Here is a 44,498-nt window from a genome sequence, read left to right as displayed (position 1 = left end):
CCCCACAGCTTCCGACGTGGGGCAAGGGCGCCGAGGTCGTCGATCAGTGGGCCATCAGTGGGCCGGCGACGTTGCCGCAACCCCGGGTTCGGCACTCGCGGCACCTCGCGGTTGCAGGACCCGCTCGGCGAGGTAGCCGTACAGCACGCCGAAGGACGCCCACAGCAGGGCCTGCATGCCGGCAGTGGAGAGCCGGAACTGCCAGACGACTTCAGCGGGGAAGTCCTTCGGCATCTCGTCGATCCCGGGCAGGAAGGCCATGGCCAGTGCCACGGCCACCGCGAACGCGGCAGCACCGGCAACGGTGGCGTTCCAGTTGCCCAGGCGGGCGGCGAGCTTCCGCCCGAACAGCACTGCAGCGACTCCGAGCAGCACACTGAGCGCGATCATCAGGAAGTACAGGCCCGTGCGCTGGTTGAGCGTGCCCGGGTCACTGACCGCCGGCGGACTGGCCGGGTACTTGAGAAACGGGACGAGGAAGACGGTGAGGAACGCCCCCAGGGCGACCAGCGCGGCGGTCGCCCTCGGGCCGAAGCGACCGATACGGCCCACGGCGAAGGAGAACGCCATGGCGGCGATTCCACCCAGCGCGGTGCCGTAGACCAGGACGCCGGTGGCGAGGCCCGCAGTCTCCTGCATCGGCCGGCTCACCAACTCCTCGCCGTGCTCGTGGGAGTGGGCGGCCTCGTACTCGAGCGCAGCTCGCAGCGGTACCTCGCCGACGAAGTACGCGAACCCGAAGGCGAGGACACCTGCGGCCAGACCCGCGAGCATGCCGCGGACGAGAAGAGCTCTGACGGTGACGGAGTTCATGGGTGTGCGGCCTCGCCTCAGTGGCAGGGGAAGCCGAGCAGGTGACGACCGTCGTGCACCCACTCGTGCACGGTCTCACCGGCGAAGACGGCCGTCACACCCTGCTCGACGCCGATGAAGTACAGCAGCACGAGCATCAGGAGGCCGAAGAACGCCGTCCAGGGCAGGATCGCCCGGACTGGCAGCGGGGAGGGAAGGGATACGGGGACAGGGGTTGCTGCGGACTGTGCCACGGCGGTACCTCCTCGGGAACACGCGTCCCGCTTCGTTGGAGCACGCGACGACGGCCCGTGGGTCTGACTCGCCGGCAGTGACCGCAAGGGTTTCTGCTCGGCACACAGTGGCGCGACCGTGCCGGACTTGCACCGGACTTCCGAACGCACCGTCGTCCTATCGCTCCAGACGGTACAGGCAAGCGCCTCACCGGCCAAGATGGCGTGAGTCACCCCCCGGCGGGCCGAACTTCGCCGGTTAGCATGCACCGGTGTCCGCAGCACCCGGTGGAGAGGCACGCCCATGACCGTACGGCTGACGCTGGTTGCCGCGGCCGCGAGCACCGCGCTGCGCGAGGTGCGCTTCGACGACGACAGCTCGCTGGACGACCGCGCGGTCCGACAGGCCCGTGATGTCGCGGCCGTCCTGCCTTCGGCGAGCCTGCGGTACAGCGCCCCCTCCGCGCGCTGCCGTGAGACCGCAGCCGCGCTCGGCCTGGACGCCGTCGTCGAACCCGCCCTGCGCGACTGCGACATGGGCGCTTGGCGCGGCCGTACCCTGGACGACCTCGCGGCCACCCAGCCGGACGCCCTCGCCGCCTGGACCGCCGATCCAGCGGCTGCTCCGCACGGCGGCGAATCGGTGCTCGACCTGTGCCGTCGGGTGGCCGCCTGGCTCCAGGGGCTGCCCGACGACGCGGGCCGGGTCCTCGCCGTCACCGAACCCTCGGTGGTCCGCGCGGCGGTCGTGCACGCGCTGGACGCGCCGTTGCCGGCGTTCTGGCGCATCGACGTGCCTCCGCTGTCCGCAACCCGGTTGACCGGCCAAGGCGGCCGGTGGAACCTCCGCCTGGACGTCTGCCGAGCCACCGAACCCCCTGCGGTCGGCGGCCGGGTCGAATCTCATCGAACGATGTGAAGTGCTCTCCTCCGTAATGGAGCAGATTCCCGCCTACCGATCAGGCGGCCACCACACGCCGCCTGGAACCGCTGCTGCTGCTCGCCGGGGTCGTCACCGCCGTCGCGGTGGTGGGTCTTCTGCTGGTGGCTCGCGCTCCGCCTCCGCGGCTCAGGATTGAGGTGCGGGGGGCGTCGCTTCTGCCGGACACCCGGGGGAGGGCGGAGCCGTTCGGGTGGTGGTGGGGGTCCGCCGGCGCTGTGCGGGTGTCGCCGGAGCCTAGTGCGCCGTTTGGCCTTATGTGACCGTCCCCCATGTTCGACCATGGTTCCTTCCGGCGAGTCTGGCGGCATGGCTCATGGCGGAGCTGCCGGACGGACCGCCGGCTGTCGACGCGGAAGGCGGCGCGCAAGGCGGCGCGGAAGGCGGCGCGCAAGGCGGCGCAGAGCCTGGCGGATCCTCAGAGGCCGGGGACGGAGCGGGAACTGCGTCCTCCCGTCAGGGGAGCGGTGCCTCGGACCCGGAGGGCGGAGTACGCGCGGATCGTAGCCATCGGGCTACTCCACGTGGCGACCCCCTCTGATCCCCCATACCGTCGGCTCATGACGACGAGACGGTTCACGCACCTGGGGTTGACGGTATGACCACGGTGACTCCGCCGCCCCCGTCCGCGATGCGGCTGCGGGAGCTGGTGTTCGGGGCCGCGTGTGCCGCAGCCGTACGCGCGGCGGCCAGACTGGGCGTCGCGGACGCCCTGGGGGACGAGCCCGTCGATGCGCAGGAGCTGGCGGCTGCGGTGAACGCCGAGCCCCAGCCGCTGCGACGGCTGCTGCGCGCGCTGTCCTGCCACGGGATCTTCGCCGAGACCGAGGACGGGCGGTTCGCGCACACCGACATGTCCCGCCTGCTACGTGACGATGCGCCGCACAGCCTGCGGTACATCTCCCTGTGGTGTACGGAGCCCTGGACCTGGGACGCCTGGCCGCGGCTCGACGAGGCGGTGCGCTCCGGAGGGAGCGTCTTCCACGACCTCTACGGCAAGGGCTTCTTCGACTATCTGCACCAGGACGCAGAGGAATCGGCCCTGGTGTTCGACCGGGCGATGACGGCGTCCAGCAGGCAGTCCGCACAGGACATTGCGGAACTCCTCGACCTCACCGGAGTGTCGGCGGTCGCGGACATCGGAGGCGGCCAGGGGCACGTGCTCGCCAGTCTGCTGGAGAAGCATCCGGAGGTGGAGGGGGCGCTGCTCGATCTGCCCAGCGTGGTGGCGAACGCCGATCCACGGCTGCGGGACGGTGGCCCGCTCGCCGGGCGGGTCCGGATGGTTCCCGGGGACTGCCGCCGCGACATTCCCGTCCAGGCCGATCTGTACATCATCAAGAACATCCTCGAGTGGGACGACGACAGTACGCGGAGAACCCTGCGCAACGTCGTCGCCGCGGCACGCCCGGGTGCCCGGGTCGTGGTGATCGAGAACCTCGTCGACGACAGCCCTTCGATGAAGTTCACCACCGCCATGGACCTGCTTCTGCTGCTCAATGTGGGAGGAGCCAAGCACTCGAAGGAGAGTCTGATCAGCCGGATGACGGAGGCCGGTCTGCGCATCGGCGATGTGCGTCCCGTCAACTCGTATCTGCACGCGTTCGACGGCACCGTCCCCGGGTGATCGGCAGCAGGTCGGGGGAGCGGACACCGGCCTTCCCTGCGGCGGCCGTTGCTACCCGCCGGCGGCGGAGGCGGCCCGGCGTTCGAGCATCGCCGTGACCAGCCCCGTGGTGTGCTGCCCAGCCCGGAACTCCGGGCACGCCAGGGTCCTCTGCAGGAATTCGATCGTGGTCCGTACCCCGTCGCCGCCGACCCGGAACTCGCCCAGTGCGCGGTTCATACGGGTCAGCGCCTGCTCGCGGTCGGGTGCCCAGACGACGGTCTTCGCCAGCAGAGAGTCGTAGTCCGGCCCCACCTGCCAGCCGGGGAAGCTGTGGGTGTCGACCCTGACGAACGGGCCTCCCGGGGGGACGAACTCGGTCAGCCGCCCGGGCGTCGGGGCGAAATCCCGGAGCGGGTCCTCGGCGTTGACCCGGCACTCCATGGCCACGCCGTGCGGAGCGATATCCCCCTGGTGCACGCTCAGCGGCAGCCCGGCGGCGATGAGGATCTGCTCGCGGACGATATCGACACCGGTGACCATCTCGGTGACGGGGTGCTCGACCTGCAGCCGGCAGTTGATCTCCATCAGGAAGAACTCGTGGGCCGGCGTCAGGACGAACTCGAACGTGCCCGCCCCGACGTATCCGACCGCCAGGGCACCCTGCACGGCCGACTCGCACATGGCCGTGCGCAACTCGTCCGGCAGATTCGGTGCGGGGGCCTCCTCCACGAGTTTCTGGTGCCGCCGCTGCACCGAGCAGTCGCGCTCGCCGAGGTGCACCGCCGAGCCGTGCCGGTCGCACAGAATCTGTGCTTCGACGTGCCGGGCGTCATCGACGAACCGCTCGAGGTAGAGCCGGTCGTCACCGAAGACGGCACGCGCATGGGCGCGGGTCTCCTTGAAGGCGGACAGCAGGTCGTCAGGCTCGCGCACCACGGCCATCCCACGCCCTCCGCCACCGGCGACCGCCTTGAGAATCACGGGGTAGCCGGTCCGCTGCGCGATCTCCTTCGCCTCCCCGGGCGTGCTGAGCGCCGACATACTGCCCGGCAGCACGGGCAGGCCGGCCGCAGCCATCGCCGAGCGGGCTGCCGCCTTGTCGCCGAGCTGCTCCATCACACCGGGCGACGGGCCGATGAAGGTGATCCCGTTCGCCTCACAGATCTCGGCGAAGTCGGGGTCCTCCGAAAGGAATCCGTATCCGGGGTGAATGGCCTGGGCTCCGGAGAGCATGGCGGCCTCGACGATCGCGGGGACGCTGAGGTAGCTGGCCTTCGAGGGTGCGGGGCCGATGTGCACGGCCTCATCGGCGGAGCGCACCACGGCGGAGTCGCGGTCCGCCGTGGAGTACACCGCGACCGTACGGATGCCGAGCTCGTGGCAGGCGCGGACGATCCGCAGGGCGATCTCCCCCCGGTTGGCGATCAGAACGGTTCTGAACATGAGCGTCAGGCCTCCGGGTCCGTCAGGGGCTCCAGGGCGATGAGGCGCTGCTGGAACTCCACGGGGTGCCCGTCGGGTACGAGAACCTCCACGACCCGGCCTGTGGCATCCGCTTCGACGCTGCTCATCATCTTCATGACTTCGAGCAGGCCGACGGGCTGGCCCGGGCGGACCACGTCGCCGACCGAGACGAACGGGGGCGCTCCCGGTTCGGGAGCGTGGTAGAAGGTGCCGACCGTCGGGGCGACGACGTACCGGACCGGAGCCGGAGGTTCCTGCGCCGGACGGGTCCGGGCCGCGGGGGCCGGCTCCTGGGAAGCCGCCTCGGCGTCGGCGAGGCCGGGTTCGGGCCATTCCAGTTCGACCGCCATGTGCCCGTACTGGAGCTTGATCCTCAGGGGCGGCCTCGGTGCCTCCCTGACGAGGCTCATCGCACTGCGGCACAGGGATTCGAGGTCCTCATGGGCGAGGGGCGCGAGATCGGTGCCGGTGAAGCCGTTCCCGGCGAAGACCAGGCGCCGGCCCTCGTGGTGGTTCGTCCTGTCGGAGTCCTGAGTCACGGTGCACCTCTTCCGGTTCCGATTCCGGTTCCGAGCGGCAGGTCCGTGTCGACGCCGAAGTGGTGGAACCGGCTTCTGCGCTCGCGGAGCAGCCTGGGGGAGTCCCAGGGGACGAGTTCGTCGAGGGTCGCGTCGAGTGCGGCCCCGATCAGCGCAGCCGCCGCCGTATGGTCACTGTGCGCACCGCCCGGTGGTTCGGGGATCACGCCGTCGACGATTCCCAGGCGGAGCAGTTCCCGGGCATCCAGCCGCAGGGCCGCCGCCGCGGTGGGCGCCGCCTCCGGCTCCTTCCACAGGATCGCGGCGCAGCCTTCGGGACTGATCACCGAATACATGCCGTTGGCGCTGACCAGCACCCGGTCCGCGACGGCCAGCGCGAGTGCGCCACCGCTGCCGCCCTCGCCGATGAGTACGGCGACGATCGGCACCGGCAGTCGGGACATCAGGCGCAGGTTCTCCGCGATGGCGACGGCCTGGCCGCTCTGCTCCGACTCGGGGCCGGGGTTGGCGCCCGGCGTGTCGATCAGCGTGACCACCGGAAGACGGAGCTTCGCGGCCATCCGCATCAATCGGGCCGCCTTGCGATACCCGGCCGGGGTGGCCATGCCGAAGTGGTGACGCTGCCGTTCGGCCAGTCCCGGACCGCCCTTGTGGTGGCCGATCAGCATCACCGGCCGGCCGCATCGCAGGCCGGGCCCGCCGACGATGGCGCTGCAGTCCCCGGCCAGCCGGTCGCCGTGCAGTTCATGGAAGTCGTCGAGCAGGTGGTCGGCGTAGTCGAGGATGGTGGGGCGGCCGGGGTGGCGGGCGAGCCGTACGGTCTCCCACGGGTCCCGCTCGGGCAGCTCTTCGGGGTGATGCAGGGTCCCCGAGGGCGGGCCGGGTCCCGTGTTCGCAGGTGACGGGGGCTCAGCTGACCCCAGGGCGAGGAGCCGGCCGAGCGTCGCCCGCAGTGCGGACCGCGGTACGACATCGTCCACCATGCCGTGTTCGAGGAGGAACTCCGCGGTCTGGAAGTCGTCCGGCAGACGCTTGCCCGTGGTCTGCTCGATCACCCGCGGCCCGGCGAAGCCCAGGCGTGCCCCCGGCTCGGCGAGGATCACATCCGCGAGGGTGGCGAACGACGCGGCCACGCCCCCGTAGGTGGGATCGGTGACCAAGGACAGTGTGAGGATGCCCGCCTCGTCGAGTTCGGCCAGCGCTTGCACGGTCTTCGCCATCTGCATCAGGGACAGCACGCCTTCTTGCATGCGGGCGCCGCCCGAGGCGGTGATGAGCAGCAGTGGAATCCGGTGCCGCAGGCTCGTGTGGGCGGCCTCGGTGATGAGCGCACCGACCCCGCACCCCAGGCTGCCGCCGAGGAACTGGAAGTCCATGGTGGCCACGACCACCGGCCGGTCCTCGATCCGGCCCTGCACGCAGACCACGGCCTCGCGCAGGCCGGTCGTGGCCCGGGCGTCCGCGAGCCGGTCCGCGTACGGCCGGGTGTCGGCGAAGTCCAGCGGGTCGTGCAGGGCCTCGACCTGGGGGATGGGCGATGCGGAGGCCGGATCGAGCAGGTGGTCCAAGCGCTGATGCGCGGTCAGCCGAGCCGGCCATCCGCAGTCGGGGCACACCCGCAACGCCCGCCGGAATCGCTTGCCGTAGATCAGGGCGGCGCAGTGCTCGCAGCGCACCCAGTCCGGTGCCCGAGTGATTTCGGAGTCGTCGATGGGGACCATGTCGAGTGCTTCCTCGGCTCTGCGCGCGTCATAGGGATCCGTGCCTCCCCGTGGGGGCACCATCCGGGCCGTTGGGCCCGGGGGGACCACCGCTGGGTGGCAGTGCCGCCTCCCAGCGGTAGAACTCGGCGGCCATGGCGTCCTTCGGGCTCCGCCAGGTCTCGGGGTCGTACGGGCTGACGTAGGCGGCGAGCTTTTCGCTGACCTCCCGGAAGGCCGGATGCCCGGACACCCTGGCGATGCCGGGGCCGGGTGGCTGCTCCGTTTCGATCAGATGCAGATACAGATCGCCGCCGAACTGGAAGAGACTGCGCCCGGTGACACCCACGAGTCCCGGCAACTCGCCGCGGTCGGAAGCCGCGAAGACCTCAGCGATGTCCGGAGCCGAACCCGGTGCCATACGGGCGACGATCAGAGCGCGGTGCATCGAGGGTTCCCTTCGTCGATGGAGCGCCGGACTGGGGGACGTCAGCCCGGTGCGGCCGGGGCGGTGCGCTGCCGGCGGGCCCGCTGTTCGATCTTGTCCCTGATGAGGCCCATCTGGATGCGGGAGTTGCGGTTGATGAGCTCGGCCATGCCGTCGTCGTCGACCGGGGCGCCGGGCTTCATCGCGAAGTCCTGGATCCAGCGCATGCTCGTGCCGTCCGGGACCTGGGCGTACTCCCAGCGGATGTCCATGTGCTCGAAGGGACCGAGCTCGACCCGGTGGGCATGCACGGTGCGGTCGTCGCGGTCCATCACCCGCTCCGAGACCCAGCTCCAGACCTTGCCGTTGGCATCGGGGTGCATCGTCAGGCGGAAGGTCGTGCTGTCGCCCTCGCGGGCGAGTACTTCGACGGACGCGTACTCGCTGAACAGCTGGGGCCAGCGCTCGAGGTCGTTGGTCATGTCCCATACGAGGTCGAGGGGGGCGGCGATGGTGATGTCGTTCTCGGTGTGTCGAGACATGTCATGCTCCAGTCGTCAGGGTGCTGTTGATCAGGTCGATGAACTCGCGCGGGGTCTTTGACTTCTCGGCGTCGACCGGCATCGGCCGGCCGTACCGGTTCTCCAACTCGCCCACGATGCCGAGCAGGCCGAGCGAGTCGAGGCCGTACCCGGCGAAGGTGGCGTCGGGCTGGCTCGCCATCTCCGCCGGGTCGACCGTGAGGCCGGCGCAGGCCTTCATCAGCGTGGCCAGCTCGTCGAAGGTCAGGTGAGCAGTCATCAGGGAAGGCTCCTTTCTCACGAGGGGGAGTCGGTGCTGTGGCGCAGCACGAGCGCCGCGTTCGAGCCCATGAGCCCCCGGCTCAGCACGAGAGCCGACCGCAGCTCGGCCGGGCGAGCGCACCCGGTCACCACATCGAGGTCATGGCAGATGTCGAGGACGCCCGGGGTGGGCGGTACGACGCCGTGTTCCAGGGCGTGCACGGCGGCGACCGCGTCCAGGACGGGAGCCCCGCAGTACGCCCGGCCGGTGCCGGTCTTGGGCGCGGTGACGGGTACGCACCGCGCATGCCGGCCCAGGGCATCGGCGATCGCCAGCGCCTCGGCCCGGTCCGACTCCGGCACGCCGAGCGCGTCCGCGAACACCACGTCGATCTCGTCCGGAGCACACCCGGCGTCCTCCAGTGCCCCCCGGATCGCCTGGGCCAGGCCCTCCCGGGACCCCTCCCACGCGGACGCGCCGGTGAACGTCGCCGCGTGACCGGAGACGGCGGCCCGGGACTGGGCCCCTCGGCGGCGAGCCACCGCCTCCTCCTCGATCACCAGCATGGCGCCGCCCTCGGCGGGCACGAACCCGCAGGCGTCGGCGGTGAAGGGCAGATAGGCGCGGGCCGGGTCACCGGACCTGCTCAGTTCCTCGTACCCGAGCTGGCAGACGACCGAGTAGGGGGCCAGCGGGGCCTCGGCCGCGCCGACGACGACCGCGTCGGTGCCGCGCCGGATGCTCCGGCCGGCCTGCGCGAGCGCATCCAGGCCGCCGGCCTCGTCGCTGGCGACGACCGAGCACGGCCCCTTGAAGGCACCACGGATCGATATCTGGCCGGTGCTCGCGGCGTAGAACCAGGCGATGGACTGGTACGGGCCGACGTAGTGCGAGCCCTGTCCCCACAGCCGTTGCAGTTCCCGTTGTCCGAACTCGCCGCCACCTGACCCGGCGGCGGTCACCACCCCCACGGCGAACGGCGAGGTGGGGTCGCCGGCGCTGCCGAGCCGGGCGTCGTCCAGCGCCTCGACGGCGGCGGCCATCGCGAAGTGCGTGAACCGGTCGGTCTGGACGAGGTAGCGCTCCTCGATGACCTGGGCCGGGTCGAATCCGCGGACCTCGCCCGCGACCCGCAGCGGCAGGTGCTCGCACCCCTCGCGCGAGACCAGGTCGAGGACGTTGATCCCCTCCTTCGTCGCCTTCCAGAAGGCCTCGGCGGTCGTCCCGTTGGGGGCGACGACACCGATACCGGTGACGACCGAACGCCGGTCCTGCGGGGAGCTCATCCGGTCCTCCCGCCTGTTCTCAGGACCACCGCGGACTGGAAGCCGCCGAACCCGCTGCCGATCGAGAGCACGGTGCGCAGCGGCATGGGGCGCGCGGTCCGCGGCACATAGTCGAGGTCGCACTCCGGGTCCGGGTGCTCGTAGTTCGCGGTCGGCGGCACCACGGAACGGGCCAGGGCCAGGGCGCACGCCGCGACCTCTATCGCGCCGATCGCCCCGAGCGAATGGCCCACCATGGATTTGATCGAGCTCATCGGCACGTGGTACGCGTGCGCGCCCAGCGACCGTTTCACCGCGGCCGTCTCATGGCGGTCGTTCTGCTGCGTGCCCGAGCCGTGCGCGTTGACGTAGTCGACGTCCGAAGCGTCGATCCGGGCCTGGTCGAGCGCGCGGTTGATCGCCTCGGCCATCTCGATGCCCTCCCGGGTCAGCCCGGTCATGTGGTAGGCGTTGCCGAACGTGGCGTAGCCCCGGACCTCGCAGTAGAGCGGCGCGCCGCGGGCGCGGGCGTGGTCCAGCTCCTCCAGAACCAGCACGGCGCAGCCCTCGCCCATGACGAAGCCGTCCCGGCGGGCGTCGAACGGGCGGGAGGCGTGGTCCGGGTCGTCGTTGTTGGGCGAGGTCGCCTTGATCGCGTCGAAGCACGCCACCGTGATGGGAGAGATCGGCGAATCCGAGGCGCCTGCGACGCACACCTCGGCCTTGCCCTCCTCGATGGCGTGAAAGGCGTACCCGATCGCGTCCAGGCCGGAGGTGCATCCGGTCGAGACGGTCTGCACCGGGCCGCGGGCACCGACCCGTTCCGCGACCTCGGACGCGAGCGCGCTCGGCGAGAACGCCCGGTGCAGATGCGGGCCGGCCGGCCGGTGGTCCACGTCCCAGCGCTCCCCGGCGCCGCTGACCTTGACGTAGTCCTGCTCGAGGCGGGTGGTGCCGCCGACCGCGGTGCCCAGGGACACCCCGATGCGCCAGGGGTCCTCCGCCGCGGGATCGAGACCGGAATCGCGTACCGCCTCGTCGGCGGCCACCAGCGCGAACTGGACGTAACGGTCGGCGCGTTCTGTCTGTTGCTCGTCGAGACCGTGCCCGGCGGGGTCGAAGTCGCACTCTGCCGCGATGCGCGAGCGGAACCCCGCCGGATCGAAGAGCGTGATCCCCCGGGTCGCCGTGCGGCCCTCGGTGAGCAGGTCCCAGAACGCCGGCACGCCCACACCGCCCGGAGCGACGACGCCGACCCCCGTGACCGCCACCCGCCGGGTCACGGCATCGTCTCCACTCGGTCATCAGGCTCCGGCGGTGCGCTGCTCTCCGTGCTCGCTGTGCTCTCCGTGCCCTCGGTGTCGACATGGCCGAGCTCCGGGCGCGGAGCCAGCGGGCCGAGATGGAACACCATCCGGGCCTCGGACTTCCCCACATTCCGGAAGCGGTGCCGCATGTGACGGGGGATCATCAGGCCCTGGTCGGGCCGCAGCGGGTGCGGTTCCCCGTCCAGGTCCACCTCGAGTGCACCGGTCACGACGTAGACGAACTCTTCGGAGTACGGGTGGTAGTGCTCGCCGATGCGCTCACCGGGCTGCATGATGGCCATCCCCATGAAGCCGCTCGTGGCGCCCACCGCGGTGGGTGTGAGCATGGCGCGCAGGTCTCCTCCGCGCTTGCGGTTCGGCCGGGTCTCGCTGAGGTCCACGATGCGTGGGCGTTGCGTGGTCATGGTGGCTACCTCCAGGTGGCGTGGTGCCGGTGGCGGTGAGCAGGCGACCCGCGTCGGTTGGGGGCACCCCCCAGCGGTAGCTGGGGGAGTGGTGCCGGTCAGTAATCCGACGCCCGACGGTCGGTGATCAGATCCATGTCGCAGCGCGCGAGGAACCGCGCGAGATGGTCTTCGTCGGTCAACTCGCCGTCCGTACCTGCGTCGACCAGCCGGCCCAGCACCGCTGCCTTGCGACGGCTGGTGACGCCGAGCGCCGGCCCCAGCTCGCGATCGAGGGGTCCACGCAGATCGATCAGCCGGACGACGACGTCGTCACGCTGGAAGACGGTGCTCGCCGAGACCGGGCTGGAGGGGTCGCTCGCCACCAGCTCGCCCTGGTGCGCCAGCAGTCTGGCCACGGCCATGCCGCAGCCCGGCTTGACCGGGTAGAGCACCGCGTGGCGCCGGACGCTCTCGGGTTCCGGCCCAGCGGTCGCGACATGGTGCACCGCCGGGAGCGCCGCTCGGGTGAAGAACAACCGCGCGGAGTCCGGATCGCCCAGGTCCCGGTCCTGCTCCAGATGCGGGTTGATCGCCTCCTCGACGGCCCTGACCTCGGGCTGTCTGGCCACATGGCGCAGCGCCGCGACCAGGTCGCCCTGCACCTCGACGGTCCGTACGACCCGGTTGCCGTGCATGAAGAGCGAGGTGCGACGCAGCCGGGTGGTGTCGTCGACCCGGGCTTCCGGCGAGGCGTAGTCGGCCAGGATCTCGGCGACGGCAGCCTCGCTGCCGGGTTTGACGGTGAAGGTGAGGGCGTGCCGGACCACCCCGTCCCCGAGCCGGGGGGACGTCTGGAGCGTGCCCTTGCTGGTCCGGGGGCCCAGCGGGCGGATCTCCGGGGTCTCCCGCAGCACGCTGAAGCGCAGCGACCGGGTGTCCCGTACGCAGCTGTGCAGCGGCTGCACCATCTCGACGTGTTCCTCGCTGTTCACCCAGGTCAGGAAGGGTGGTGCGCTCTCCCATTCGCTCGTGATGAGCCACTGCGACGGGTTCTCGATCGACTGGCACAGCTGGTCGCTGACGTGTCCGGGTACGGACGCGACCTGTTGCCGAAGGCGCTCATACGCTTCGAGAAAGCGCTGTTGAGCACCGTCCTTGAGGTCCAGCAGCAGAACGACCCGAAGCCGGGAGCCATCGAAGGCCGACTGCGACACCTTGTCCGACAGCGTTGTCATCGTGTGTGCACCTCCTTCACGTCCGGGCCCCGCGTCCTGCCGGTGTCGTCCGCGCGTCGGCGCGCTGCGGTGCACCGGGGGTGGAGTCCGAGTGTGAGTGACCGGGCGGATGTCGGCTGTCAACCTCCTTGGCCGGGGCGGCGGTCCCGGAATCGATCGTGGGCCGGTCCCACGGGCGGCGCGAGATGTGTGGGCCATTCGTGTGAATCGGCGAACGAAACCTCCTCGGTCGGGCATGGAGAACTCCGTCTCGGTACGGCACCCGGAGCTGGAGGATCGATGAACTCGAAGGTCGACGACCGCGTCCCGGTCCTCATCGTCGGCGGCTCCCTGGTGGGCCTGTCCGCATCGCTCTTCCTGGGCCGCCTGGGTGTCGGGCACCTGCTGGTCGAGAAGCACCCGGGCACCTCGCTGCACCCCCGCGGACGCGGGAACAACGTGCGCACGATGGAACTCTTCCGGGTGGCCGGCGCAGAGCAGCCGATCCGCGAAGCGGCCTCGGTACTGGCGGACAACCACGGCATTCTGCAGGCGGTGTCGCTCACCGGGGACGATCAGGAGTGGCTGTTCAAGGAGATCGACCCAGGTGGCGCGGTCGCCCGTTTCAGCCCCACCGGGTGGTGCCTGTGCAGCCAGAACGACCTGGAGCCGGTGCTGGTGCGCTGTGCCCGCGAGCACGGCGGCGAGCTGCGGTTCGGCACCGAACTCCTCTCCTTCGAGCAGGACGAGGAGGGGGTGACCGCGGTGGTGAAAAGCCGGGACACCGGGGAACACCGTACGGTGCGCGCGGACTACCTCATCGGGGCGGACGGGCCGCACAGCCATGTCCGGGAGCGGCTCGGCATCGGCCAGACAGGCCCCGGAGACCTGTTCCACAACGTGAGCATCACCTTCCGCTCCCGGCGCCTCGCGGACGTGGTCGGTGAGCGTCGCTTCATCGCCTGCTATCTGACCAACCCCGAGGCGGACGGGGCGCTGCTCCCGGTGGACAACAGGGAGCAGTGGGTGTTCCACGCCCCCTGGCACCCCGACCGGGGCGAGACGCTCGAAGACTTCCCCGACGAGCGGTGCGCGGAGTACATCCGCAGGGCGACCGGCGCGCCCGGCCTCGACATCGAGATCACCGGCAAGGCCCCGTGGCATGCCGCGGAACGCGTGGCGGAACGGTACTCGGCCGGCCGGGTCTTCCTCGCCGGGGACTCCGCCCACGAGATGTCCCCCACCGGCGCGTTCGGCTCGAACACCGGTATCCAGGACGTCCACAACCTCGCCTGGAAGCTCGCCGCCGTGCTGGCCGGATGGGCGGGCCCCGGACTGCTGGAGAGCTATGAGACGGAGCGGCAGCCGGTGGCGCGGGCGACGAGCGCTCGCGCCTCGGCCCGGTCCGCGGAGCACAGCCACCCGGGCTACACGCCCGCCCCCGGCTCGGCCGGCGGCAGACAGAGCGGCGTGCTCACGGTCGCCCTGGGCTATCGCTACACCCGGGGCGCGGTCGTCGGCGTCGACTCCGAACTGCCGCCCGTACCCGAGCGGATGCAGCTGACGGGCGAGCCGGGCACCCGGGCCCCGCACCTGTGGCTCGAGCACCGCGGTGCCCGGCTGTCCACACTGGATCTCTACGAACGGACGTTCGTCCTGCTCAGCGGATCCAACGGCGCGTCATGGCACTCGGCGGCGCTGCGCGTCGCCGACCGGCTGTCCGTGCCGCTCACCTCCTGCCGCATCGGTGACGACCTGATGGTGCCCACGGAAGCCGACTGGGCCGACGCGCACGGTACGGCGCCGGGTGGTGCGGTGCTGGTGCGTCCGGACGGCTTTGTGGCCTGGCGGGCCACGGATCCCGTGCCGGACCCGGAACGGACCGTGCACGACGTTCTGGTCTCGGTACTCGGCCGGAACTGACCCTCCGCGGCGCACCCGGCGCCGGGCCATCCTGCCTGAAGGGATCACCAGCGCGAGACGCCCCAACCGCGGGACACGGCTGCGACGACCCATGGCCGTACGACGTTCTCCCGACGCTCTTCTCGCTCACATCGGATCGAATCCGCCGAGTTTGGGCACCGGCTAGGAGAGGGGGCGGTCATCCGACAGCAGATGGGTCACGATGAACACCTCAATGGCGACTCCCGGTGAGAGCCCTCATGATCCCTTCGCCGTGAACCGGGCGGCGTCGGTGCACCGCAGCCACACCTCTCCGCACCTGCGTCGCGCCCGCAGCACGGATCAGGGCGGACGCGGCCTGTTCCTGGTGGCCCAGGTCACCGAGAGGTGGGGTACGCGTTACGGGCGGGAGGGCAAGACCGTATGGACCGAGCAACCGTCCCCCAGCTAATGCTGGGTGGGGGTGCCCCCGGCGTTGGTCCCCCTCGGCCTAACGGCCTGGGTGGGGGTCCCCCCGCGGCAGCTGGGGGAGTGGCCCCCAAGGGGAGGGCCCTCAGGTCCTCGCCGCGCCGTGATCCCTCTCGGAGCCCATGGCGGGCCGTCCGGAGCAGTGGGCGATACGGTCTCGGGCATCCGGGTACGCGCCTGAGGGCACGGCACATCACGGTCGGCCGGAGGAGGCGCAGTTGAGCACGGAATTGTGGATTGTCGCCGCGGTGGCGACCGGGCTGGTCGTTCTGACCGTCGTCCTGACTGTCCGTCTTCTGGTGAAACTGGTCGCGGCCCGGCGTCGGCTCCGCGCGGCCGGCATCCCGCTGGAGCGCAAGGCGGCCTACTGGGGAGCCGTGCTCTACGTGCTCTGCCCGGTGGACCTGCTGCCCGACCCGGTCCTCCTCGACGACATCGGCGTTCTGCTGGTGGCCCTCCGTACGCTGCACAGCGCCGCGGACAGGCCCGGCCGGGGTGATGGACGACGAGACCGGAGGCGCGGGTTGACCTCGGACAGTTCGGTGCGCACGACCAAGAAGGGCTGAGGGCCACCAGGTTGGGGCGGTTGTCTTCGTGCGGTGTGGTACTGCGATTGCCGACGGCGGACGCTCGCGCAGCGCTCTCCGCTGCGCGAGTCCGGCGGGTCCGACCGTCGTTACGGCCACGTGCTGCCCGCGCCTGGGAAGGCTTAGGGCTTATTGCACTGCTTCCACGCCATGTGGTAGACGGTGCTGTAGCTGGCGTCCGTCGAGTCCATGGTCATGAAGCTGGTCGTCTTGCTCGTGTCGGATGTGCCCTTGTTGACCCGCAGTTCGGTGTTGATGTTGAAGTTGCGCTTCTCACCACAGGGCGCCCAGACAAGCTGCGCGATCTCCGTGACGTCGGAGGCCTGCCAGTTGTCCTCGTAGGGGCCCGCGAACGTGTGGTTCTTGTGGACCGTCTCCTCGTGTCCCTGGAAGTAGTAGTTGGCTCGTTCCACTCCGCTCGCGCCCTTTGCCAGAGACGCGAATCCGCGGTAGTCGGCCCTGGCGATGGCGTAGGTGAAGCCATGCGGGACGTGGACGATCAGGCTGAGCTGGCAGTTCTTGCGGAAGTCGGTGGGCTTGGAGCCGACGCCCACCTGGGCGAGGTACTGGCTGTACGTCACGGTGAACGCCGTGTTGTCTTCAGAGACGGCGACGGCCGCGGTGTCCTTCGGGCAGCCCGATCCGTTGACCGTGGCGAGTTCGATCACGATCTTGTCCGGCGGCGGGTCGATCTTCGATGGCGCGCCTGAGGCGGACGTCGTCGAGGTGAGTAAGGCTGCGACCGCACCGGCCACAGCCAGAGTTCTGTACATGGGGGGTCTCCCTTCGATCGCCGGCGTCCTGCACTGAGGGAGGTGAAGGACCTGCTGAAATTGCGTGCACATGTCAGCACGGTGCAACGATCCTGTGAAGGGGGCTTGCACACAGTTTTGACGCGGCCACGTCAATAGCGCGCGCGAATAAGTCGACTTCTCGATCGGCCGGAAAAGGCGTTGCCAACGCGTCGTTGAGGCCTCGAGCGCGACCGCCGCATCCCCCGTTCCGGCCAGGGCATCCCTACGTCCCGATGGGGTACAGCGTGCCGCGTCGCGTGGGCGCGGGCCGCGGGCAACCCATGATCGTGGCGTGCCGCCTCCGCGGCGAGAGGCCGTTCGCTCAGCAGCAGTTCGCGGGCTCGGTAAGGTCTCGAGACATGCAGACCACGCTGCAGGGTGCTTCGGTCACGCTGCGACCGGCCATGGACGCCGACGCCCCGGTGCTCACCCGGATCCGCGCGACGCCGGAGGTATACCGGCGCTGGCGTGGTGGGGCCGACCTGGCATCGGACGTGGCGGCCGATCTCGCCGACCCGAGCATCCAGACGTTCGCGATCGAGTACGAGGAGCGCGTCGTCGGGGCGATCCAGTGGGGTGCGGAGACAGAGCCGGACTATCGGCACGCGACCATCGACATCTATCTCGACCCCACGGTGCACGGCCGGGGCCTGGGCACCGACGCGGTCCGTACCCTCGCACGGCACTTGATCGCCGACCACGGCCACCACCGACTGGTCATCGATCCCGCGGCCGACAACGAGGCCGCCATCCGGTGCTATCGCAAGGTGGGTTTCCGGCCGGTCGGGATCATGCGCCGCTACGAGCGCGGTCCGGACGGCACGTGGCACGACGGCCTTCTGATGGACCTTTTGGCGGATGAACTCGACCAGGGCTCGGGACCCACCTGAGGGCACCCCAGCAGTAGTCCCCCCGGGCCCAACGGCCCGGGCGGAGGCTCCTGGGGGCGTATCTCCACCCAGCGGTTCACCGGACTGAACGTGCCGAGGTCGGTTCCCGTATCACTCCTTGGGCGTCGCGCATCCCGCGGCGCACGGAGCACCCAGGAGTGCCCCCGCCGGACACCAGAGCTCGAGGGACCCGCCATGAACCATCCGAGCAGTCTGCCCCTGCACGCCCTCCCGGACGGGGAGGCCGAAATCCGTCTGGTACTTCACCTGCGCTGGGAGGATGTCGCCGCGCTCGGCCAGGAGGCCGGGCGGCTCGCCGCCCAGATGCAGCGCCCGGTCAGCCTGGACGAGGCGGTGAGTCATCGGCTGCGGTCCCGGTCCGCCCATGCCAAGCCCGTGCAGGAGCGGAGCCAGCCCCCTGCCGGGACGTCGCCGGCCCACGCGGCGCTGACGTCCAGCTCCCCGTCCGAGCATGCCCGGCAGGCGATTGACAAGATCAACGGAAGCGCCGGTGGCCCCGCGTCGGTGCCCGCCGCCGCCTCCGTCCCCTCCTCCGCCGGCGCGTCGAACGGCTACTTCCGCGACACCACGGAGCGGCCCGCCGGCGTCCAGCGCTCGTAGGCCCTGACCGACCGGACAAGGACCTAGCCGACGTCCGGCCGGCCCGCCGTCCCGGGCGCGCACGCCCGCACAAGGATCGGGTGAACGGTCGACCAGAGGAAGGGAGGCTGAATTCGGGCATTTGCGCTTCGCCCGTTATGAGAGCTTGATATCAGTTTGCCGCAGGTTTATCGTCCGGTGACGATGACGCAACGCAGGGTGGTCGCCCGCCTCGTCTGCTGAGCACCGGAAGTGAGGTGGAGGGCGCATGGCCGGACGAGCCCATCCGGCAGCAATCCGCCGCCACCGCACGGCAGCTCCGGGCAGCCGCGGCGCGCGGCGGTTGCGAGCCCTGGCCGTCCTCCTTCTGCTGGCGTCGCCGGTCGCCGCGTGCGGGGACTCGGAGAGGGCCGAACGAGCAACGCTCAACTGGTACAACTTCCCCGACGACTCAGGGGCGTTGCAGAGCGCGGCCGACAACTGCAGCCGGGCGTCCGAGGGCCGCTACGACATCCGCTACCACAGGCTCCCCCGGACCGCCGACGGCCAGCGGCAGCAGCTCGTTCGCAGGCTGTCCGCCGAGGACGACTCGCTCGACATCCTCGGACTCGACGTGACCTGGGCCCCGGAGTTCGCCGAGGCCGGCTGGATCCGGCCCTGGACCGGGGGAGTCCGCGAGCAGGCGACCGAAGGCACGCTGCGGGTCCCGCTGGAGTCGGGCACCTGGGAGGGCAAGCTGTACGCCGTCCCGTACAACACCAATACGCAACTGCTCTGGTACCGGGACGACCTGGTTCCCACCCCACCGAAGACCTGGGCCGAGATGCTCGACATGGCCCGCGACCTCGCGAAGCAGCGCAAGCCGCACTACGTGGAGATCCAGGGTGCCCAGTACGAGGGGCTGACCGTCTGGTTCAACACCCTGGTGGAGAGTGCCGGAGGGTCCATCCTCACGCCCGACGCCCAGAAGCCCTCGCTGGGCCCACCGGCCGTCAAGGCGGCCCAGATCATGCGCGATCTGGCGACCTCGCCGGCCGCGGATCCCTCCCTCACCAACCAGATGGAGGACGAGAACCGGCTGGCCATGGAGGCCGGCACCGCGGCCTTCGAGCTCAACTATCCGTTCGTCTATCCGTCGATGAAGGCGAACAACCCGAAGCTCTTCGAGCACTTCCGCTGGGCGCCCTATCCCCGGGTGGACGCCGACCGGCCGACACGTCCGACGATCGGCGGCATCAACCTCGCGATCAGCTCGTACTCGCGCCATGCCGAGCTGGCCCACGAGGCCGCCCTGTGCTTGCGCAGCCGGGAGAACCAGCTGGCCGCCGCGCTCAAGGGCGGTCTGCCGCCCACCCTCCGGAGCCTGTACAGCGACCGGGCCCTCGTCGATGACTATCCGTTCGCCCAGGAGATTCTGAACGCACTGGAGTCGGCCAGCGTCCGCCCCGCGACCCCCGCCTATCAGAACCTGTCGATCGTCATCTCCCATACCCTCTCGCCCCCGTCGGCGATCAGTCCGGCCGGCTCGGTCGACGAGATCCGCGGCCAGATCACCGACGCCCTGCAATCCAAGGGGCTGGTCCCGTGAGCTATCCGTGCGCATGCTCCGCTCCCGCCGTGCCCGAGGAGAGACGGCGATGAGCGGCTCGGCGACGCCGGCCGGCGCCGCACCCCCGATGGCTTCCCGGCAGCCGGCGGGCCGCAAGGCACGATCCGTGGGGCTGCGGCAGGAACAGCGCCTGGGCTGGCTGTTGTGCGCCCCCGCCGTCCTCGTCATGCTCGCCGTGACGGCGTACCCCATCGGCTACGCCGTCTATCTCTCCCTGCAGCGGCACGATCTGCGCTTCCCCGCGATGGCCGAGTTCGTGGGCTTCAGCAATTACGCGGCGGTGCTGACTTCCGAATTCTGGTGGGACGCCTTCCTGGTGACGGTCGTGATCACCGCCGTCTCGGTGGCCATCGAACTCGTCCTGGGCATGGCGCTCGCCCTGGTCATGCACCGCACCCTGTTCGGCCGGGGCTCCGTGCGGACCGCCATCCTCGTCCCGTACGGCATCGTCACGGTCGTGGCCGCTTTCTCCTGGCAGTACGCCTGGACACCGGGCACCGGATACCTGGCATCGCTGCTGCCCGCCGGCAGTGCGCCGCTGACGGAGCAGTGGCAGGCCATCGGACTGATCATCCTCGCCGAGGTGTGGAAGACGACCCCCTTCATGGCGCTGCTCCTGCTGGCCGGGCTCGCGCTGGTGCCGGAGGAGACGCTGCGGGCCTCCATGGTCGACGGTGCGAACCCGTGGCAGCGCTTCTTCCTGGTCACGCTGCCGCTGATGAAGCCGGCGATCCTGGTGGCCCTGCTGTTCCGCACGCTGGACGCCTTCCGGATCTTCGACAACATCTTTGTCCTCACGCGCGGCGCGCACGACACCGGCTCCGTGTCGATCCTCGGCTACGACAACCTGTTCACCGCGTTGAACCTGGGCATCGGGTCGGCGATCTCGGTGCTGATCTTCCTCTGCGTCGCGATCATCGCCTTCGTCTTCGTCAAGCTGTTCGGCACGGCCGCACCTGGCTCGGAGGTGAGTCGCTGATGGCCGAAGCAGGCAAGAGACATGTCGTCGGCTGGAGCGTCGTCAATCTGGTGGTGGTGCTCTATGCACTGTTCCCGGTGTGGTGGATCGCGGCGCTGTCCTTCAAGGACCCCAGCACGCTCGCGGATGGCAACTTCATCCCCACCAAGTGGAGCCTGGAGAACTACCGGGGGATCTTCGAAACCTCGGAGTTCACCCGTGCACTGATCAACTCGATCGGCATCGCCCTGATCGCCACCCTCATCGCGGTCGTCCTGGGCACGATGGCCGCGTACGCGGTGGCCAGACTGCGCTTCCCGGGCAAGCGGCTGCTCATCGGCATGTCCCTGATGATCGCCATGTTCCCACCGATCTCCCTGGTCTCACCGCTGTTCGACATCGAGCGCGTGCTCGGCCTCTTCGACACCTGGCCCGGACTGATCATCCCGTACATGACCTTCTCGCTGCCGCTGGCGATCTACACCCTGTCGGCGTTCTTCCGGGAGATCCCCTGGGACCTGGAAAAGGCGGCCAAGGTGGACGGGGCCACGCCCGCCCAGGCCTTCCGGCTGGTGATCGCTCCGCTGGCGGCACCGGGGGTCTTCACCACCGGGATCCTCGTCTTCATCTTCTGCTGGAACGACTTCCTGTTCGCGATCTCGCTGACCTCCACCACCGCGGCCCGCACGGTGCCGGCCGCGATCGCGTTCTTCACCGGCAGCTCCCAGTTCCAGCAGCCCACCGGGTCGATCGCCGCGGCTGCCGTGGTGATCACCGTGCCGATCATTATTTTCGTACTGTTGTTCCAGCGGCGCATTGTCTCCGGACTGACCTCCGGAGCCGTCAAGGGCTGACCGGCTCCCGACCGCACGCCCCGGTACGAGGGCGCCGACTTCAGGACAAGGAAGAACGACCGTGGCCGAGATCATTCTTGAGGGCATCACCAAGCGCTACCCGGACGGCGGCGTCGCCGTGAAGGACGTCGACCTCCACATCCAGGACGGCGAGTTCGTGATCCTGGTCGGCCCGTCCGGATGCGGCAAGTCGACCACGCTGAACATGATCGCGGGCCTGGAGGACATCACCGAGGGAACGCTGCGCATCGGCGACCAGGTGGTCAACGACAAGGCGCCCAAGGACCGGGACATCGCCATGGTGTTCCAGAGCTACGCCCTGTACCCGCATATGAGCGTGCGGGACAACATGGGGTTCGCGCTGCGGCTGGCCAAGGCCGACAAGGACACCATCCGGTCCAAGGTCGAAGAGGCGGCACGCTTCCTCGACCTCACCGAGCATCTGGACCGCAAGCCCGCCAACCTCTCCGGTGGCCAGCGGCAGCGCGTGGCCATGGGGCGGGCCATCGTCCGCAACCCCAAGGCCTTCCTCATGGACGAGCCGCTGTCCAACCTGGACGCCAAACTCCGCGTCCAGATGCGGACCCAGATCTCCCGGCTGCAGCAGCGGCTGGGCACCACCACCGTGTACGTCACGCACGACCAGACCGAGGCGATGACCCTCGGCGACCGCGTCGTGGTGCTGCGGAACGGCGTCGTCCAGCAGGTCGGCACGCCACAGCACCTCTACGACGAACCGCGCAATCTCTTCGTGGCCGGATTCATCGGCTCCCCGGCGATGAACTTCCTCCGCGCCACGCTCGAAGGGAACAGCCTGCGCACCTCCCTCGGCGCCCTGCCCCTCGACGACCGGGCGCGCCAGGCGCTGGAGCGGCAGAATGCGCCGCGCGAACTCATCGTCGGCTTCAGGCCGGAGGACTTCGAGGACGCCTCACTGGTGGACGCCGCCCATGACCCCTCCGCCTTCACCCTCACCGCCACCGTGGACGTCCTGGAATCCGTCGGCTCCGACGTCTACGCGTACTTCACCGAGGAAGCCGGCCCGGCCACCAGCGAGACCCTGGAGGAACTCGCCGCGGACTCCGGTCTCAAGGACACCGGCTCGGCGCGCCCGCCGATCGTGACCCGCCTGAACGCGGCCACCCGGGCCCGCGAAGGCCAGCCGATCGAACTGTGGCTCAACACGAAGAACGCCCATATCTTCGACCCGGCCAGCGGAGTCAACCTCACCCATCCCGAGGACGCCGACCGCCCGTAGCCCGGGCGGCAGTGACGGCGGGCCCGGTCGTCCGGGCCGCCGTCACTGCTGCGCAGGGCCGCCGCCCGCGAGTTCAGGCCCGACTGCCGGTGAGGCTGGCGAACACGACCACGTTGTCGCTGTAGTAGTGCTTCGCCTGGGAGTACCGGCCGCCGCAGGTGATCAGGCGCAGCCCCGCGTGGTCGACGTTCCGGTAGACCTGCACGGTGGGGAACCGGTTCTTGGGGAACTGCGCGATCCGGTCAACCGTGAACTCGGCCGTCTTCCCGTCCTGGCGGGCCACTTCGATCGTGTCCCCGGCCTTGAGGGCGGACAGGCGGTGGAACACCGACGGTTCGCCGTTCCACGTCACATGCCCGGCGATGACCGCCGGTCCCCGCGCACCCGGGGTGGGCCCCGGCGCGTACCAGCCCGCCTTGGCGTGATCGCGCGGTGTCTCCATGGCACCGCCCTTCCCCTGCCCCAGCTTCTCCAAGGTCGAGGACACGTTGAGCGAGGGGATGGAGATCCGTTCCGGCACCGACGCGGGCATGTCCTGGGCCCGCTGCCCCCCGTCCCCGGAGCCGTCGGCGGACTGCTCTCCCTGCGCCTGCCCGCCATCCTGCGCCGGGGGCTGACCCGCGGGGAGCGACCGCGGCGGCGCCGACTCCTGGCCCGAGCACCCGGCGACGAGGAGGACCGCCGCGGTTATGGCGACCAGGGAATGGGCGGCCGTACGGATCCGGCGGCGCGGCGGGGGCAGGAAACCGTGCCTCCCACGGCGGTTCATGCGGCGCTCCGGTCAGTCGGCTCGGTGGCCGTCGTCAGGGACCGCCTCCGCCCCAGAGCGAGCGCGCCCGCCACCACCACGAAGGCGAACCCGCCGGCGGCGATCAGCAGGGTGGGCATCTCGGTGTTCTCGGTGGGCCCGGTGCCGGTCTCGACCCCGCCCACCGGGATGGAGCCGACAGCCGCGCCCTTGACGAGGCCGCAGTTGGCCGGAGCCGTCGCCTCCTGGGGAAGCTTGGGGTCGAGTTCGCTCTTGCCCGCGCCCTCGAAGTCGTACTCGTTGTTGCCGTTGGGGTCGATGCCGTGCTGCACGATGTGCAGGTCCTTGATGTGGTCGACCACGTCCTGGGAGACGGTGATCGTGCGTTCGTAGGAGAGCCTGCCCTGCGCGTCCGCCGCGGGCATGCGGTCGACGGCGAGGCCACTGTCCGGCGTCGTGTCGCCCTGGGTGGTGAGCGAGATGTTGATGTCGCCGTAGTCGGGGGTGGCTTCGGTGTTGTTGAGGATCCCGTCACCGTCGGTGTCGTCGCTCGCGTCAGGGCAGTGGAAGTCATGGCCGTCGGTGGAGCCGTGCAGGTGCTGCGCGGATGGCTGGCCCGGTACCAGTCCCTCGGACTCGATCTTCACGGTCAGCTGCGTGCCCTCGACGCTGAGCAGCGCCGTACCGGAAGAGCCGGTGTTGTTCAGCTGCTCGAGATCGATCTGGTGCGCCGAGCCGTGGCTGGACGCCGTGGCGGGGGACGCGACCGCCGTCAGGACCAGGGCCGCGGGCAGGGCGACGAGTGCGGCAAGGCGAGTGGTGCGCTGGGCTATCACGATCGTTCATTCCCTTTCGGCGGCCTCCGCGGGGAGGGGCCGCAGTCTCTCGGGGGCTCGGAGCGGCACCTCACCCCCTCCCGCCGGGCCGATGACCCGGTCCGGCGGGCGAGCGCGAGGCGTCTGACTGTCCATTCGGAGCCCGCTCGCCCCCGGATTGGTCCGTCATCGAGAAAAAGCGGGCCGGTGCCGGGTACGCCCGGCCACGGCCCGAAGAAATGGCCGAGTCCCGGTGAACGTGCCATGATCGCGGCGAGCGACCGGGCGGTGCTGATCGCGGATGCGGGAACTCCCCCCTACCTCCCCCTGGGGGTACCCCCACCCGGCAGCGGCATGGCGCGCGTCAGCGGACCGGAGGACGTCAACGCGACGGTGACCCATCCCTCGACGGATCCGGCCCCTGTGCCGCGCACCGCGAGGCGGGTGTGGAGGTGGTCGAGGCATGAAGCTGACGATTCTGGGCGGCGGTGGATTCCGCGTCCCCCTCATCTACCGGGCGTTGTTGGGCGACCGGGGCGAGGGGCGGGTCACGCAGGTGACCCTGTACGACCTCGACGCCGCGAGGCTGTCGGCCATCGGCCGTGTCCTCGCCCAACAGGCCGAGAGCCTGGCCGCGGGGACCCCGACAGAGTTCGCCCGGCCTCCTGAGGTCACCGTCACCACCGACCTCGACGCGGCGCTTCAGGGCGCCGACTTCGTCTTCTCGGCCATCCGCGTCGGCGGGCTCGAAGGGCGGGCGGCCGACGAGCGCATCGCCTTGGCCGAGGGCGTCCTGGGCCAGGAGACCGTCGGCGCGGGCGGCATCGCGTACGGCCTGCGTACGGTCCCGGTCGCCGTCGGCATCGCCCGGCGGATCGCGGCGCTCGCTCCCGAGGCCTGGGTCATCAACTTCACCAACCCTGCGGGGCTCGTCACCGAAGCGATGTCCCGTCACCTCGGCGACCGGGTCATCGGCATCTGCGACTCGCCCGTCGGCCTCGGCCGGCGCGTCGCCCGCGCGCTCGGCGTGCATCCCGACGAGGCGTGGGTCGACTACGCGGGCCTCAATCACCTCGGCTGGCTCCGCGGGCTGCACGTCGCCGGACGCGACCAACTGCCCCGCCTGATGGCCGACACCGAGGCCCTCACCTCCTTCGAGGAGGGCAGGCTCTTCGGCGCCGCATGGCTGCGCTCGCTCGGCGCCGTCCCCAACGAGTATCTGCACTACTACTACTTCACCCGCGAGGCGGTGCAGGCGGCGCGAGAGGCGAAGCAGACCCGGGGCGCGTTCCTCCGTGACCAGCAGCAGCACTTCTACGAGGCCGTGGCGCGTGGTGACGAGCCCCCGCTGCAGGCGTGGGACCGCACCCGCGCGGAGCGCGAGGCCACGTACATGGCCGAGAACCGTGAGGTCGCGGGGATCGGTGAACGCGACGCCTGCGACCTGGAGTCCGGCGGCTACGAGCAGGTCGCCCTCGCCCTGATGCGGGCCATCGCCAGGAACGAGCACACCACGCTCATCCTCAACGTCCGCAATCGCAGCACGCTGTCGGTGCTGGACGCCGACGCCGTCATCGAAGTGCCCTGCCGCGTGGACGCGGACGGCGCCCACCCCGTCTCCGTCGCCCCGCTGCCCTACCACGCCACCGGCCTCGTCTGCGCCGTCAAGGCGGTCGAGCGCGAGGTCATGGCCGCCGCGGAGAGCGGCTCCCGTGCGGCCGCCGTCAAGGCCCTCGCCCTCCACCCGCTCGTCGACTCCGTGCACATCGCCCGCCGGCTCCTGGAGGGCTACCTGAACGAGCACCCGGGGCTCGGCTATCTGCGCGGCTGAGCCCCGACCGCCCTTGGTACGGCTGCGGCACATCAGCAGACCGCCTCATTGCAGTGCGCGCACCGCGGCCCTGAAGACCGAGGGCAGGCCGGCCGCAGCGGGAACGATCAGGCGAGAGCTGCTCTCCCGCGCGCTCAGGCGGAGCAGAGCCGTGGTCAGCAGCCGGTGCGTCCGGGAGAGACGGCGCCACACCGACTCGTAGCGGTGCGGGCAACCTGTGCGGATGCAGTGCACGGCCGCCTCGGCCGAGGAGAGGGCGAGGGCGATGCCTTCGCCGGTCAGCGCGTCGACGTAGCCGGCCGCGTCGCCGACCAGGAGGACCCGTCCGGCGACCCGGGCACGTGCGCGGCGGCGCATCGGCCCCGCTCCGCGAACCGGCGTGGCCGGTGGCGCGCCGAGCAGGGGAGCCAGGCGGGGGAAGTGCTCGAGGTGGGTGGTGTAGTCATGGCGTTCAGTGGTCAGGACGGCCACGCCGACCAGATCCGCGGCGACCGGGGTCACGTAGGCCTCGCCGCGCGGGGACCAGTGCACTTCGACGCGGTCCGTCCAGGGCGTGACCCGGAAGTGGCGCCGCAGGCCGTACCTGCGTGCCGTCCGCGGGTGCGGGAGGTCGAGGCCCAGGGCCCTGCGGACGGGCGAATGCAGACCATCCGCGGCGATCATCCACCGGGCCCGCCAGCCGGCCGCCGACACCCAGTCGGGCCCCTGCCGTACGCCGTCGACCCGGCCCGTCGCCAACTCGACGCCGACTTCGGCCGCGCGCCGGACCAGCGCCGTGTGCAGCTCGGTGCGCCGGACCCCGAGACCGTACCCGCCGTGGAACACGGCCTCGGCGCAGCGCTGCCCGTCCAGATAGCGGATTCCGTGGAGCGGGCGGCCGCCCAGAGGGGCGATGTCGACTCCCAGCGAGCGAAGGGACCGCACTCCGCTCGGCATGATCCCCTCCCCGCACGCCTTGTCGACCGGAGCCCGGCGCGGTTCGACCACCACGGTCCGCAGCCCCGCCAGGGCGGCGTGAACGCCGGCGGCCAGCCCCGCGGGCCCGCCTCCGGCCACCAGGAGGTCGATCACGCTCGTACGCCCGGGGAGGGCCGGGAATCCGCGGCGGCCGAGAGCGCGGCCTCCTCGCAGCGGATGCGGGTGGTGAGCAGCGCGGTGTTGCCCACCGCGAAGACGGCTGCGGTGCACCATGCGCCGTGCACGAGGGGGAGGGCGACCCCTTCGGCCGCCACGGCGACGTAGTTGGGGTGGCGCAGCCAGCGGTACGGGCCGCGGGTCACGCGCGGCAGGCCGGGCACCACGATCACCCGGGTGTTCCATCGGGGTCCCAGCGTGCCGATGCACCACCAGCGGAGCGCCTGCGCGGCCACGACGACCGCGACCATCGACCAGCCCACCAGGGGCACGAAAGGCCTCCCGGCCGCCCACGCCTCGTACAGACACCCGGCGAGCAGGCCCGTGTGCAGGAGCACCATGGCCGGGTAGTGCCCTTGCCCCGACTCCACACCACCCCGCGCCAGGCTCCACCGGGAGCTCCGCCGGGCGACCGCCAGTTCGGCCATACGCTCGGCCGCGACCGCGAGGACGAGCACCGTGTACCAGATCACCGTGTCCCCGATTCACCAGCGCAGCAGGACGAGTTCGGAGCAGAAGCCGGGGCCGAGGGCGAGCATGAGGCCCGGTGTTCCCGCCGGCGGAGGCTGTTCCCGGAGGGTGTCGCGCAGGACGTGGAGCACCGAGGCGGACGAGAGGTTCCCCACCTCCGCCAGCGACCGCCAGGTGACGTCCAGCGCGCCGTCGGGCAGGGCGAGCGTCTCCGCCACGGCCTCCAGGACTCGGGGTCCCCCGGGATGGCACACCCAGGTGGTGATGTCGTGCCGCTTCAGATCGTGGTCACTGAGGAAGTCGTCGACGTCGTCGGCGAGATGGCGGCGTACGACATCGGGGACCGTGGAGTCGAGCACCACGCGGAAGCCGGTGGCGGAGACGTCCCAGCCCATGACCCGCTCGGTGTCCGGGTAGAGGCGGCTGCGGGTGGCCACCACGGTCGGGCCCGGCGGCAGCGGCCGCCGCGCGGTACCGCAGGCCACGACCGCGGCCGCGCCGTCCCCGAAGAGCGCACTGGCCACGAGGTTGGCCGGTGAGGCGTCGTCGCGCTGAAAGGTCAGCGAGCACAGCTCCACCGAGAGCAGCACGGCGACGTGCTCCGGCCAGCCCCGGAGATAGTCGTGAAGCCGGCCGACGCCCGCCGCCCCGGCGACACATCCGAGCCCGAAGACGGGCAGCCGCTTGACGTCCTGCCGCAGGCCGAGCCGGCCGACGAGACGGGCGTCGACCGAGGGGGCCGCGATGCCCGTCACCGAGGTGAACACCAGCAGATCGACCGCGCGGGGGGAGATTCCGGCGGCGTCCAGCGCGCCCTCCACCGCTTGGGCACCGAGATCCCCGGCGGCGGTGACGAAAACGTCGTTGACCGCCCCGAAGTCGCCCAGCGCGGCGTACTCCCGGAGCGGCAGCACCGTATGGCGGGAGCGGACCCGCGCGGCGGCGTGCAGGCGGTCGAGAAGCGCCCGGTCCGCACCGTCGGACAGGCACGTACGGGCCGTCATATCGGTGATGGCACGCTGCTCGTGCCGGTACGGCGCCAGAACTCCGTGCACGGCGGCGATGCGGCTCATCCGGCTTCCCTGATCGGACGGGATGGATCCCCATCGACGTCCCCCGGGAACTCTCCGGCCATGCCTGGGGGCACCCGACCGGGGGAACGCGCCCAGGCGTACGCGCTGCGCTCCGCTGTGAGGTCGGTGAGGTCCCCGCCGTGCCGTCCCAGGGCTCGTACGATCCGGGCGTGGCACCTGAAAACCCGTCACGAACCCTTGAGATCGCGCCCCCGTACCACTGGACCGGCGGCATGCTGCGAGCCTGCCACCCGGTCCCGACCGCCGCGGTGACCTTGCTGGTCACCGCGCTCGCGGTGGGCTCGGGGAGGAGCGGAGCGGGGTGCGCCCTGGTGGCGGGGGCGGTGCTGGCAGGGCAGCTCTCCATCGGGTGGTGCAACGACGCGACGGACGCGGTCCGCGACACCGCCGTCGGCCGGTCCGCCAAGCCGGTGGCGGCGGGGGCGGTGTCCGTCGCGGCCGTCCGGGCAGCGGCGGTGATCGCCCTCGCCCTGTGCGTGCCGCTCTCCCTGGCCTCCGGTGCGCTCGCCGGAACCGCTCACCTCGTGGGGGTCGGTGCGGGCTGGGCCTACAACCTGCGGCTCAAGGCCACGCCGTGGTCCTGGTTCCCGTACGCGGTGGGCTTCGGCAGTCTGCCCGCCTTCATCTCCCTCGGCCTGCCCGGACAGCCCTGGCCACCCTGGTGGCTGGTCGCGGCGGCGGCGCTGCTGGGTGTGGGGGCGCACCTGGCCGACGTGCTGCCGGACATCGACGACGACCTGCGGACCGGGGTGCGCGGGTGTCCGCAGCGGCTGGGTCCCTCCGGGGTGCGGCTGCTGCTCGCGGTGCCTCTGGTGGCGGCGTCGGCGCTGCTGGTCCTGGCCGGTCCCGCGCGGATCGGACAGGGTGATCCGTCGGCCGTGTCTGTGGTCCGGGTGATCGCGGTCTCGGTGATCGCGGTGCTGGCGGCCGGGGGAGCGTGGGCGGGGCGGGTCCACCCGAGAGCGCCGTTCCTGACGGCGATCACCGTCGCCATGGTCGATGTGGGGCTCCTGCTGTGGCGGGGATCCGGTCTGGCCTGACTGGCCGCACCCCCGGGCTCCCCCGGGGAGAAGCTTCGCTATGTTGAGGGCCCCAAGCGAAGGAGTGGACCGGTGCGCGCCGTGGTGTTCGAGGAGTTCGGACGGGATCCGGAGGTCCGGGAGGTGCCCGACCCGGAGCCGGCGCGGCAAGGTGCCGTGGTGCGCGTCGAGGCGACTGGGCTGTGCCGCAGCGACTGGCACGGGTGGATGGGGCACGACCCGGACATCCAGCTGCCGCACGTGCCCGGCCATGAGCTCTCCGGAGTGGTCGAGGCGGTCGGTTCGGAGGTCACGAACTGGCGCGCGGGCGATCGGATCACGGTGCCGTTCGTGTGCGCCTGCGGGCGCTGCCCGGCGTGCGCGGAAGGCGCCCAGCAGGTGTGCGAGCGGCAGACCCAGCCGGGCTTCACGCACTGGGGGTCCTTCGCCGAGCACGTCGCCATCGAGCACGCCGACGTCAACCTCGTCAGCATCCCGGAGGACATGTCGTACGCCACGGCGGCCGGTCTCGGCTGCCGTTTCGCCACCGCGTTCCGCGCCGTCGTGGCGCAGGGGCGGGTCAGCCCCGGCGAGTGGGTGGCGGTGCACGGGTGCGGCGGGGTGGGGCTCTCGGCGGTCATGATCGCGGTCGCCTGCGGAGCCCGCGTCGTCGCCGTGGACGTCTCGCACGAGGCGCTGGAGCTGGCCCGGAGCTTCGGGGCCGCGGTCTGCATCGACGCGTCGTCGGTACCGGGAGGCGTGGCGGATGCGGTCCTGGAGGCCACCGGCGGCGGGGCGCACGTGTCCCTCGACGCGCTCGGCAGCCCGCAGACCTGTGCTGCCTCGATCAACGGCCTGCGCCGCCACGGCCGGCACGTACAGGTCGGACTTCTGCCGTCGGTCGCCGGGGATCCGGCGCTTCCGATGGCGCGGGTCATCGCGCTGGAGCTGGAGGTGCTCGGCAGCCATGGCATGGCCGCGCACGATTACCCGCCGATGATGGAGATGGTCAGCTCGGGAGCGCTCCGCCCCGATCTGCTCATCACCTCCACCATCGGTCTCGACGACGCGGCCGAGGCCCTGGTCGCCATGGGTACGAAGCCGGGCACGGGCGTCACGGTCATCGAACCGTGGCGCACGACGCCCGCTTCCCGGCCGTAACGGCCGTAACGGCCGGAACCGTCGGGTCCCACCACGCCCTCCGTACGGGGGCAGGTGGCGGCACGGCGGCGGCGAGGGTTCACGGCGGCCCACGGTTTCCAGGGGCCGGTTGTCAGCGGGGGCGCCTATCGTGAGGAGCATCGACCACCGGGCGGACGAAGGGGCCCTCGATGAGTGACGTCGTAGCAACCGAAGGCGCAGTTCCGAGCGGACCTGTTGAGCTCCGGCTGGAGCAGCATCGCGTGGAGCTGACCGGTTACTGCTACCGGATGCTGGGGTCGGCGTTCGAAGCGGAGGACGCCGTGCAGGAGACGATGGTGCGGGCGTGGCGCGCCTTCGACCGCTTCGAGGGCCGGTCCGCGCTCCGGTCGTGGCTCTACCGCATCGCGACCAACGTCTGCCTCGACATGCTGAACGGGAGCAAGCGCCGCGCTCGCCCCATGGATCTCTCGTCCCCGTCGTCCGCCTCCTCGGCGCTGAGCCCCCCGCTGCCGGAGGTCACCTGGGTCGAGCCCATGCCCGACGGTCGTGTGCTGCCGGAGGTCGGCGACCCTGCGGAGCTGGCCCTGGCGCGCGAGTCGGTCCGGCTCGCGTTCGTTGCCGCGCTGCAGCACCTCGCGCCCAGGCAGCGGGCCGTGCTGATCCTGCGCGAGGTGCTGGCCTGGAAGGCGAGCGAGGTCGCCGAGCTGCTGGGCACCACGGTCGCCTCCGTGAACAGCGCGTTGCAGCGCGCGCGGGCGACGCTCGCCGCGAGCGAGGTCACCGCCGCGGACCCGGCCGATCCGTTGGACGAGGACCAGCGCGCGCTGCTGGCGCGTTATGTGGACGCCTTCGAGCGGTACGACATGGATCTGCTCACTGCGGTGCTGCACGAGGACGCGACGCTGTCGATGCCGCCGTACGACCTGTGGCTGCGCGGTCGTGGCGAGATTCGTGCCTGGATGCTCGGGACCGGCATAGGGTGCCGGGGGTCTCGCCTGGTGCCTGTCCTGGCCAATGGTTCGCCCGCCTTCGGGCAGTACCGTCCCGGCGGTCCCGACGGAGGTTTCGAGCCATGGGCGCTTCAGGTCCTCGAGGTCTCAGACGGGCGGATCACCGGACTCAACTCCTTCCTGGACACCGCGCACCTGTTCCCGCTGTTCGGACTGCCCTCCCGGCTCGAGTCCTAGGTCCGTGGCCGGCGGAAGAAGATCGTCCAGCCCGGCCCAGGCGAGGAGGTTCCGCAAGGCCGTGTCGGCGTGGCACAGCCTGATCCGCCGGCCGAGGCGCCGGGCGGTGAGCTGCATCCTGGCCAGTGCCTCGAGCGCGGCCAGGTCCGCTGCCAGCGAGCCCACGTCCACGGTGACCCGGTCGGCGTTCGCATGCTCCAGAAGCAGCAGCCGCAGCCGCTCGCACAGGAGTGGGACGTCGGCGCGGGCGACCGGACCGGCGACGGTGAGGACGACCGTGCTCCCTTCCTGGGGCGGTCCGGATCCACTCGCGGTGAGCGCGGTGTGCTCCTCGGGATCGGCCAACGTCGGCCTCCTCTCAGGGATGGTCCCTCAGAGGTGACCGGTCGGCCGCCGGAAACTCATCGTCAGCGACCGTGCACGGGGAGCGGGACGTGTCAGGCAGCGGCACCGGGGAGCCGCGCCGCCCGGTTCGGGAAAGCCTGTTCCGTCCAGATCGTCTTGCCCGACGGCATGTAGCGCGTCCCCCAGCGCTGGACCATCTGCGCCACGATGAACAGGCCCCGGCCGCCCTCGTCGTCACTGGCGCTGTAGCGCAGGTGGGGCGAGGTATGGCCGCCGTCGGAGACCTCACAGAGCAGGGTGCGGTCGCGGATGAGGCGGAGGTGGACCGGGCCGGCAGCGTGCCGGATCGCGTTCGTGACCAGCTCGCTGACGACGAGTTCGGTGGAGAACGCCAGCTCTTCCAGGCCCCACGCCGTGAGCTGTGACGTCGCCAGCGTCCGGGCCTCCCCGGCCGACGCCGGGTCGGTGGGCAGCTCCCACACCGCCACCTGCTCCGCCCCCAGCTCCCGGGTGCGTACGAGGAGCAGGGCCGCGTCGTCGGTCGCCGGCCCCCTGGGCAGGAGCTCTGCCAGCGCCCGGTCGCACAGCTCCTCCAGCGAGTCCCGGTGGTCGGTGAGCACGTCGCCGAGCATGTCGAGAGCGGCCTCGATGTCCTGGTCGTGCGTGCCGACCAGACCGTTGGTGAACAGGGCGATGAGGCTGCCGTCGGGAAGGGTGACGTCCAGCGACTCGAAGGGCAGGCCGCCCAGCCCCAGGGGCGGCCCCACGGGCAGATCGGGAAGCGAACGGCGCCCCTCGGCGTCGACCACCACGGGGGGCAGATGGCCCGCACGGGCCATGGTGCACCGCCGGGAGACGGGGTCGTACACGATGTACAGGCAGGTCACGCCGAGGGCCGGGTCGTCCTCGGAGCCGCCGCCGACGCCGCCGATCTCGGGTCGTCCCGCCTCCTCCCGCTCCTCGGCGCCCTGCCCCACGAGGTCGTCCAGGCGCGAGAGCAACTCGTCGGGGGCGAGGTCCAGCCGGGCCAGAGCGCGCACCGTCGTGCGCAGCCGGCCCATCGTGGCGGCGGCGTGCAGCCCGTGCCCCACGACGTCGCCGACCACCAGGCCGACCCGCGTCCCGGAGAGCGGGATGACGTCGAACCAGTCGCCGCCGACGCCGACCACATGGTCGGTAGGCAGATAGCGGTACGCCACATCGACGGCCGACTGCTGAGGGACGTGCCGCGGCAGCAGATTCCGCTGCAGGGTGAGGGCGGCGGTGCGCTCCCGGGTGTAGCGGCGGGCATTGTCCATGCACACCGCGGTGCGGGCCACCAGCTCGTCGGCGAGGGAGAGTTCGTCGCGGTCGAACGGGTCCGGCGTCTCGCCGCGCAGGAGCGTGACGAGGCCCATCGTGACGCCGCGGGCGCGCAGCGGCACGACGAGACAGGAGTGGACGCCGGGCTCACCCGGTACCCGCGATTCCCTGGTCCCGCCCACCAGGAGGGCCGAGTCCGAGGACAGGCAGCGGGACTGGGGGGAGTCCGGTGCGTAGCTCACCCGGCGTGGCGCCTGTGGCTTCCGCTGCACGGCGCTCTCGTCGGTCTCCCCTTCCACGACAGGCAGGCTCGACGCTTCGGCGAGGCGTACGAGCGGCTGTGCGGGGCCGGCACCCGGGTGCGGCTCCTCGCCATCCAGAACGGTCTCCATCAGATCGACCATGACGGAGTCGGCGAACCGCGGGACGACCACATCGGTGACCTCCTGCGCCGTGGTCGCCATGTCCAGGGTGGTGCCGATGCTGCCTCCGGCCCGCACCAGCAGGGCCAGCCGCTGCTGTGCCCGATAGCGGTCCGTGATGTCGAAGGCGTCCTCGCACAGACCCAGGGTGTGGCCCCGGGCGTCCTGCAGCCGGTAGTAGGAGCAGGACCAGACGTGATCGACATCCGGGTCCGTGGGCGGGCGGGCCCGGAAGTGCACATCGACGACGGGTTCACCGGTGGCGAGCACGTAGCGCATGACCTCGTTGAGGGTGCGCGGATACCCTTCGGTCAGAAACTCGCCGCCTGGGTACAGCTCGTCCGCACGCTTGCCCACGTAGTCCGCGAGCCCCAGGCCGACCTCACGCTCGGAGGCGGCGTTCGCCCAGGCCAGGCGGAGGTCGGTGTCGTAGATGGCGAGCCAGACGGGAGACTGCGTGGCCAGTCCGTGGAGCATCGCCTGATGGGCCTCCCACACGCGGAGTTCCTCGAGTTCGGTCACCAGGAGAATCCGGGCTGGTCCCTCGCCGCCATGGGCCAGCGGACACGTCGTCGTCACCACTTGCACCACGTGTCCGGCCTGGTGACGGGCGATACGGGCCTCGCTGCGGCCCATCGGGGCGACGACATCCCCGAGCATCAGGGGCTCCGGGGTCGGCCGGCCGACGAGCAGCACATCCACCCGTTGCCCGATGATCTCTTGCGGCGGGTATCCGAGGAGCTCCTGAGCGGCCGGGCTCCAGCCGATGATCACGTCCCGGGCATCGAGCACTGCCGTAGCCGCCCGGGTGACATCGAGAGGTCCCCGGAAGTCGACGCCTTCGGCCACGTTCCACGCGCTCAGGGCATCAGCCCAGCCCGGACTCATCACCTACAGAATCGATCCTGATCAAGGCGGACACAACCGCAGCGCCCGAGATGGGAAGAGATGGGGCCCCAGGAGGTCGCCGACGGCCGGGGACCTGCCCATCACTCGCTCGGTACATCGGATGACGTCACGAAGACCTCGCCCTGCCTCGGCCCGTAGAAGCGGTTGACAGAGGCTCGTCAGGGCTCGATCATCAGACATCCGATGAATCTCACCGACGCGTGCGCCGCCGCATGGCCGTGGAGAGGTGACAGGTGAGACGCGACGAGGGCATGCGACGGAACCGGATCGGGCGGAGCGGAGTCGAGGTCACCGAGCTGTCGTTCGGCGCGGCCGGAATCGGCGGCCTCTACACCGAGGTCGCCGAGGAGGCTGCCGCGGCGGCTGTCGACGCCGCGTGGGACGCGGGCATCCGCTTCTTCGACACCGCGCCCCACTACGGGCTCGGCCTGTCCGAGCGGCGGCTCGGCGCCGCGCTGCGCACCCGGCGCCGTGCCGAGTACGCCGTGTCCACCAAGGTGGGGCGCCTCCTGGTACCCCACGACGGGGGCGGCGACGACCTGGCCAACGGCTTCGCCGTGCCCGCGACCCACCGCCGGGTCTGGGACTTCAGCGCCGACGGGGTGCGGCGCAGCCTCGAGGCGAGCCTGGAGCGGCTCGGCCTCGACCGGATCGACATCGCCTTCCTGCACGACCCCGACGACTTCGCCGACCAGGCCTTTCGCGAGGCCTATCCGGCGCTGGAACGGCTGCGGGCGGAAGGGACCGTCGGTGCGATCGGCGCCGGCATGAACCAGTCCGCGATGCTGACCCGCTTCGTATCCGAGACGGATGTCGACGCCGTCCTGCTCGCCGGGCGCTACACCCTGCTCGACCAGAGCGGCCTCGACGAGCTGCTGCCCGCCGCGGCCGGGCGCGGCACGAGCGTGGTCATCGGCGGGGTGTTCAACTCCGGACTCTTGGCCGATCCGAGGCCGGGTGCGCGGTACGACTACGCCGACGTCCCCGCACCGGTGCTGGAGCGGGCGCTGAGCCTCGCCGCGGTGACGGGCCGTCACGGCGTGCCGCTGCGCGCCGCCGCACTGCAATTCCCGTACGGGCACCCGGCGGTCGCGAGCGTCCTGGTCGGCGCGCGCTCGGCCCAGGAGGTCGAGGACGCGGTGGCGATGCTGGGGGAGTCCCTTTCCGACGCCCTCTGGGACGAGCTGCGCAACGAGGGACTGCTGTGCTCCGGCGTGCCGGTGCCGGCAGGGGAGCGGGAATCGCGGAGCACACAGAACCGGCCCGGCGGTGGTGGGACCGGCGCCGTCGCGGCCGGAGCGAAGAGCCGGGCCGTCGGGGAGCCGTCATGAGGATCGCGTTGCACACCAGGGTCCGTGCCGACCGGATCGAGGAGTACGAGGCCGCACACCGCGAGGTGCCACAGGAGCTGGTGGCCGCCATCCGCGCCGCCGGTGCCACCTCCTGGACGATCTGGCGCAGCGGCACCGATCTCTTCCATGTGCTGGAGTGCACCGATTACGCCGCGCTCCTCCAGGAGTTGGAGAGACTCCCGGTCAACATCGCCTGGCAGGCGAGAATGACTGAACTTCTCGAGGTGACGCACGACTACTCGCCCGACGGCGCCGCCGCGGGCCTGCCCGTCGTATGGGAGCTCTGACCGCGATGTCCGGCCGCCAGATCCCGCCGCAGATCGTCGACGCACATCACCACGTCTGGGACCTGTCCGTACGCGACCAGCCGTGGATCACGGGTGAGGCGCTGGCACCGCTGCGGCGCACCTTCCGCCTCGAGGATCTCGAACCCGAGGCGCGCGCCGCCGGAGTCATCGGCACGGTGCTCGTCCAGACCGTCACGGTCCCGGAGGAGACCCCGGAGTTCCTGGCGCTCGCCGACGGCAGCGACCTGATCGCCGGGGTGGTCGGCTGGACCGATCTCACTGCGCCCGACGTGGACGACGCCCTGGCCGAGCTCCGCGAACTGCCGGGCGGCGACCGGCTGGTGGGGATCCGCCACCAGGTGCAGGGGGAGCCGGACCCGCGGTGGCTGCTTCGCCCGGAGGTGCGACGCGGCCTGGCGGCGGTCGCTGCTGCCGGTCTGGTCTACGACCTGGTGGTCCTGCCGCACCAGCTGCCCGCGGCGGTCGAGGCCGCTGAGATGCTGCCCGGCCTCACGTTCGTCCTGGACCACGGGGGCAAGCCACCCATCGTGGCCGGGGAGTTGCACCCCTGGGCGCACGACGTCCGTGCGCTGGGAGCACTGCCGAACACCGCGTGCAAGCTCTCGGGCCTGGTGACCGAGGCGGACTGGAAGGCGTGGACCGTCGACGACCTGCGCCCGTACGCGGACGTCGTGCTGGAGGCCTTCGGGCCGGGCCGGACGATGTTCGGCTCGGACTGGCCCGTCTGCCGCGTCGCGGCCTCGTACGCCGATGTGGTCGACGCCGCAGGGGACCTGACGGACGGTCTGAGTCCGGCCGAGCGGGCAGCGGTCTTCGCGGACACGGCCACCCGGATCTACGACCTGGAGTGGTCCATACCAAAGTCTTGACTGCCCTCTCGGTTCCCCCTAAAAGAGTTGAAGGTGCGAGCCGCCGTCACCGGCCCCGTTCCCCCCACTCTTGTATGCGGCGGCCCGAAAGGTGTGAATTGTCATGCGCATGAAGGACACCCGTCGTTCCCGACGCCGCCTGCTCCTGTCCGCCGTAGCCGTGCTGGCGGTCGGCTCGACGGCCATGACCGCCGGTCCCGCCGCCGCAGGACTCGTCGACGGACCCGCCAAGGATTCCCCGGCCGCGGCGGCCACCTTCGCCGACGAGTTCGACGGCCCCGCCGGATCCGCCGTCAACGGCGCCAAATGGCAGATCGAGACGGGCGATAACGTCAACAACCACGAGCGGCAGTACTACACCGCCGGCAACAAGAACGCGGCCCTCGACGGCAAGGGCAACCTGGTGATCACGGCACGCAAGGAGAACCCGGAGAACTACAACTGCTGGTACGGGCGCTGCGAGTACACCTCGGCCAGACTGAACACCGCGGGCAAGTTCACCGAGGCGTACGGCCATGTGGAGGCCCGGATCAAAGTGCCGCGCGGCCAGGGCATGTGGCCGGCCTTCTGGATGCTGGGCCATGACATAGGCCAGGTGGGATGGCCGAACTGCGGTGAGATCGACATCATGGAGAACATCGGCAAGGAGCCCAGCACCGTTCATGGCACGCTGCACGGCCCCGGCTACTCCGGCTCCGGCGGCATCGGTGCCGCCTACACCCTGCCCGGCGGCGAGGCCTTCGCCGACGCCTTCCACACCTTCGCCATCGACTGGGCGCCGAACTCCATCACCTGGTCGGTGGACGGCAAGGTCTACCAGCGCCGCACCCCCGCCGACCTCGGCGGCAAATCCTGGGTGTTCAACAAGCCGTTCTTCATCATCCTCAACCTCGCCGTCGGCGGGTACTGGCCCGGCGACCCCGACGGCAGCACCGTCTTCCCCCAGCAGATGATCATCGACTACGTGCGGGTCACCGCGAGCAACAGCGCCGCCGGCGCCACCGACCGGGACTCCGCGGCGAGCGGCACGTAAGCCGACGCGGCCGGGGGCGGACAGCGCGGGGGACTCGCGACACGCGGCGCTCCCGCACCCCTCGAACTCGACACGCCTGGTGTGCCGGTCACCGGACCGGCACACCAGGCGAAGCTCGCTGACTCGGGGGGCGCGGCTTGCCCAGCCGACTGTGCTCCGCGTCCCTCAGACTCGGTGTCCGCAGTGCCCCCAGGGGGAGTGCCGGGGAGTGGCCCTGCGGCAAACGCCCGGTCTGAGGCGTCGACAGGCCCCGGCCTGTCGGCGCCTTCGCACTCTGCTGGCCGGGGGCCGCTCTCCCGTGGTGCAGTGGAGGGAGAGGCCCCCGCTCAGGAGGGACCGTCGATGGCGCCGACACGGCCCCAGCTACCTCCCCCAGCTACCGCTGGGAGGTGCCCCCAGGGGTGCCCCCCAGCCCAGACCGGCACGGGCCACGGTGAACTCGTGCCGGACGCCCCTGCCCTGATGTCCGTCGCGGCCGTCGTCCTCGATACCGATGGAGTGATCACCGACTCGGCCCGGATCCACGCCGCCGCATGGAAGACGGCCTTCGACGCCTGCCTGCGGGCCGCCCCGCCGGGCGCGACCGAGGACCGTCGGCCGTTCGATCCCCGCGAGGACTACCGCCGTCATGTGGACGGCAAGTCCCGCCTCGACGGCGCCGCGGACTTCCTCGCGTCCCGGGGGCTGCACCTCCCTGCCGGAGAGCCCGGCGACGGACCCGGTACGTCGACCGTACGAGCGGTCGCCGCGCGTAAGGAACAGGTCTTCACCGAGCTGCTGCGCGACCAGGGCGCCGAAGCCTACCCCGGCACCGTTCGGCTGCTGGACGTGCTCGACCGGCGGGGCGTGCCGTACGCCGCCGTCTCGGCCTCGCGACACGCCCGAGAGCTGCTCTCGGCCGCCGGGATCCTGGGCCGGTTCCACGCCGTGGTGGACGGCACCGAGGCGGCGCGGCTGCGGCTGCCGGGCAAGCCCGATCCCGCGCTCTTCCTCGAGGCCGCGCGCCGGCTGGGCATCGAAGCGGCACGCACGGCCGTGATCGAGGACGCGCTCGCGGGTGTGGAAGCAGGCCGCCGGGGCGGATTCGGCCTGGTGATCGGGGTCGACCGGACAGCCGGGCCGAGTAGCGCCGCCGATCTGCGGGAGCACGGCGCGGACCTCGTCGTCCGGGACCTGGCCGAGCTGCTGACGGTCCCTGGCGCGCGCGACGCCCGTCCGCAGTCGCCACCAGCCGCAGAAGGCGGCTGAGATGCCGGGCTGGACCTGGGAGTACGAGGGCTACGACCCGACCGCCGAGCGGTTGCGGGAATCCCTGTGCACCCTGGGCAACGGCTACTTCGCCACCCGCGGCGCGGCGCCCGAGTGCGTCGCCGACGACGTGCACTACCCGGGAACGTACGCCGCGGGCTGCTACAACCGCCTGGTCTCGCTCGTCGCGGAGCGTCAGGTGGAGAACGAGGACATGGTCAACCTGCCCAACTGGCTCCCGCTGCGGTTCCGGGTCCGCGCCGACGACGGCTCCACCGCGTGGTTCTCCCCGGACACCGACGAGCTCATCGAGCACCGGCAGGTCCTGGACCTGCACGACGGCACTCTCACCCGCCGGATGCGATACGAGGACGCCGAGGGCCGGCGGCTCCTGGTCGACCAGATCCGGCTCGTGCACATGGCGGACCCCCATCTGGCCGGGCTGCGCACCGAGTTCACCACCGAGGGCTGGACCGGCGAGATCGAGGTGGAATCCGCACTGGACGGCGGCGTGACCAACGAGGGCGTGTACCGCTACCGCGATCTCGAAGGCGGCCATCTGACCCACGTCGAGACGGGTGCCATGGAAACGGGTGCCATGGAACCGGACACGATCTGGCTGCGCTGCCACACGACGACTTCGGACATCGGGATCGGCCTGGCCGCGCGGACCTCCGTCACCGGGCCCGCCACCACGACGTCCCGGCTGCACCTCGCCCACCCACGCGTCGCGCTCCTGCTGCACCTCCCGATCGCACCGGGGAGCCCGGCCACCGTCGACAAGGTCGTCTCGTTGTACACCTCCCACGACCCGGCGATCAGCGATCCCCTCCAGGCGGCCATGGACGGGGTGGTCGAGGCGCCCGGCTTCGCAGGCCTCCTCGACTCCCACCGCACGGCCTGGGAACAGCTCTGGCGGAACGCGGAGTTGGACGTGCCAGGCCAGGCCGGCGACATCCTGCGCCTCCACCTCTTCCACGTCCTGCAGACGCTCTCCCCGCACACCGCCGAACTCGACGTGGGCGTGCCGGCCCGCGGACTGCATGGCGAGGCGTACCGCGGTCATGTCTTCTGGGACGAGCTGTTCGTGCTGCCCTACCTCAATCTGCACTTCCCAGAAGTCTCGCGGGCCTTGCTGAACTACCGTCACCGGCGGCTGCCGCAGGCCTGCCGGATGGCCGGTGAGATCGGCCGGGCGGGCGCCCGGTATCCCTGGCAGAGCGGCAGCGACGGGCGTGAGGAGACCCAGGAGCTGCATCTGAACCCGCGGTCCGGCCGCTGGCTGCCGGACCATTCCCGGCTGCAGTACCACGTGGGTTCGGCCGTGGCATACAACGTGTGGCAGTACTGCCAGGCGACCGGCGACACCGAGTTCCTGCAGACCAAGGGCGCGGAGATGCTGCTGCAGATCGCCCGCTTCTGGGTGGACAGCGCCTTCTACGACACCGGTCTCGACCGCTACCGCATCCGCGGCGTGGTCGGGCCCGACGAGTACCACGACGGCTATCCCGACGCCGAGCAGCCGGGCCTGGACGACAACGCGTACACCAACGTCACGGCCGCGTGGGTGATCGCCCGCGCCCTCGACCTCGTACGCGACCTTCCGCAGCCGCGGTGGGAGGAGCTGCTCGAGCACATCGGCGTGACGCAGAGTGAGCTCGACCACTGGGAGGACGTCTCCCGGCGGCTGCGGGTGGCCTTCCACCAGGGCGTCATCAGCCAGTTCGACGGCTTCGGTGAGCTGGAGGAACTCGACTGGGAGGGCTACCGGAAGCGGTACGGCGACATCCGGCGACTGGACCGGATCCTTGAGGCCGAGGACGACACGGTCAACCGCTACCAGGCGTCCAAGCAGGCGGACGCGCTGATGCTCGGCTATCTGTTCTCCCCCGCTGAACTGGCCGGGCTCTTCCGGCGGCTCGGCTACACGCTGGACGACACGATCTGGCGCCGCACCGTCGACTACTACCTTCACCGCACCACCCACGGCTCCACCCTGAGCGGACTGGTGCACGGCTGGGTGCTGGCCAGAGTGCGCCGTGCCGAGTCGTGGAGCTTCGTCCGGGAGGCGCTCGAAGGTGACGTCGCCGACCTGCAGGGCGGCACGACCGGGGAGGGCATCCACCTCGGCGCGATGGCCGGGACATGCGACCTGGTCCAGCGCGGCCTGACCGGCCTGGAGACCCGTGAGGAGGCGCTCTGGCTGGACCCGGTGCCGCTGCCGGGGCTGTCCGAGTACGGGTTCTCGGTGCGCTATCGCGGGCACTGGGGCATCGATCTGCTACTGCGCCCGGGCCAGGTGCACATCGGCGTCCCGCCCTCGCCGGAGCCGCCCATCCGTGTGGTGCTGGCCGGCCGGTCGCTGCACATCGCCCCGGGCGAGCACCTGCGGCTCCTCCTGCCGTACGGGTGACTCCTGCCGTACGGGTGGCTCGCGCCGTACGGGCGATGGAGCCGATCAGCCCGTCATCCGCCGGTGAGGCGGCTCCACTTCCGGCCGGCCCGGCGGGCCACGCCGCGCAGCCGGTACATCCGGGAGGGCTGTCCGGGCTCCTGCCGGTGCCGATCGAGCTCCTCCGCCAGCCACTGGGAACGCCGCTCGACGTCCAGTTCGTTCAGGAGCCGGTCGACATTGGCCAGCAGGGCACCGTGCAGTTCCCACCGGTCCGGTTCCCGCTCGGTCTCGGTACGCAGCAGATCCGCGATCCGCTGCCGGTCGGCCCGCCCGTCGACCAGCGCCTGGGCCAGCTGCTCCTCCGCCACCTCGGCGTTGGAGCTGACCTGCGCCGTGATCAGCCGGCCGAAGCTGTCCACGGCGTCGGCGACATGGGTGAACAGCTCGCTCAGCGCTCCGGCCATCTCGCCCTCGTACACCGGTTCCGAACGCCGCCGGTGGGACAGGTCGGTGAGCGACCGGCACAGGGTCCGCAGCACCACGGCGCAGATCTCCAGGGTGTCGAGACCGCTGCGCAGGACCAGCCGGGCGAGCAGCCCCTCCCGGACCCGCGGATTGAAGCGCATGCTCTCGTCCGCGCGGGTCAGCGCGGCGTCGACATGGGCGATCTCGCCGTCGACGCCGCGTGCCTCATGGAGCCAGCGCACGGCATCGTCCCGCGTTGCCCCGCTCTCCAACTCCCGGCCGATCCGCATCAGCAGGGCCCGCATCCGGCGGGCCAGGTCGGCGATGGCCTGGCCCGCGGGCTCCACGTACACGGGCGGAGCCACGAGTGCGTTGAGGAGAATGCCGGCTGCCGCACCGATCAGCGTCTCGGCCACCCGGCTCCAGGCCATCTGCGCCACATGGCTGACGCCCAGCACGAGCATGGCACTGATCGCCACCTCGGGGACGAACTCGTCGACGCGCACGAGATGGCCGATGACCAGCGAGGCGAAGATGAGCAGCCCCAGGCTCCACCAGCTCAGACCCACCACGGCGCTGAACGCCGTGGCGACCAGCACGCCCGCGATCACGCTGTTGACCCGCCGGAGGCCGGTGGTCAGGGTGGCGTAGAGGCTGACCTGGACGACGAGGAGCGCCGTCAGCGGGGCGAGCAGCGGTGGCGGGCCCTCGTTGATGAGCAGGTCGGCGGCCGCGTAGGCCAACGTCGCGCCCACGGTGCAGCGCACCGTCTGTACGACGATCGGCTCGTTGCTCCGCTCCACGGCTCGGCGCGCGAGAACGGCGACGGACTCCGGGACGACTGGCACAGTTCCCATGTATCCCACGGGGCAGCGGGAGGAACCTAGGCCCCTGCGCATGCCGGGCCCGCCCGGCGGGCGGAGCGGTCCGGTCGGTGGCACAGTGGCGAACATGTCGGCGGCAGCGCGCGCGGTGCACGGAGCGCCGTGCTGGGTGAGCTTGATGACGCGCGACCTGGAGGCCGCGCAGCACTTTTATGGCGCGGTGCTGGGATGGACGTTCCGGCCGGGCTCCCTGGGGCCGGAGTTCTGCGTCGCCGTCGCCGACGGCGTCCCGGTCGCCGGCATCGGAGCGCTGGCTCAGACCATGGGCGTCCCGGTCGCCTGGACGGCCTACTTCGCCGTGGACAGCGCGGACGTGACGGCGGCCCGTATCAGAGAGCGCGGTGCCACGGTTGCGGTCGGACCGCTCAGCATCGGCCGAGGCCGGGCCGCGCTCGCGGCCGACCCGGACGGGGCCGTGTTCGGCTTCTGGGAGGGCTCGGTGCTCTCGGGCTGGCAGGTGGGACGTGGCAAGGCCCCCGCCTGGCTGGAGCTGCGCTCGCGCGACGCCTTCGCGTCGGCCATCTTCTACGGACAGGTCTTCGACTGGGCAACCGGCAAGCCGGGCGGTTGCGAGGTCGAGTACGAGGACGAGGCGGTGATCGTCAAGGCCGCGGGGCGCATGGTGGCGGGGCTGCGCGGCGGGGCCGTCGAGACCGACCCCGACCCGCAGGTACGACCGCGCTGGCACGTCTACTTCCGCGTGGACGACGTCGAGGCGGCCGCGGAGGCGGCGGTCGCGGCGGGGGGAACCGTCACCGTGCCGCCGGGTGACTCCTACATCGGGCGGGTGGCGACCATGCGCGACCCGCAGGGCGGGCTGTTCACGGTGACCACGGGCGCCGTGGAGGTCTCAACCTCGTCCGTGGCGCCGAGGGGGATCTAGCGCGGTCGAGGGCTTCCCGCGCGGCGTGGGTGCCCCAAGAG

General features: G+C 71.2%; 41 protein-coding genes and 2 pseudogenes. 22 read left to right on the top strand and 21 right to left on the bottom strand.

Annotated elements, in window-relative coordinates:
• Positions 1–54 precede the first annotated feature (54 nt).
• Entirely contained in the window at positions 55–813 is a 759-nt protein-coding gene (locus tag ACTWQI_RS28680) for a CbtA family protein (protein WP_443274839.1), read from the bottom strand.
• A 17-nt stretch (positions 814–830) separates the two neighbouring features.
• Complete coding sequence (locus ACTWQI_RS28675) at positions 831–1,046, bottom strand: CbtB domain-containing protein (protein ID WP_443274838.1); 216 nt, start codon at positions 1,044–1,046, stop codon at positions 831–833.
• A 283-nt stretch (positions 1,047–1,329) separates the two neighbouring features.
• On the opposite strand from ACTWQI_RS28675, the gene ACTWQI_RS28670 reads away from it, so the two are divergent.
• Complete coding sequence (locus ACTWQI_RS28670; RefSeq protein ID WP_443274837.1) at positions 1,330–1,944, top strand: histidine phosphatase family protein; 615 nt, start codon at positions 1,330–1,332, stop codon at positions 1,942–1,944.
• Positions 1,945–2,563: 619 nt separating this feature from the next.
• Complete coding sequence (locus ACTWQI_RS28665) at positions 2,564–3,592, top strand: methyltransferase (protein ID WP_443274836.1); 1,029 nt, start codon at positions 2,564–2,566, stop codon at positions 3,590–3,592.
• A gap of 51 nt (positions 3,593–3,643) precedes the next feature.
• Here the strand turns inward: ACTWQI_RS28665 and ACTWQI_RS28660 are convergent, their stop codons facing one another.
• From ACTWQI_RS28660 to ACTWQI_RS28615, 10 genes are all read right to left on the bottom strand, one after another.
• Positions 3,644–5,017: an acetyl-CoA carboxylase biotin carboxylase subunit gene (locus tag ACTWQI_RS28660; RefSeq protein WP_443274835.1), complete on the bottom strand. Its 1,374-nt coding sequence runs from the start codon at positions 5,015–5,017 to the stop codon at positions 3,644–3,646.
• 5 nt (positions 5,018–5,022) lie between these two features.
• Complete coding sequence (locus ACTWQI_RS28655; RefSeq protein ID WP_443274833.1) at positions 5,023–5,577, bottom strand: acetyl-CoA carboxylase biotin carboxyl carrier protein; 555 nt, start codon at positions 5,575–5,577, stop codon at positions 5,023–5,025.
• Positions 5,574–7,298: an acetyl-CoA carboxylase, carboxyltransferase subunit beta gene (gene accD / locus ACTWQI_RS28650; protein WP_443274831.1), complete on the bottom strand. Its 1,725-nt coding sequence runs from the start codon at positions 7,296–7,298 to the stop codon at positions 5,574–5,576. Before accD ends, ACTWQI_RS28655 begins: the two co-directional genes overlap by 4 nt.
• Before the next feature lie 28 nt (positions 7,299–7,326).
• Positions 7,327–7,725, bottom strand: coding sequence for a TcmI family type II polyketide cyclase (locus ACTWQI_RS28645; RefSeq protein ID WP_443274830.1), 399 nt, complete (start codon positions 7,723–7,725; stop codon positions 7,327–7,329).
• 41 nt (positions 7,726–7,766) lie between these two features.
• Positions 7,767–8,246, bottom strand: coding sequence for an SRPBCC family protein (locus ACTWQI_RS28640; protein WP_443274828.1), 480 nt, complete (start codon positions 8,244–8,246; stop codon positions 7,767–7,769).
• A 1-nt stretch (position 8,247) separates the two neighbouring features.
• The gene (locus ACTWQI_RS28635) at positions 8,248–8,505 is read right to left on the bottom strand and encodes an acyl carrier protein (RefSeq protein ID WP_443274827.1); all 258 of its coding nucleotides are present in this window, start codon (positions 8,503–8,505) and stop codon (positions 8,248–8,250) included.
• Between the two features lie 17 nt (positions 8,506–8,522).
• Entirely contained in the window at positions 8,523–9,773 is a 1,251-nt protein-coding gene (locus tag ACTWQI_RS28630) for a ketosynthase chain-length factor (protein ID WP_443274825.1), read from the bottom strand.
• Complete coding sequence (locus tag ACTWQI_RS28625; RefSeq protein ID WP_443274823.1) at positions 9,770–11,035, bottom strand: beta-ketoacyl-[acyl-carrier-protein] synthase family protein; 1,266 nt, start codon at positions 11,033–11,035, stop codon at positions 9,770–9,772. The genes ACTWQI_RS28630 and ACTWQI_RS28625 overlap by 4 nt, the downstream gene beginning before the upstream one ends.
• Positions 11,032–11,484 (bottom strand): cupin domain-containing protein, encoded by a 453-nt coding sequence (locus tag ACTWQI_RS28620; RefSeq protein ID WP_443274821.1) that lies wholly within the window; start codon positions 11,482–11,484, stop codon positions 11,032–11,034. Before ACTWQI_RS28620 ends, ACTWQI_RS28625 begins: the two co-directional genes overlap by 4 nt.
• Positions 11,485–11,582: 98 nt before the next feature.
• The gene (locus ACTWQI_RS28615; RefSeq protein ID WP_443274819.1) at positions 11,583–12,701 is read right to left on the bottom strand and encodes a SchA/CurD-like domain-containing protein; all 1,119 of its coding nucleotides are present in this window, start codon (positions 12,699–12,701) and stop codon (positions 11,583–11,585) included.
• A 279-nt stretch (positions 12,702–12,980) separates the two neighbouring features.
• Between ACTWQI_RS28615 and ACTWQI_RS28610 the strand changes: the two genes are divergently transcribed.
• From ACTWQI_RS28610 to ACTWQI_RS28600, 3 genes and pseudogenes are all read left to right on the top strand, one after another.
• Entirely contained in the window at positions 12,981–14,603 is a 1,623-nt protein-coding gene (locus ACTWQI_RS28610; protein ID WP_443274817.1) for an FAD-dependent oxidoreductase, read from the top strand.
• Between the two features lie 280 nt (positions 14,604–14,883).
• Positions 14,884–15,033 (top strand): annotated as a pseudogene (locus ACTWQI_RS28605) (ATP-binding protein); the annotation flags it as partial.
• A 235-nt stretch (positions 15,034–15,268) separates the two neighbouring features.
• The gene (locus ACTWQI_RS28600; RefSeq protein ID WP_443274815.1) at positions 15,269–15,616 is read left to right on the top strand and encodes a DUF1232 domain-containing protein; all 348 of its coding nucleotides are present in this window, start codon (positions 15,269–15,271) and stop codon (positions 15,614–15,616) included.
• Positions 15,617–15,759: 143 nt separating this feature from the next.
• Here the strand turns inward: ACTWQI_RS28600 and ACTWQI_RS28595 are convergent, their stop codons facing one another.
• Positions 15,760–16,410, bottom strand: coding sequence for a DUF4360 domain-containing protein (locus tag ACTWQI_RS28595; RefSeq protein ID WP_443274813.1), 651 nt, complete (start codon positions 16,408–16,410; stop codon positions 15,760–15,762).
• A gap of 380 nt (positions 16,411–16,790) precedes the next feature.
• On the opposite strand from ACTWQI_RS28595, the gene ACTWQI_RS28590 reads away from it, so the two are divergent.
• The 6 genes from ACTWQI_RS28590 to ACTWQI_RS28565 all read left to right on the top strand — a co-directional run bounded on the left by ACTWQI_RS28590 (position 16,791) and on the right by ACTWQI_RS28565 (position 22,600).
• The gene (locus ACTWQI_RS28590) at positions 16,791–17,321 is read left to right on the top strand and encodes a GNAT family N-acetyltransferase (RefSeq protein WP_443274812.1); all 531 of its coding nucleotides are present in this window, start codon (positions 16,791–16,793) and stop codon (positions 17,319–17,321) included.
• A 195-nt stretch (positions 17,322–17,516) separates the two neighbouring features.
• A complete protein-coding gene (locus tag ACTWQI_RS28585; RefSeq protein WP_443274810.1) occupies positions 17,517–17,942 on the top strand; it encodes a hypothetical protein in 426 nt (141 codons plus the stop codon).
• Between the two features lie 322 nt (positions 17,943–18,264).
• Positions 18,265–19,509: an ABC transporter substrate-binding protein gene (locus ACTWQI_RS28580; protein ID WP_443274844.1), complete on the top strand. Its 1,245-nt coding sequence runs from the start codon at positions 18,265–18,267 to the stop codon at positions 19,507–19,509.
• A gap of 49 nt (positions 19,510–19,558) precedes the next feature.
• Positions 19,559–20,509 carry a carbohydrate ABC transporter permease gene (locus tag ACTWQI_RS28575; protein WP_443274808.1) on the top strand — a complete coding sequence of 317 codons (951 nt, stop codon included), beginning with the start codon at positions 19,559–19,561 and terminating at the stop codon, positions 20,507–20,509.
• The gene (locus tag ACTWQI_RS28570) at positions 20,509–21,342 is read left to right on the top strand and encodes a carbohydrate ABC transporter permease (RefSeq protein ID WP_443274806.1); all 834 of its coding nucleotides are present in this window, start codon (positions 20,509–20,511) and stop codon (positions 21,340–21,342) included. The genes ACTWQI_RS28575 and ACTWQI_RS28570 overlap by 1 nt, the downstream gene beginning before the upstream one ends.
• 61 nt (positions 21,343–21,403) lie before the next feature.
• Entirely contained in the window at positions 21,404–22,600 is a 1,197-nt protein-coding gene (locus ACTWQI_RS28565; RefSeq protein ID WP_443274804.1) for an ABC transporter ATP-binding protein, read from the top strand.
• Between the two features lie 73 nt (positions 22,601–22,673).
• Here the strand turns inward: ACTWQI_RS28565 and ACTWQI_RS28560 are convergent, their stop codons facing one another.
• Both ACTWQI_RS28560 and ACTWQI_RS28555 read right to left on the bottom strand, forming a co-directional pair.
• Entirely contained in the window at positions 22,674–23,369 is a 696-nt protein-coding gene (locus tag ACTWQI_RS28560) for a class F sortase (protein WP_443274803.1), read from the bottom strand.
• Positions 23,366–24,184 carry a hypothetical protein gene (locus ACTWQI_RS28555; RefSeq protein WP_443274801.1) on the bottom strand — a complete coding sequence of 273 codons (819 nt, stop codon included), beginning with the start codon at positions 24,182–24,184 and terminating at the stop codon, positions 23,366–23,368. Before ACTWQI_RS28555 ends, ACTWQI_RS28560 begins: the two co-directional genes overlap by 4 nt.
• A gap of 442 nt (positions 24,185–24,626) precedes the next feature.
• On the opposite strand from ACTWQI_RS28555, the gene ACTWQI_RS28550 reads away from it, so the two are divergent.
• Complete coding sequence (locus ACTWQI_RS28550; protein ID WP_443274800.1) at positions 24,627–25,994, top strand: 6-phospho-beta-glucosidase; 1,368 nt, start codon at positions 24,627–24,629, stop codon at positions 25,992–25,994.
• Positions 25,995–26,039: 45 nt separating this feature from the next.
• On the opposite strand, the gene ACTWQI_RS28545 is transcribed toward ACTWQI_RS28550, so the two are convergent.
• Genes ACTWQI_RS28545 through ACTWQI_RS28535 form a run of 3 tightly spaced genes read right to left on the bottom strand, consistent with a single transcriptional unit; the run spans position 26,040 to position 28,672 of the window.
• Positions 26,040–27,065 (bottom strand): NAD(P)/FAD-dependent oxidoreductase, encoded by a 1,026-nt coding sequence (locus ACTWQI_RS28545; protein ID WP_443274798.1) that lies wholly within the window; start codon positions 27,063–27,065, stop codon positions 26,040–26,042.
• Entirely contained in the window at positions 27,062–27,601 is a 540-nt protein-coding gene (locus ACTWQI_RS28540; protein ID WP_443274797.1) for an isoprenylcysteine carboxyl methyltransferase family protein, read from the bottom strand. Before ACTWQI_RS28540 ends, ACTWQI_RS28545 begins: the two co-directional genes overlap by 4 nt.
• Positions 27,602–27,613: 12 nt before the next feature.
• A complete protein-coding gene (locus tag ACTWQI_RS28535; RefSeq protein WP_443274795.1) occupies positions 27,614–28,672 on the bottom strand; it encodes a type III polyketide synthase in 1,059 nt (352 codons plus the stop codon).
• A gap of 170 nt (positions 28,673–28,842) precedes the next feature.
• On the opposite strand from ACTWQI_RS28535, the gene ACTWQI_RS28530 reads away from it, so the two are divergent.
• The 3 genes from ACTWQI_RS28530 to ACTWQI_RS28520 all read left to right on the top strand — a co-directional run bounded on the left by ACTWQI_RS28530 (position 28,843) and on the right by ACTWQI_RS28520 (position 32,042).
• The gene (locus ACTWQI_RS28530) at positions 28,843–29,733 is read left to right on the top strand and encodes a UbiA family prenyltransferase (protein ID WP_443274793.1); all 891 of its coding nucleotides are present in this window, start codon (positions 28,843–28,845) and stop codon (positions 29,731–29,733) included.
• A gap of 72 nt (positions 29,734–29,805) precedes the next feature.
• Entirely contained in the window at positions 29,806–30,873 is a 1,068-nt protein-coding gene (locus tag ACTWQI_RS28525) for a zinc-dependent alcohol dehydrogenase family protein (protein WP_443274791.1), read from the top strand.
• A 170-nt stretch (positions 30,874–31,043) separates the two neighbouring features.
• Positions 31,044–32,042, top strand: coding sequence for a sigma-70 family RNA polymerase sigma factor (locus ACTWQI_RS28520; protein WP_443274789.1), 999 nt, complete (start codon positions 31,044–31,046; stop codon positions 32,040–32,042).
• On the opposite strand, the gene ACTWQI_RS28515 is transcribed toward ACTWQI_RS28520, so the two are convergent.
• Together ACTWQI_RS28515 and ACTWQI_RS28510 are read right to left on the bottom strand one after the other, a co-directional pair.
• Positions 31,953–32,387: an STAS domain-containing protein gene (locus tag ACTWQI_RS28515; RefSeq protein ID WP_443274788.1), complete on the bottom strand. Its 435-nt coding sequence runs from the start codon at positions 32,385–32,387 to the stop codon at positions 31,953–31,955. The genes ACTWQI_RS28520 and ACTWQI_RS28515 overlap by 90 nt on opposite strands.
• Positions 32,388–32,479: 92 nt before the next feature.
• Positions 32,480–34,999: a SpoIIE family protein phosphatase gene (locus ACTWQI_RS28510; RefSeq protein ID WP_443274787.1), complete on the bottom strand. Its 2,520-nt coding sequence runs from the start codon at positions 34,997–34,999 to the stop codon at positions 32,480–32,482.
• Positions 35,000–35,271: 272 nt separating this feature from the next.
• Here ACTWQI_RS28510 and ACTWQI_RS28505 point away from each other — a divergent pair, with 272 nt between their 5' ends.
• From ACTWQI_RS28505 to ACTWQI_RS28480, 6 genes and pseudogenes are all read left to right on the top strand, one after another.
• Positions 35,272–36,351, top strand: coding sequence for an aldo/keto reductase (locus ACTWQI_RS28505; protein WP_443274842.1), 1,080 nt, complete (start codon positions 35,272–35,274; stop codon positions 36,349–36,351).
• The gene (locus tag ACTWQI_RS28500; RefSeq protein ID WP_443274786.1) at positions 36,348–36,659 is read left to right on the top strand and encodes an L-rhamnose mutarotase; all 312 of its coding nucleotides are present in this window, start codon (positions 36,348–36,350) and stop codon (positions 36,657–36,659) included. Before ACTWQI_RS28505 ends, ACTWQI_RS28500 begins: the two co-directional genes overlap by 4 nt.
• A gap of 5 nt (positions 36,660–36,664) precedes the next feature.
• Positions 36,665–37,549, top strand: coding sequence for an amidohydrolase family protein (locus ACTWQI_RS28495; RefSeq protein ID WP_443274784.1), 885 nt, complete (start codon positions 36,665–36,667; stop codon positions 37,547–37,549).
• Between the two features lie 109 nt (positions 37,550–37,658).
• Positions 37,659–38,552 (top strand): annotated as a pseudogene (locus ACTWQI_RS28490) (glycoside hydrolase family 16 protein); the annotation flags it as partial.
• A 492-nt stretch (positions 38,553–39,044) separates the two neighbouring features.
• Positions 39,045–39,830 carry an HAD family hydrolase gene (locus ACTWQI_RS28485; protein WP_443274840.1) on the top strand — a complete coding sequence of 262 codons (786 nt, stop codon included), beginning with the start codon at positions 39,045–39,047 and terminating at the stop codon, positions 39,828–39,830.
• A 1-nt stretch (position 39,831) separates the two neighbouring features.
• The gene (locus ACTWQI_RS28480) at positions 39,832–42,243 is read left to right on the top strand and encodes a glycoside hydrolase family 65 protein (protein ID WP_443274782.1); all 2,412 of its coding nucleotides are present in this window, start codon (positions 39,832–39,834) and stop codon (positions 42,241–42,243) included.
• 53 nt (positions 42,244–42,296) lie between these two features.
• Here the strand turns inward: ACTWQI_RS28480 and ACTWQI_RS28475 are convergent, their stop codons facing one another.
• Positions 42,297–43,547: an FUSC family protein gene (locus ACTWQI_RS28475; RefSeq protein ID WP_443274780.1), complete on the bottom strand. Its 1,251-nt coding sequence runs from the start codon at positions 43,545–43,547 to the stop codon at positions 42,297–42,299.
• A 145-nt stretch (positions 43,548–43,692) separates the two neighbouring features.
• Here ACTWQI_RS28475 and ACTWQI_RS28470 point away from each other — a divergent pair, with 145 nt between their 5' ends.
• Positions 43,693–44,457: a VOC family protein gene (locus tag ACTWQI_RS28470; RefSeq protein ID WP_443274778.1), complete on the top strand. Its 765-nt coding sequence runs from the start codon at positions 43,693–43,695 to the stop codon at positions 44,455–44,457.
• Positions 44,458–44,498 lie beyond the last annotated feature (41 nt).

The sequence above is a fragment of the Streptomyces sp. KR80 genome, from assembly GCF_052245555.1.
GTDB lineage: Bacteria > Actinomycetota > Actinomycetes > Streptomycetales > Streptomycetaceae > Streptomyces.
The sequence above is the reverse complement of the archived record's forward strand: the minus strand, read 5'-3'. Positions and strand labels throughout refer to the sequence as shown.

Bases quoted from the DNA above. Each gene is read 5' to 3' on its own strand.
- ACTWQI_RS28680 (WP_443274839.1), bottom strand. From the start codon at position 813: ATGAACTCCGTCACCGTCAGAGCTCTTCTCGTCCGCGGCATGCTCGCG.
- ACTWQI_RS28670 (WP_443274837.1), top strand. From the start codon at position 1,330: ATGACCGTACGGCTGACGCTGGTTGCCGCGGCCGCGAGCACCGCGCTG.
- ACTWQI_RS28665 (WP_443274836.1), top strand. From the start codon at position 2,564: ATGACCACGGTGACTCCGCCGCCCCCGTCCGCGATGCGGCTGCGGGAG.
- ACTWQI_RS28660 (WP_443274835.1), bottom strand. From the start codon at position 5,017: ATGTTCAGAACCGTTCTGATCGCCAACCGGGGGGAGATCGCCCTGCGG.
- accD (WP_443274831.1), bottom strand. From the start codon at position 7,298: ATGGTCCCCATCGACGACTCCGAAATCACTCGGGCACCGGACTGGGTG.
- ACTWQI_RS28645 (WP_443274830.1), bottom strand. From the start codon at position 7,725: ATGCACCGCGCTCTGATCGTCGCCCGTATGGCACCGGGTTCGGCTCCG.
- ACTWQI_RS28640 (WP_443274828.1), bottom strand. From the start codon at position 8,246: ATGTCTCGACACACCGAGAACGACATCACCATCGCCGCCCCCCTCGAC.
- ACTWQI_RS28635 (WP_443274827.1), bottom strand. From the start codon at position 8,505: ATGACTGCTCACCTGACCTTCGACGAGCTGGCCACGCTGATGAAGGCC.
- ACTWQI_RS28630 (WP_443274825.1), bottom strand. From the start codon at position 9,773: ATGAGCTCCCCGCAGGACCGGCGTTCGGTCGTCACCGGTATCGGTGTC.
- ACTWQI_RS28620 (WP_443274821.1), bottom strand. From the start codon at position 11,484: ATGACCACGCAACGCCCACGCATCGTGGACCTCAGCGAGACCCGGCCG.
- ACTWQI_RS28615 (WP_443274819.1), bottom strand. From the start codon at position 12,701: ATGACAACGCTGTCGGACAAGGTGTCGCAGTCGGCCTTCGATGGCTCC.
- ACTWQI_RS28610 (WP_443274817.1), top strand. From the start codon at position 12,981: ATGAACTCGAAGGTCGACGACCGCGTCCCGGTCCTCATCGTCGGCGGC.
- ACTWQI_RS28595 (WP_443274813.1), bottom strand. From the start codon at position 16,410: ATGTACAGAACTCTGGCTGTGGCCGGTGCGGTCGCAGCCTTACTCACC.
- ACTWQI_RS28590 (WP_443274812.1), top strand. From the start codon at position 16,791: ATGCAGACCACGCTGCAGGGTGCTTCGGTCACGCTGCGACCGGCCATG.
- ACTWQI_RS28585 (WP_443274810.1), top strand. From the start codon at position 17,517: ATGAACCATCCGAGCAGTCTGCCCCTGCACGCCCTCCCGGACGGGGAG.
- ACTWQI_RS28575 (WP_443274808.1), top strand. From the start codon at position 19,559: ATGAGCGGCTCGGCGACGCCGGCCGGCGCCGCACCCCCGATGGCTTCC.
- ACTWQI_RS28570 (WP_443274806.1), top strand. From the start codon at position 20,509: ATGGCCGAAGCAGGCAAGAGACATGTCGTCGGCTGGAGCGTCGTCAAT.
- ACTWQI_RS28560 (WP_443274803.1), bottom strand. From the start codon at position 23,369: ATGAACCGCCGTGGGAGGCACGGTTTCCTGCCCCCGCCGCGCCGCCGG.
- ACTWQI_RS28550 (WP_443274800.1), top strand. From the start codon at position 24,627: ATGAAGCTGACGATTCTGGGCGGCGGTGGATTCCGCGTCCCCCTCATC.
- ACTWQI_RS28535 (WP_443274795.1), bottom strand. From the start codon at position 28,672: ATGAGCCGCATCGCCGCCGTGCACGGAGTTCTGGCGCCGTACCGGCAC.
- ACTWQI_RS28520 (WP_443274789.1), top strand. From the start codon at position 31,044: ATGAGTGACGTCGTAGCAACCGAAGGCGCAGTTCCGAGCGGACCTGTT.
- ACTWQI_RS28510 (WP_443274787.1), bottom strand. From the start codon at position 34,999: ATGAGTCCGGGCTGGGCTGATGCCCTGAGCGCGTGGAACGTGGCCGAA.
- ACTWQI_RS28505 (WP_443274842.1), top strand. From the start codon at position 35,272: ATGCGACGGAACCGGATCGGGCGGAGCGGAGTCGAGGTCACCGAGCTG.
- ACTWQI_RS28500 (WP_443274786.1), top strand. From the start codon at position 36,348: ATGAGGATCGCGTTGCACACCAGGGTCCGTGCCGACCGGATCGAGGAG.
- ACTWQI_RS28495 (WP_443274784.1), top strand. From the start codon at position 36,665: ATGTCCGGCCGCCAGATCCCGCCGCAGATCGTCGACGCACATCACCAC.
- ACTWQI_RS28485 (WP_443274840.1), top strand. From the start codon at position 39,045: ATGTCCGTCGCGGCCGTCGTCCTCGATACCGATGGAGTGATCACCGAC.
- ACTWQI_RS28480 (WP_443274782.1), top strand. From the start codon at position 39,832: ATGCCGGGCTGGACCTGGGAGTACGAGGGCTACGACCCGACCGCCGAG.
- ACTWQI_RS28475 (WP_443274780.1), bottom strand. From the start codon at position 43,547: ATGGGAACTGTGCCAGTCGTCCCGGAGTCCGTCGCCGTTCTCGCGCGC.
- ACTWQI_RS28470 (WP_443274778.1), top strand. From the start codon at position 43,693: ATGACGCGCGACCTGGAGGCCGCGCAGCACTTTTATGGCGCGGTGCTG.